Origin of the sequence: Candidatus Amarolinea dominans (genome assembly GCA_016719785.1) — a bacterium.
Classification (GTDB): domain Bacteria; phylum Chloroflexota; class Anaerolineae; order SSC4; family Amarolineaceae; genus Amarolinea; species Amarolinea dominans.
The window spans coordinates 57,318-114,988 of record JADJYJ010000020.1 but is presented as its reverse complement, the minus strand read 5'-3'; the positions used below and the strand labels follow the sequence as shown (position 1 = coordinate 114,988).

Here is a 57,671-nt window from a genome sequence, read left to right as displayed (position 1 = left end):
TTGGCAAACAGCCGCGCCATCAGCCGCTCAAAGGCGACCTGTCGCTGCAGCCGCTGTAAATCCATGCTCCGCTCCTGAGCCGTCTGGCGTAGCCGGGTTTCAAGCGCCACGCGGAAAGCCTGCGGCGTCTTGTATGGCCCGATCATTATGTCGGCTCCTGGGTCAGCGCAGCCGCCAGCGCCTGGTCGAGACGCGCGCGCGCCGCAGACGAACAGGCCACTGTGGCCAGCGCGGGCCGCCGCACCAGGCCGTGCTGCAAGGCATCGCGAGCAGCCCGGTCGAGATGCTCCTGGCTGAGGGCGCTCTCGGCTACGTCCACGAGTGTGCGCAGTGGCGTTGTCACCTTGAATCCGATGCGCTGCTCGCTATCCGTGGGCGCGAGATTGGCCCGGTACAGCACGCAGCCCGCTGGCGTCGATTTGCGAAATCCGGGCGGCACGGTCAGATGCACCGCAGCCGGCATGACATCGCTCAGGTTATGGACGGTGAGCGCGGTCTCGTGGGAGATCACAGCCTGGGGAACCCCCTGCTGATTGCGGCTCCACAGCGACCAGCGAATCAGGTCTTCGCGCTCGCCGGGCGGGTAGTCGCGCAGACGGAAGACGCCGCGCGCGACCTGTTCCCAGGCCCCGCTCTGCCGGTGAAAATGCTGCTGGCTGTAGGCGTAGCCGACCTGCAGCGCCTGCTGCGCGGTGAAATAGCCGCCCTGGGAGTCGGCTATCTCGTAAAGCAACCGTCGGTTGGAGTGAGAGTCCTGCGGCATGATACAAAAACCTTATAGTGACTATAAGTATTTTACGTATGGAATGCATTCATGTCAACATGCGACCCGACATTCAGGCGCAAAGGGCCGGTCGAACGACGTGCTCTCCCCTGCCGCCGCCTCCACCACGAAGGCGCGGTAACGCGCGCCGGCGCGGGTGATGAGGAGGTCGAAGTTGTGGTAGGTGGTGATTGTGCTGACTGGCCTCGTATCGTCGGCGCCACCATCCCTTCAACTGCGTCTGCCGATCGTGCTGCACTGTCTACGCGTCGAAGCTCGCCAACATGCTCGCTGGTGTCAACAGCCGGACGTTGTTCATGGCGGACCAGCGCTGCACGTCATCGGAAAAACCTGACCGGGAAAAGAGAAGATGGTACGTGTCAGGGCGCGGGAGAGTCCCCAGGGCACGCACGTGTCCCAGGTAACGCTCCAATTCCTGGTAGGTGAATGGCTGAGTGTGCCATTTGGCCTCGCCGAGAATAGCAGCGCGACCCTGTTCGTCCAGACCCACGATGTCAAGCTGATGGTCGGGATTCCACCAGGTGCCGACCCTACCGACCCGTTCGGGCAGGACCCCAGCCACGCTTGCCAAGCGCACCCAATCGCGGCACATGGCCTCGAAAGGCAGTCCCATATAGTCGGGTAGCCGGGCCATGACCAGGTCTGCAATACGCTCGACATCGCCAAACTCAATGTGTCCTTGGTTCGCCTCGATGAAGCGGAACCAGAATCGGAAGAAGTTGTCGGTCAGATGATACTGCGTGTAGTAGGCCCGCGTCGGATGCGTTTCGGTGACTGGCAACACCCGCTCGACCAAACCCAGGTCGCCGATCAGCGGTTCCATGACACGTGTGAGCGTTGACGTACTGACCCCAGCCGCTTCCGCAATGTCCGACCAGCGATGCCTGCCGTGGGCGATGGCGCGTAAGACAGCGAGAGCGCCGCGTGCTTCGTACACTTGGTGGTGCGCAGCAAAGACAGCTTGTGGCTCGACATACAGGCGCGACGACGGCGATACGATGGCATTGACGATGTTATCCCGCAAGGAACGCTCCGGGCGGAAAAAGGTGAGATACAGCGGCACACCGCCAAGAATACCGTAAGCGGTCAGGGCGGCGTCCGGATCGGCATAGCCCACCAGCTCCGCAGATGCGCGAAAGTCGAGCGGTCGCACTGGCAGACGCCCGGTGATGCAGCCCGCCAGCGGCGCCGCTCCGGTCAGAAGGGTCTCCATCATCTGCACCGCTGACCCGCACAGAACCAACATGATGTTGAGTGTGTGCCCGATCGCATCCCACCAATTCTGTAGCACAGAAGGCAAGCTGGCGTCTCGTGAGGCCCAATAGGGGATTTCGTCGAGCACAAGCAACAAGCGCGACTCCTGCGCCAATCGCTCGATGAGCGCAAAGACGGCAGCCCAGGAGGTCGGCGGTTGGGCGATCAGCACGGAGTCCCCGGAAAAATCCGCCAACGCCTGACCTAGCGCAGGCAGCTGTTCCGCAGTCCCGGTCAGAAAGCAGCGGTAGTAGACGGCCCGCTTGTTCTGAGAGAAGTGTTCAAGCAAATACGTCTTGCCGACTCGGCGCCGGCCAGTGACGGGAATGCACTCTGCGCGCTGAGAGTGCCAGAATCCCTCCAGGGTAGCCAATTAGCGTTCGCGATCTACAAAGGTCATAGATAGTCCTTATCAAGCATCGTTCTGACAATAGACATAGTATATCACATAATTAGTTCCATGTAAAATAGTTCCACAAATAATAGTATCTCAAATGGAACTAAGTTCTGTTTTATCTGCCAGTCTTCCACTTTCAATGAACACGAATGCGCAATCTCGAGAACCTCGCGTGGCGTTTGCCGACCAGGGTGAGGTCTGGATGTACCAGTCATCTGACGGACGTTGCGGTACGCGCCGCGCCAGGCCGCCGAGGTGGGCGATCTCATCCGGCGCGAAGGGCAGGTCGAAGACCAAGCTGGCCTCGCCGGCGGGCGCGTCCACCACGAAGGCGCGATAGCGCGCGCCCGCGCGGGTGATGAGGAGGTCGAAGTTGCGGTAGGTGGTGAGGGTCATGGGTGGGCCTCCATATTTCGCAGGATGAGCGGTACACTCATTCAGCTCTCAGCTTCTCCAGCGTCGCCGCGTCAAAAATCTCCGTCGGAGCCTTGCCCGCCCGCAGCGCTGTGATCCACGCGGTGCGCGAGGCGATGAGCGAGGCGTCAGCGCCGGCCTCTGTCCATCTCTGCACCGCAAACTCGAAATCCTCGATCGCCCCCGACACATCGTCCGTCAATGCGCGCGCCAGGCCGCGGCCATCGCGAGCGTGGCCATCCTTGGGCGCCAGCTTGACCGCCGTCTCGCAGGCGTCGAGCACCAGGGCCGCCTCGTTCCAGGCGGCGCCATACCAGCAAAGCGCGCTCCAAGACTCAACATCCTTCCCGAAGGCTGAGAATTGGCCGTTCTCACGCAGCCAGCCGTTGAGTTGATCCAGCGTTGCCGTGGCTGTGATCACATTCCCGGCCCGGGCCTGCGCCGCGACCTGGGCTTGAATCGCCGCGATGGCATCGGGAGGTAGCGGTGCTTCGACACAGGTGGGCCGGTAGTTGCCCTTGATCCAACGATTCCATTCGTCCCACGAGAGATTGCGCGGCGCACGGCGACAGGTGGCCGCCACAAGATCCGCCATTTGGACGTACCAGATGCGGGCGGTGCCGTCGGCGCCACTGGTGAGGATCTTGGATTCATCCCGGCTCCACGTCGCCTGATAGACCCAGTCGGTGTGGCCTGTGAGTACGACCAGCTCATTGCCGGTGGCGGCGTCCCAGATGCGGGCGGTCCGGTCGGCGCTGCTGGTGAGGATCTTGGATTCGTCCCGGCTCCACGTCGCCTGATAGACCCACAAGGTGTGGCTGTGAGTACGACCGAAATTTCATTGCCGGTGGCGGCGTCCCAGATGCGGGCGGTGCGGTCTGGCGCTGCGGGTGAGGACCTTGGATTCATCCCGGCTCCACGTCGCCTGAAAGATCTCGTCCGTGTGGCCTGTGAGTACGACCAGCTCATTGCCGGTGGCGGCGTCCCAGATGCGGGCGGTGTCGTCGTCGCTGCGGGTGAGGACCTTGGATTCATCCCGGCTCCACGTCGCCTGAAAGATCTCGTCCGGGTGGCGTGTGAGGACGACGAGCTCATTGCCGGTGGCGGCGTCACAGATGCGGGCGGTGTCGTCGTCGCTGCGGGTGAGGACCTGCGTTCATCCCGGCTCCACGTCGCCTGATAGACCATGTCCGTGTGGCCTGTGAGTACGACCAGCTCATTGCCGGTGGCGGCGTCCCAGATGCGGGCGGTGTCGTCGCGGCTGCTGGTGAGAACCCTGGATTCATCCCGGCTCCACGTCGCCTGATCGACGGGGCCCGTGTGACCTGTGAGTACGACCAGCGCTTTGCCAGTGGCGGCGTCCCAGATGCGGGCGGTGTCGTCGGCGCTGCTGGTGAGGATCTTGGATTCATCCCGGCTCCACGTCGCCTGCTCGACGGAGTCCGTGTGGCCTGTGAGTGTGACCAGCTTTTTGCCGGTAGCGGCGTCCCAGATGCGGGCGGTGCGGTCGCCGCTAAAGGTGAGGATCTTGGATTCATTCCGGCTCCACGTCGCCTGCTCGACGGAGCCCGTGTGACCTGTGAGGATGACCAGCGCTTTCCCGGTGGCGGCGTCCCAGATGCGGGCGGTGTCGTCGGCGTCGCGGGTGAGGATATTGGATTCATCCCGGCTCCACGTCGCCTGCTCGACGGAGCCCGTGTGACCTGTGAGTACGACCAGCTCATAGCCGGCGGCGGTGTCCCAGATGCGGACAGTGCGGTTTTTGCTAGCGGTGAGGATCTTGGATTCATCCCGGCTCCACGTCGCCTTCCAGACGTCGGCCGTGTGGCGGAGTCTGACCAGCTCCTTGCCGGTGGCGGCGTCCCAGATGCGGGCGGTGCCGTCGCGGCTGCTGGTGAGAACCCTGGAATCGTTCCGGCTCCACGTCGCCTGATAAACGAGGGCCGTGTGGCGGAGTACGACCAGCTCTTTGCCAGTGGCGGCTTGCCAGATACGGACGGTGCCGTCGTTGCTGCGGGTGAGGACCTTGGATTCATCCCGGCTCCACGTCGCCTGATCGACGTCTGTCGTGTGGCCTGTGAGTACGACCAGCGCTTTGCCAGTGGCGACGTCCCAGATGCGGGCGGTGCGGTCGGCCCTGCTGGTGAGGATCTTGGATTCGTCCCGGCTCCACGTCGCCTGAAAGATCTCGTCCGTGTGGCCTGTGAGTACGACCAGCTCATTGCCGGTGGCGGCGTCCCAGATGCGGACGGTGTTATCGCCGCTGCTGGTGAGAATCTTGGATTCATCCCGGCTCCACGTCGCCTGATAGACGGAGCCCGTGTGGCCTGTGAGTACGACCAGCTCCTTGCCGGTGGCGGCGTCCCAGATGCGGGCGGTGCCGTCGTTGCTGCGGGTGAGGACCTTGGATTCATCCCGGCTCCACGTCGCCTGATCGACGTCTGTCGTGTGGCCTGTGAGTACGACCAGCGCCTTGCCAGTGGCGACGTCCCAGATGCGGGCGGTGTTATCGGCGCTGCTGGTGAGAACCCTGGATTCGTCCCGGCTCCACGTCGCCTGAAAGATCTCGTCCGTGTGGCCTGTGAGTACGACCAGCTCATTGCCGGTGGCGGCGTCCCAGATGCGGGCGGTGCGGTCGGCGCTGCTGGCGAGGATCTTGGAATCATCCCGGCTCCACGTCGCCTGCTCGACAGGTCGCGTGTGGCCTGTGAGTACGACCAGCTCCTTGCCGGTGGCGGCGTCCCAGATGCAAGTGGTGCCATCGCCGCTGCTGGTGAGGAGCCGGGATTCATCCCGGCTCCACGTCGCCTGATAGACGTCGCCCGTGTGGCAATAGAACACCGCCGCGCTGCGGCCAGGATGGGCGACGGCAACCCGGATGGCATCGAATGCTTCGGTTGCGTCAGGTTTGTGGTCTTCAGTCGCGCGGCCGGCTTCTATAGCCAGCAACAGGGCCGGTTCATAGTGATTATCAGCCAACTCCTTGGCGGACAGAACGGCAAGCTGGCGCGACCGAGCGATTGCTGCCTCGCGTTCTGCCTCAGCCTGCTTCTGTCTGGCGTCAGCAGCAGCGGTGGCCTCGGCCTTGGCAGAGCGCTGGGCATTCGCCTCTGCCGTTGCGCGCACATTGCTTTCGGCAACGGCGGTAGATTGGGCGCTCACTGCACTATCCCGCTGGATATTGGCCTCGTTGCGTTGTTTTGTGGCCTCACTTTGCTGTGCCAATGCAAAGATCGTAATGGCGGTGAGTGCTATCACCACCAGGCTCGTAATCGAAACCACCCTCCGCCAAAACGCCGTGCGCGCCCAAACGCTCGACTGCACAAAAGCCAATTCCACGCCGTTGAGCCACCTCGTCTCCGCTGGCGCCCCGATCTTCGGCGCCAACACTTGTTTCGCCCAGCGGAAGCGTCCGCGCAGCCCCCGCTGCTTGCCGCCCGTCGGCCACAGCGTCTCCTCCACCTGCGGCAGCCGCGGATCATCGTCCCACAGCAGGCCGGTCTTGGCATCGGGCGCGGCCTTGCTCCACTCTTGGCCGCCTGCGCCAGCCGGCGCTGCAACGGCAGGTATTCCTCGGCCTCCTGCTTCCAGCGCAGCAGCTTGTCCCAGGCCAGCACCAAGGCATCGTGCGCCGGTTCGACGTAGGCCTCGCCTTTCGTGCCGTCTGGATTGTCCGATGTGCCGCGCACCAGCAGGCGGACCCCCACCAGCCGGTCGAGCACCATCTTGACCCGCTCGTTCTCTTCGGCGGTCGGGTACACCAGCTCGCTCAACGCTACCCGCCGCCGGGCCAGCTCGCTGCCTTCCACGGCCACCATGCGCAGCATCACCCGCTGCATGGTATCCTTGTGCGTTGTATCCGGCAGGCGATCGTACTCCTCGGTGGCCCGCTTGCGCAGCGAGCCGATGGGTGAACTGCGGCTCGAAGTCGGTGCGCAGGGTGATGATCAGGCGGAAGGCGTCGGGCTGCTGTTCAACCGCTGTGGCCAGGAGTCGCAGGAAGCGTTCCCGCTCGGCGTCGTCACGGCAGAGGGTGGCCAACTCCTCGAATTGGTCAATGGTCAGCACCAGCCGCTGGCCGGGATGGGTTTCGACCCAGCGGGCGATGATCTGCGCCAGGGCGTCGTCGCTTCCGACCAGACTACCGAAGCCTTCGGCTCGGCGCAGCAGCGCTCCAACGCCTGCACCGGGCTGGTCGGTGGGCCGCATGGGGGGGGGCGCGGTAGGCTTCGTTCGTAGTAGCGACTTCAGTCGCTCTTGCGGGCGCGGGACGGCTGAAGTCGTCACTACGAACCTCAAGCCGCGCAGCAACACCCCGCCTTGACCAGCGACGACTTGCCCGTGCCCGACGCGCCCAGGACGGCCAGGAAGGGCTGCTGCTCCACCAGCGCCGTTAGTTCCTTGATCTCGTCCCGCGGCCGAAGAAGAGTGGGGCATGCTGCTGGTCGTAGGACTTCAGGCCACGGTAGGGTTTGGCTCGTCGGTCAGATCGGGCGCGGGCGGCAGGTTGAGCGGATGACCGGGGGCCAGGAAGATGAACTCCCCCTTGCGGTGCTTGTTGAGCGGCCAGAGGCCGGGCGTCTGCTCGTGGCTGGCCTGCTCCTCGGCCTGCACCTCCACCTGTTCGCGCAGGTAGAGATAAAGCTCGGTGGCGGTGATGACGCCGTCCCCCTGGCCCTTGGGCACCAGGTCGGCCTCGCCCTTCTCCAGGGCGTCGATCAGGGCTTGGGCAAAGGGGGAGTGGCCTTTGCCATCACTCTCGCGCACGCCGATGGCCTTGCCGTTGAGCACATCCAGCGCCTTCTGGTCGTAGGCGGCGGAGGTGAGCACCTGCCAGGCGGGGGAGAGCAGGTAGCGGTCGTAGCGCTCCCGGTAGATCACGTCGGGCAGCGCGCCCATGTGGCGGGTGGCGGCCCAGCGGAACGCGCCCGCGAAGCAGCAGTCCAGGATCGCCAGCATGTGCCGGCAGGGCAGCGCGGTCAGCCAGGCGTGCAGGTCGGTCATGGCCAGCATGCTGGCCGAGTCGCCGGGGCGGGCGTCCTGGGGCACCAGGTAGCCGCGCGGGCCGTCGTCGCCGTCCAGGGCCACGCCGTGGCCGGCGAAGTAGACCAGCAGGCGGTCGTCCTCGCCCAGGCGGGCCGGCAGCTCCTCGGTGAACAGCGCGGCCAGGCGCGCCCGCGTCACCGGCTGCCCGTCCGCCGATCCAGTCAGCAGGATCGTCTCGTAGCCGTGTGCATCGGCCAGCAGTTCGGCCAGCCGCGTCGCGTCGTTGACCGCGGTGGTCAGCCGCGGGATGCCGTTGGCGTAGGCGTCGATGCCGATGATGATGGCGAGGGAATGGGTAAAGCTGGTCATAGGCGGATGTCGTCCTCTTTGCTGATCCACACAGCCCAACCTGTGTCTGTGCTAAATTCCCCGGAGAGTGTCTTTCCCCGTCTGATTGATCTCGGCCATCCAGCCGACGCGATCCCTGTGGTCGCCCTCCAAGACCCGCACAACCCAATAGGGTATGTCCAACGCTTTGTGTTTGAACATGACCGGACCATCCAGAACGAGCACCGTTGTCTTGTGGGCAATTTCGACGACAGGCTCGCTATCCATGTGGGGGAGGGGCCTCAGGTTGTTCTTCAGCGGGTTGTCAATAACTGCTTCGCGACTGATGTTGATGTTCATCGTGATCTCCTCAAAATTCGGGTCTTTGTGTCTTTGTGTCTTTGTGTCTTTGTGTGAGTTATTTGGTTCCGGCTCGTGACTTGATGGCTGACGGGTTACACCACCCCTGCCTCCGCCGGCCGCACGACCATGCTCGCCACCTCCACCGTCGTCCAGTCGTTGAACGCCTCGTCGCTGCCGGGCGCGGCGCCGAAGTCGCGAGTGTGAACGCGGGCCATCAGGCGGTTCAGGGTGCTGAGGCGCTTGGGTATCGTGCGGGTGGTCGGCGCGAACGTCACCGGCAACTCGCCCTGCTGCAAGAGCGTGGCGTCGGCCTCATCCGTGCTGACGATGAGCTTGAGGATGTCGCGCCGCTGCTCCGGTCACGCCCCGCCGAGAGGTTCGTCGGGGATGTACAGGTCAATCGTCTTGCGCAGCCGGCCGCGCACCAGCACGGTCGCCCACGTTTCCTGGCCCGGCTCCAGCCAGACGCCGCCCTTGGGCAACAGACCGGCGTATGCGCGATAGCTCTCGGTCAGGTCCAGCAGCATGCAGAAGAAGCGCTGATCTGACGTGGCGTTACGCAGGCGAATCTGCACTCGGGGCCAACGCCACTTCCCATCCACCTGCTCGTAAGCTAACCGCAGCCCAGAAGAGGTACTCAGCAACTCCAATTCGCCGCCCTCGCGCTCGCGGTAAATCTCCAACTGCACGGCGTCGCGCTCCAGCCCCGTGGCCGGGTTGGTCAGCCGGGCGGTGCTGACCCAGCGGGCGATGTGCTCCAGGCGTTGGGCGACCAGCCTGGCGCCGTCTGGATCGAGTCCAGGGGTATCCACGGCGAAGCGCAAGGCCTCAGCCGCGCGGCGGATGCGGTAGCGCCCGCTCTCCGCATCGGCCAGCAGGCGATACTCGGCCCCCGGACCGTCACCCTCCCGCACCAGCAGCGAAGGCGCGGCCGGCCCGTTGATCTCGGCCAACGCCCGGCGCACCAGGCCCAATGCCGCCGGGTCGCCCTCGAAGGCTACGGCCAGCGGCGGCAGCGGGGTGCTGGTCACCACGGCCTTGTAGGTCGTTTTGGTGCTCAGGGGCACGCCGCTGCGCCCCATCGGCGCGACCAGGCTTTGCCCGGGAAACACCTGCACCACGCTGGCCTGGCCGATCGCCTGCTCCAGGCTGCGCAGGCGGGCGAGGTCAACGTCGAAGGGGAAAAGGGCAAACTGCGTGGTCTCGCCGCTCTCTGTGGGCTGTGGGATGCCATGCACTGCGCCCGCGTCTACGACCCAACCCAATTCTTTGTTGACGCTCAGGGTGAAAGCGGCCGGCGCAGCCGGAATGGCGCCGCCCAGGAAGGGCTGCTCCAGGTCGGCCGGCTCGCTGGCCTCCATCTGCGGATCCTGCTCGGGCACCCGCCCCTGCACCAGGGCGTTGACCCGCTTGAACAGGTCGCGATAACTCAGGGCCGCGCCCGTCTGCTGCAAGGTGTCCTGCAGGTAAAACGAGAAGGCGCCGCGCTTTTCGAGGCCGGACGGGCCGGGGAACCAGGTTTCTTTGGCGGTCTGCTCCGGCCGGCAGGCGGCCAGCAGGATGTGACGGCCGGAGGCGATGGCGGCCCAGGGCCTGGCCGGGCTGGCTGCGCCCGATGCCTGGCCTTGCAGCGCCGCGACCTGCTGCGGCGTCACGATGTAGCTGGCGATGGGCCGGACGCCGGGGTGGGCCTTCTCCTGGCGCACGGTGATCTCCTCAGCAGTGCGCGTGCCGGAGCCGGAGTGGCAGCAGTCGAGGATCACGGTGAAATGCGGGCCGTTGGCCGCCACCTCGCTGATGAGCTGGGCCAGTTCCTTGTCGGCCAGGTCCCAGCCGCCCGCCGCCCGGCTGTCGTGGCAGACCAGGGTTTCGTTCATGCGCTCAGGTTCGAAGTCCCAGAACTCCGGCGGCGCGTGCTCCTGCGAGCCGTGGCCGCTGTAGTAGAACAGCGCCACGTCATCCGGCCCGGCCTGGCCCAGGTGGCCCCGCCAGGCTTCGATCAGGCCCTTGCGTGTGACCTGCTCGTTGACCAGCAGGCGGAGCGCGAAACGGTCGCCCGCGCCGGTCACACGCGCGGCCAGCAGGTCGCGCATGCGGGTCACGTCGTTGACGCAGCCGTTGAGCGGATTGACCCCGCCCAAATAATCGTCAATACCGACAAAGAGGGCATAAATCGTGCGAGCCATGGGCCCCATCTCCCGTTGGTACAAAAACCAATTCGTGAAAATTGAATTGGCGAAAACGCCAGGATTCTTTCGCCACGAATGACACGAATTCACACGAAAACAAAACCAATTCGTGAAAATTCGTGAAATTCGTGGCAGAAAACGCCAGGATTCTTTCGCCACGAATGACACGAATTCACACGAAAACAAAAACCAATTCGTGAAAATTCGTGAAATTCGTGGCAGAAAACGCCTTCCCTGCGCGGACGCGTCTACTGATCCCAACTGAACTTGCGCACGAAGACCGGGATGCTCTGCACGGCTTCGATGGTCTGAGTTAGTTTGCCGTCCAGCATCAGGGAGTTGTCCCACCAGTTCTGGCCTGGGAAGATCCAGGACCCTGCCACCCACGCGGTGATGCTGAACAGGTAGTCGGGCAGCGGTTCGCCGTTGGCGAGGACACCGGTGCGCAGCCATTCGAACATCTCTTTGGTGAACTGCGCGTGCAGGGGTGTTTCGACTTTGGGATAGCGCCTGTCTTGCTCGCCGCCGGGCAGCCAACCCCCTTCGCCGCCGATCAACGGCAGGACACGGCCCAGCCGCTCCTGCATCCACCCGGCGTGCGCCAGGAACTTGAGCGCGCAGATGTAGTCATCGAAAATGGTGTGCCCCGGATTGTCGGCCTGATTGCGCGCATCATAGGGATAGGCCGGCGGATGGTTCTCGCCGTAGTTGTGGTGCGCAAAGAAGGCGCGGTCCCAGATGTCCTTGCGATTCATGCTGGCGATCGCATCCACCGCGGCGTCGAAACCGGGCCGATCCAAGACCTGAATGCCGGGATAACCGCCGGCATCGTAGACACGCACGGCCGCACGCGCCCAGTTGGAGCCGAAGGCCTGCACCCAATCTGACGGTCGTTGCTGGCTGCGCCATTCGCGATCGTCCTCTGGCTCGTTGAAAACCTGCACATAGAGCGGCGGCCGGGCCGGATCGTGCGCAAAGCCGCTGCCGTGCAAAGCCTTGCGCACCCCTTCGACGTAGGCCGCGGCATCCACAATGCTGTCTATGGGGTTGCCGATGCGCACCACGGGCATGATGCCGGCGCGGAAACAGGCGCGCGCCGCGCGCTCAGCCTGCAGCTCGTCCAGCGCATGGATCAGCGTCCAGGTGGCGCGGATGGATTTGAGATGTCCAATCGTGCGCGCGATGAACTCGTCGCGCAAATCGGTGTGGAAGTGCAGGCCAATGCCGTTATCCTGCGGCGGCCGCGGATAGGTGCGCAGATGCGCGGTGTTCTCGGCCGTCAGGCGCACCGTGGGCGGTCGCGTGGTTCCGGGCGGGTTGCGCGGCGGCTCGGGCGGCGACTCCCCCCCGTCAACCTTCACCGTCACCGGGAAGTCATGACGGCTGCCGTCGCGCAGAAAAACGCGCAACAGGTAGGTGGTGGTCACCGTGGGCGCCACGGTGTGCGTTTCCTGCGCGTCGCCTCCCTGCACTTCCAGGAAAACCTTGCCTACCCCCTTCACATCCCAACGGAGCGTAACCGATCCGCCCGGCTTGATCGCGTCCGGCTCGGCGCGGAACTGCACGCTCACGCCCTCAGGCAATGACCCGGCAGGCGGCGCGTCGGCGGCCTTGCGCGTGCGCTGAAAAACCACGTAGAACGAATGATGGAAGCGTGAATTCCACAGCTCGCCGCCAGGGCCGCGCTCGTCATCATGGTCCGTGTGCAGATGGGTCACCCTATCGCTCTTGTCCGCAGCGCTGGCGCTCGGCCCGGCGATCCAGACCGAAAGCACCTGCCCCTTGTCCACCGGGATGTTGCCGGCTGGCTCATTGGCGCCTTTGTCCAGCGGCTGAGGGTTCGCTTCTTCATCAGGTTGGCGGCCGTCCCAGGTCCAGCCGGCCCACACCGGCGCCCCGGCCACGCGCTGACCGCTTTCGTCCAGCGCCTCGATGAAAATGGTGTAGTTGGCCTGATTTTCCTCCGGCGTCAGGTGATGGACGCCTATCGCACGCCAGTAAGTCTCGCCGGCAGCCACGTCGGCCGGTTCGATGCGCACACCGTACTTGGGACCGGCGTCGTCGAACGCCGCGCCGGTCTGCTTGAGATGCTCGAGAAAGCGGTTGTTGTACTGTTTCATGCTGGTAATCCTCCTTGCGATGGTATACTGCAAGCGGGAATAGACTGTAACTGCTCAGGCGGCCCCCCTGCCCCCCAATCCTGGGGGAAAAGCATTCGGCTCCCCCAGGATTGGGGGCAGGGGGGCACTCTGGGCGCTATCGAGACCATTCTCACTGCCTGGCTGAGCAGTTACGCCCGCTTGCAGTATGGTTCAACGGAAATGGTGTCGCCAGTGTGCTTGATCTACGGCAAGCAATCTGTCAGGACACTCACACGCTGACCTGGCGCAGACGAGCTGGCGCCAGGTCAGCGCCGGGGCACAAGGCCCGATGCGACTAGCGGTTGCGCACGGTGCGGCGTGCGACCAGCAGGCCGGCCGCGGCCGCCAGCAGCGCCAGCGGCCATAGAGGCAGCGCGAGGCGCGGGCCGGACGGGCCAGCGAGGCTCGCCAACTGCACGGCCGTGGGCTGACAGTTGTTCGCGCCGACGACCAGGTATTGATTGGTGGAAATGCGGGTGTAGGCGCCGCCGACGGAATTGAGGCCACCCGCCGCCCAAATCCGGCCCGCGGCGTAGGCGTTGACCATGCCCGCGGCCGACTGCGTCATGGGGTCTACGTAGCTCCAGGTGTTGGTCGCCGGGTTGTAGCGCTCCGCGCTGTCCAGGCTGGAGAAGGTCGCTCCCAGGCTATCGGTGCCGCCGTAGATGTAGACATAGGCGCCGTCGGTGGCGATGCCCGGCGAGACGCGCGCCACCTGCATGGGCGCCAGCGTAGCCCAACTATCGGTCGCCGGGTCGTAGGCCTCGAACGCCGTCATGCCGGCGTAGTTCGGGTCAGCTCCCTGCGCGCCGCCGGCCACGTAGATTTTGCCGTTGAGCGTGACAGCCACGTTGTTTTCACGCGGTCGGCATGGACGCACGCAGCGTCCAGGAGTCCGTGGCGATGGTGTATTCGTAGTTGGTGGAATTAGAATTGTAGTCGCCGTCGTCGCCGCCCATGACATAGACCTTACCGTTGTAGGCGGCCTGCGCGGCGGTGCCGATGCCAAGATCCCCCACCGGAATGGGCGCGCCGGATGACCAACTGTTCGCGCCTGAATCATAGATGAGCGTGGACGTGACGGCGTACAGGCCGGTCGAAATATCGGCGTAGCCTCCCACGACGTAGATGCGCGTCCCGACTGCCGACGGCTGAATGCCGTAGAGGCCCATCGGCATGGGCGCACGCGAGGTCCACGCGTCGGTGGCGGGGTTGTAGAGATCCACATTGGGCACGGCGACGCTGCCAGGCGTGTTGCCGCCGACGGCGTAGAAGGTGCAGCCGTCCACAGAGGCGCCGCCCATCAGCCAGCCGGCGGTGGGCACGGCTGCGCCGGCGCCCCAGGCCAGGGGGCGAGCCTCACGCGGACCGGCCGGTGCGGCCGGCGGCAGGCCAGGGGACGCTGCGGCGGAAAATGCTCCCACCAGCAGCACCAGGATCGTCATTACCAACACAGTTGTCCAACGAATTTTCGTAGCCATTTCCAGTTCCTCCTTGCGTTCGCATTCATGATTGACAGCCTATCGGCTCAACGTCACGGGGGCGATCCGGGATGATCGTGCGGTCATCCGATTCAGAAAAATGTTCATCATTCACAGGCGCCGCCGGTGTGATGAACCGCCGCATGAAATCGGCCAGCTCAGCCATGTCCCGAAAGAAGAGCGTCTCACCGCTCGGCACGTAGATTGCCTGCCCGCGCCACTCAGCCTGGCCGTCGCCCAGGTCTTCGCGCCACAGGCGCACAGCGAACAGGTGTGAAGGGGGGCGTTCGTGCTGAAGTGACATCGCTCATTTCCCCACATGGACTTGCATGGCAGCATAGCACAGCCACCGCTTCAAAAGCGTTTCATGAAAGATTTCACAGAGTGTTCCATGTCACAGGTTTGCGCAGAGGGGAGAGGCGGAGAGGGGGAGAAGAGGAGAAGGGGAGAAGGGGAGAAGGGGAGAGCGTGCCATTGACAGGCGAACGGATTATCTGTATTATACGGGTCAATTATCATAACGAACAGGTATATTACAGATGAACTCGACTCCCAATATCTGAGTATTCTGCAAGAAGCCGGCTTTGTGGAACGTCGTGCGCCAGTGACGCAGGTCGAGCGCTCACGCCTGGGGCGCTATCACATCACCGACCCCTATTTGCGCTTCTACTATCGTTTTCTCGCCAACCGTCAAACCCAGTTGGCCCTGGGGGTCCAGGAGCAGTCATTGGCGGAGATCAAGCGTCATCTACGCGACTTCATCGGCGCCAACACCTGGGAAGAGATCTGCCGGGAATGGCTCTTACGCGCCAGTGCGAATGACACATTGCCTTTTGTGGTAGATCAGGTCGGCAGCGCCTGGACGCGTGGAGCACAGGTGGATGTGGTGGGCATCAATTCGATGGAGAAGTTATTGGTGCTTGGCGAGTGCAAATGGGGTCTTGAACCCGTTGGGCGCAGCGTCTTGACTGCGGTCGTTGACAAAACGGCGGAGGTTACACCCAGTCAGGGACAGTGGCAGGTCTATTACCTGGGCTTTGCGCGTGACGGCTGGACCGCCGCCAGCCACGCCTTCGCCCAGGAAATAGCCGACTCCCCACCAGGCGGCAAGAACTGGCGCGCGCTCGGAATGCGCCTCCTGGATTTATCTCAGGTTGATCAAGACCTGACCGCGTGGGTGAGCTGACAGGGAGCTGGTGACGCTGTCGAGCAAGGAAACACACCGCCGTTCAACGCCGGATGATGGGCACGAATACGGACCATGGCGTTGCGGTCGGGGTTGACGTCGGGGTGAGCGTGAGCGTGAGCGTGGCCGTGGCGCTGGGGGTCGCGCTCGGCGTGAGCGTGGCCGTGGCGATGGGGGTCAGCGAGGGCGTCGCGGTGGCGCTCGGCATGGGGGTCGGCGTGGCGCTGGGCGTGGCGCTCGGCGTGGGCGTGACTGTAGGGCTGGGGGTGGCGCTGGGGGTTGGCGAGGGCGTCGCCGTGCCGGTTGGCGTGGACGTGGGCGTGGCGCTGGGGGTTGGCGTGCGCGTGGCGGTGACGGTCGGCGTGCGCGTGCGCGTCGGCGTCGCAGTGGCCGTCGCGGTCGGCGCCACGTTGATCCAGCGGGCGATGTGCGAGGCCGCCACATCCCCGGCCGCGGTGAACGAGCCGCCCGCAAAGACGGCGGTGTTCCCATCTGCGGCCAGGGTGAGGACACTGTTATCCAGGCCGCTGCCCAGGGCCGCCCAGGACGAGCCATCCCAACGCGCAATGCGGTTGGCGCTGACCCCGCCGGCCGTGGTGAAGCGGCCGCCGGCCACCAGGCGTCCGGCGCCGTCCAGGGCCAGGGCCGTCACAGCATCGTTCGTGCCGCTGCCCAGGGGCGCCCAGGTCGAGCCGTTCCAGGCCGCCACATGATCGAGACCCGTCCCCCCGCCAGCCTCAGCGGTGAACTGGCCGCCGGCGTAGAGCACGCCGTTGCTGCCGAGCTGCAGGGCGTTGACCGGCGCGTTGAGTCCTGCGCCCACGGATGACCAGGCAGTACCGTTCCAGCGCGCGATGTTGGACAGGGGCGTGCTGAAGGTGCCATCAACCAGGAAATCGCCGCCGGCGTAGAGATTACCGCTGCTATCCACGGCCAGCGCCCTGACGCCGCTCTGGCCGTAGAGACCGCCGCCCACCGACACCCAGGCAGAGCCGTTCCAACGGGCAATCTCCAGGGGACCGCCGCCGCCAGGGCTGCCAAACGCGCCGGCCACGTAGACGTTGTTGCTGCCATCCACAGCCAGCGCGTTGATCTGCCCGTTCAGGCCGTTGCCCAGGTACGACCACGCTGAGCCGTTCCATTTGGCGACATAACCCTGCGAGGCAGACCCAAAGCCGGCGTAGAGGTTGCCCGCGGCGTCACGCGCCAGCGCGTAAACCGCGTCGCTCAGCCCGCTACCCAGGGGCGACCAGGCTGAGCCGTTCCATTTGGCGATGTGGCGCACGGTCTGCAAGCCGGCGTTGAAAAAGCGGCCGCCGACGAACAGGTTGCCGCTCCCGTCCAGCAGCATGGCTTGAACCGCCGCCTCTACGCCGTTGCCCTGGCTCGGCGTCAGGTCGGTCCAACTGCCGCTACGCCAGCGCTGGAAAATGCCGCGGCCAGAGAAACCGCCCGCGTAGAGATCGCCGTTCTGCACGAGCAGGTCACGAATGGCTTCGCTCGCGCCGCTGCCCAGGGCTGACCACGCGGCGCCATTCCACTTGGCAATACGGTTGAAGGTGACGTTGTTGGTGCTGTCCTGGGTGAAGATGCCGCCCGCGTACACGTTGCCGCCCGCGTCCGCGGTCAGGCTGTAGACCCAGGAGTTGAAGCCGACGCCCAGCGCGCCCCAGGCTGTGCCGTTCCAGCGGGCCACATAGTTGAGCGTGACGGTGTTCCAACCGTTGGTGGTGAAGGCGCCGCCGGCGTAGAGCGTGTTGCCCTGCCACAGCAGGCTGCGCACCGAGCCGTTGAAGCCCGCGCCCAGCGGTCCCCAACTGAAACCGCTCCACTTGGCGACACGATCCCCCGGCGTGGTGAAATCGCCGCCCACGTAGAGCACACTGGTCACCGGGTCAATGGCCAGGGCATAGACGCAGCCGTTGGCGCCGTTGCCCACGGCCGACAGGGTCGAGCCGTCCCAGCGGGCGAGGTTGTTGAGGGTGACGGCGCCCGTGCCATCGGTCAGGAAACAGCCGCCGACGTAGACATCGCCGCTGGCCGGGTCAATGGCGACCGCGTAGGCCGTGCCCCACAGCCCCGCGCCCAGGATCGTCCAGACGCTGCCGTTCCACATGGCCGCGAAGCCCAGCATGTCCCCCACCGCGTAGAGATGGCCGTTCGCAGCCAGCGCCAGGTCGCGCACACCGCCGATGCTGCCGACGGCCGACCAGGTCGCGGTGGCGCTGTTCCATTTCGCCACATTGCTGATGGGCTGACTGCCCACGTGCGTGAAATGACCGCCGAGGTAGATATTACCATTCGCGTCCTGCACCAGGGCCGACACATCCCCGTCCACGCCGGGGAACTGAAACCCGGCATCCCAGGCGCCGGCGGTTGGGCCGAGCCAGGGGTGCATGGCCGCCGCGCCGGCCGTCGTTGAACCGCTCTCCGCGGGCCGCCCCGCGTTGACCGCCCCCGCCAGCCGGCCAGCCAGCAGCAGCGCCACCACGACCATCAGGCGACTCGCCCAGGTCACACCTCGCCAGTAGCTCTTCATCGCTCATCTTCCTCGTTTCTGCATCTCGACTTCCAGCCCACTATGTACTGCAAGCGGGCACGAATTGCGCCTGCCCCCGTAGGCGGAGGAGTGAAATCTATTCCCGCTTACAGTATAGCACAGCGACCGCTTCAAAAGCGTTTCAGGAAAGATTTCACAGGTGTGTTTTTTGTGGTTGGATGGGCCCTGTACCTGGAATTGCGCAGGAATTCCAAATGGGGGGCCCGGGGGGCCCGGCGCGGGGGGGGGGGGGGGGGGGGGGGGGGGGGCGGGGGGGGGGCCCGGGGGCCCCGCCCGGGCGCCCCGGGGGCCCCGGCGGCGGGGGCGCCCCCCCCGCGGCCCCCCCCCGCGGCAAGGGGGGCCCCCCGGCCCCCCCCCCCCCCGCGGAAAGCGGGGGGGGGGGGGGCCCCCGCCGCCGCCCCCCCCGGCCCCCCCCGCGGCGGGCGGGGCGGGGGGGCCCGGCGGGGCCCCGGGCCCGCCCCCCCCCCCCCCGGCCCGAAAGCGGGGGGCGGGGCCCCCCCCCGCGAAAGGGGGCGCGGCCCCCGCGGGCCCCCCCCCCCCGGGGGGGGGGGGCCGCGGGGGCGGGGCCCCCGCCCCGCCCCCCCCGCCCGGGGGGCCCGGGCCCGCGGCCCCCGGCGGGCGGCGGCGGCCCCCGGCCCGGCGCCCCCCGGGGCCCGGCGGGGGCGCCCCGCCCCCCCCCCCCCCCCCCCGGCGCCCCCCGCCCCCGGCCCCCCCCCCCCCCCGGGCCGGGGACCCCCCGCCCCCCCCCCCCCCGGGCGGGCCCCCCCCCCCCCCCCAAGCCGGCCGGGGCCCCCCCCCCCCCCCCCCCGGGGGGCCGCCCCCCCCCCCCCCCCCCGCCCCCGCCCGGCCGGCCGCCCCGCCCCCCCCCGGGCGCGGCGCGCCCCCCCGGCGCCCCCCCGCCCGGGGCCCCCCCCCCCCCGGGGGGCCCCGGCGGCCCCCCCGGCGGGCCCCCCCCCCGCCCCCGCGAAACCGCGGGGGGGCCCCCCCCCCCCGGGCGAGCGGGCGGGCGGGGGCCCCCCCGGGGGCCCCCCCCCGGGGGGCGGCCCCCCGGCGGGGCCCCCCCCCGGGCCCCCCGCCCCCGGCGGGGAAGGCGCCCCCCCGGGCCTTGACCGGAATCGAGGCTTTAGCCGGTGCAGTTTGCGGCTTTGCTGGCCAAGAAACCGGCTGAAGCCTCCAATCCAGGTCCGATCAACGCCTACATTATGGAATTCCTGGAATTGCGCGGGCAATTCGCTTGGCGGGCCAGCTTGTGCTAAAATTCGATCCAGCGCCAGATTGTGATCGTTGCGCAGGGAAGGAGTAATGAGATGGCTTCTGCACCCGATATCGTTGTCGAAGTCGAAGCGTCGCCAGACGTGGACGCTGCCAGTGCGGCGCCAGTCGCCGATTTTCTGGCGATTCTGGAGAAAGCCGGCAGTGCGACGCCAATCGCCGGCGACGAACTGCCCCCGGCGTCATAAGCCCATGACCACAACCATCGAATCCGCTATTCCGACGCGACGCACGATCATTGACATGGCCAGGCGGCGCCAGCGCCCTGGCAGCGGCAGCGCGCGTAGTTTCCTGGAGGAAAGAACGACCATGACCCAATGGCCTGATCTGACGCCTGTGCTGGCCCCCATCTTGTGGGCTGTGGCCGGCGCCGCCGCCACGCGGCTCTACATGCCGGAGCGATCCACGCGCGATCTCGATCTTGTCATCGAAAGCCGCGATACCCAGGCGGTGACGCGCAAATTGCGCGCGGCCGGCTTCACACTGCTTGGCTCGCTGAGCATCGGCGGCACGCGCTGGCAAAGTCCGCAGGGAATCCCCGTCGCTGTCATCGCAGGAGCCGAACCCTGGTGGCCGCTGGCGCTGCAGGCTGCGCAGAGCAACCGCGACGCGCAAGGGCTGCCGGTGTTGCCACTCCCCTACCTGGCGCTGATGAAGTTCAACGCCAGCCGGACGATTGACCTGGGCGATTTGACCCACATGCTCGGACTGGCAGACGCAGCCACCCTGGCGCAGGTGCGCGACCTGTTTCACCAGTTTGCCCCGGATGGCCTGGAAGACCTCGAAAGCCTCATCGCCCTGGGCAAACTCGAGATGGACGATCCGGGCGCAGCGTAGGAGGTTCGTGATGCCGCATTGGTTCAACACCGCCGGGCCGTGCAAGCCCGATATCCACTACATGCTGCCCGCCGCGGCGCGCGTGGCCGGCGCGCGGCCGTTGATCGAGCAGCAGGCCTATTTCGTCATCCACGCCCCGCGGCAAACCGGCAAGACGACGGCCATGACGATGCTGGCGCGTGAACTGACCGCTTCGGGCCGCTATGTCGCGGTGCTGCTCTCGGTCGAGGTCGGCGCGGCGTTCAACACCGATCCGGGCGCGGCCGAGCTGGCAATCCTGGCTGAGTGGCGCAATGCGGCCAGCGTGCGCCTGCCGGCCGATCTGCAGCCGCCGTCCTGGCCAATGGAAACGGAGGGGCAGCGCATTCGCGCCGCTTTGCAGCAGTGGGCGCAGGTTGCCCCGCGACCGCTGGTGCTCTTCATGGATGAGATTGATGCGCTGCAGGATGTCGCGCTGATCTCGGTGCTGCGCCAACTGCGCTCAGGCTTTGCGGACCGCCCGGCCGGCTTCCCCTGGTCCGTGGCCTTGATCGGCATGCGGGATGTGCGCGATTACAAGGTGGCCGCCGGCGGCAGCGAACGGCTCAACACCGCCAGCCCGTTCAACATCAAGACCCGCTCGCTGACGGTGGGCAATTTTACGGCGGAGGAAGTGGCGGCGCTCTACGCGCAGCACACGAGCGACACCGGCCAGATTTTCACCGCAGAGGCGACTGCACTGGCCTTTACCTTGACCCAGGGCCAGCCCTGGCTGGTCAACGCCCTGGCCAAGGTCGCGGTCGAGGAGCTGGCGCCTGAACCGACCCACCCCATCACTGCCGATCACATCGAGCAGGCCAAAGAAATCCTGATCCAGCGCCAGGAGACCCACCTGGACAGCCTGGCCGAGCGGCTGCGCGAGCCGCGGATGCGCCAGATCATCGAGCCGATGCTGGCCGGTCAGTCGTTAGGCGATGTGTCCAGCGATGACCGCCGTTTTGTCATTGACTTGGGACTGGTTACACGCGACCCTGAGCGGGGTCTAGTCATTGCCAATCCAATTTATCAGGAGATTATCCCGCGAGTGCTTGCTGGCGGCGCCGCCGATTCTCTTCCATTTCTCCGGCCAACCTGGCTGACGGGGGCGAACTTGATCCGCCGCGCCTGGTGATGATGGCTTTCTTGCATCGCGACGGCGAACGCCCGGGTCCGCGAGGCGTGATCGCGCAGTGTCCCGTAGGGACACGTGACCTTAGCCGCGCCATCCGGCCAGATCGCGCAGTGTCCCGTAGGGACACGTGACCTGCACGGATCGCACGATCCGCCCGTCCCAAGGGACGGTCCCCGCGGCATGCGACGGCGAACGCCCGGCGCCCAGGGAACGGACCTAGCCCCCAGGCAGACCCAGTCCCGTAGGGACACGTGACCTTAGGTCGTGGCCTCATTCAATCGTCCCTACGGGACGACGGATGTGGCGGTGCGTCGTCGGCTAAAGTCAATACGTCCCTACGGGACGCAGCTATTCCAATGACAGTTCGCACCCAATCATGAGTTCGCACCCAATCATGAGTTCGCACCCAATCATGAGTTCGCACCCAACCATGATCGGTGACTGCCCACCCCGGCCCCAATTCACCCACCCTGGGCAACGACGACATCCTTCAGGAACCAGCGCCGCATGGGCGAGATGGGGAAACGGGTGACGGCCGGCTTGACCAGCGCGCTCCAGCGATGGTAGGTGAGCGGCAGGACGGGCGCTTCGGTCGCGAGGATGGTTTCGGCCTGCCGGTAAAGGCGCAGGCGCTCGACCGCGTCGCGCTCGGTCCTGGCCCTGGCAACGAGGTCATCGTACGCGGCATGGCGCCAGCCGGTCTGCAAGCCGATGGGCGCCAGGCGCAGGAAGTTGTCCGGGTCTGGAAAATCGGCGCGCCAGCCCACGAAAAGGATATGCGGACCTCCCACGCCCGCGAAGCGGATCACCTGCCCGGCTTCCACGCTCCGTACCTGGCTGCGCACGCCCAGGACCTCCTGCCACTGCTGCGCCAGGTATTCGCTCACCGAAGCCCAAACGCTTGAACTTTCACCGCCCCACAGTTCGATCAGCGGCAGACCCTGCCCGCCCGGATAGCCGGCCGCGGCCAGGAGCTGCTGCGCCTGCCCTGGCGCGTAGGGCAGAGCCGTGTCCGCGGCATGCCCCGGCAGGTTGGGCGGGATGAAGCCCCCCGTCGCCGGTGAATCATAGCCGAACAGGCGCGCCGCGGCCAGATGCGCGCGGTCGGTCGCCAGGACGAACGCCCGGCGCACGCGCGCATCGTCGAAGGGCGGCCGCCGTGTGTCGAAGGCCAGGTAGTCCACGCGCAGGTCGGGCACGGAGCTGAACTCCCCCGTATGGCGCCGGTGCAAGTGTACCGCTTTCGTCCGCGGCAGGCGATGCAGAGCCAGCACGTCCAACTGACCGGCCTCGTACAACGGCGCCTGCTCCTCCCAATCGGTCAGCAGCGTCACCTCCACCCGCCCCACGTTGCCCGCCAACCGACCCGTCGCGGGCGCATGATAATCAGCGTTGCGTTCCAGAGTCAGGGCTTTGCCTTGCTGCCAGGCGGCCAGGCGAAACGGGCCGTTGCTCACCAGGTGCGCGGGCGCGCTCCAGGCGCGGCCATGCTGCGCCAGCGCGTGACGCGGCACGGCAAAGGCGACGCGGTGCGCCAGCACGTAGAGAAAGCTGTTGACCGGCTCGGCCAGGGTGACGCGCAGCGTGAAGGGGTCCAGGACCTGCACGCCGAGCTGATCCGATTGGATGGTCTCCCCGGCCAGCAGGGCCGCCGCGCCGGCGATGTCGCCCAACAGGCGCGCAAAAGGCGCGGCCGTAGCCGGATCGAGGGCGCGGCGCCAGGCAAACGCAAAATCGGCCGCGGTGACCGGCGCGCCGTCGGACCAGGCGACATCACGCCGCAGGCGGAACGTGTAGACGCGGCCGGCTGCCTCGACCTGCCAGTCGGCCGCGATATCGGGCACGATGGTCATGTCCGGGCCTTCGGCCACCAGGCCGCAGAAGAGCTGGTCAATCAGCCAGGCGTCGCGGCCATCGTCGGCCGCGGGATCGAGCGTTTGCGGGATCAGCCGCGCCAGGTGCAGGGCGGCGTGCGGCGCGGCGACCGCCGACCAGGCCGGCTGCTGCGCCAGCAGGCCAAAGCCGGTCGCGTAGGCCGCGCTGGCCGCGCTGAAATCGAAGGCGGCGTGATGGGTCTGGCCGAGCCGGAGCATGGCCTGACCCGCGCCGGCCGCGTTGCCCTGCGCGTGCAGGAGAGCCGCGGCGCGACGATAGCAGGCATCCGCTTCGAGCACGGCCGCGACGCTGCGCGCTTCATCGCCAGCCTGCAGCCACCAGGTCACGGCGGCCGCGGCCTCGCCGGCCTCCTCGAAATGATGCGCCGCCTGCGCCGCGCGGTTGACCGGCGCAGGCGCTGCCTCTTGCAGCGCCTGGCCGGCGCGGCGATGCAGCAGCCGGCGTTGGGGCGCGCTCAACTGCGTGTAGGCCGCGGCGCGCAGCTTGTCATGGCTGAAATCGTAACCGTCCGCGCCCTGCTGGCGCACGATGCCCCGGCGCCACAACTCGTCCAGCGTCGTCAGCAGGCCGGCTTCGTCCAGGCCGCTGACGCGACGCAAAGCGTCCAGGGTACACTGGCGGCCCAGCACCGCGGCAACCTGGGCCAGGCTGCGGCCGGCCGCGGAGAGCTGCGCCAGGCGCTGTTCGAGCACCGCCTGTACCTTGAGCGGCTGGCGGATGTGCAGCGGGCAGAGCGGGCAGAGCGGCCCGGCGGGGTCAGGATCGGGGTTGGGCTGCGCGCCGGGCGCGGTCATCGAACCGGCGCGCACGGTCTCGACCAGGAACAGGGGGTTGCCCTCGCTGTCGTGATGGAGGTGGCGAATCTCGCACGGCGTCAGCGGTCGGCCGGCCAGTTGGGCGGCCAGCTCGCCGCATTCATGCACGTTGAGCGGCGCCAGGGTCAGCTCGAGCCAACGGCCAGACGCCTGCAAGCGGCGGCGCAGGTCGTGCAGGGGATGGTCGGCCTGAATCTCCTCGCGGCGCACCGTGCCCAGCACGAGCAGCGGCGCGCGTCCGGCCTGGCTGAGCAGGTAATGCAGCCAGGCCAGGGTCTGTTCATCGCCCAGGTGCAGGTCATCGGCCAGGAGGAGCAGCGGCCGCGGCGGGTTGAGCAGCGGCGCGGCCAGGGCTTCGAAGAAGCGCCGGCGCTGCCAGGCCTCGAGCAGCGGGCCGGGTGCGGTCAGGCCGGGCCGCGACGTCAGCACCTCCGGCAGCAGGCGGGCAATCTCGGCCAGGCGGCCGTCATCCAGGGCAGACAGGCGGGCTTGCAGGCACGGGCTGCGCAGCCAGGCAGCGACGGGTGCGAAGGGCAGCGGTTGAACGGACGGGTCGCAGCGGGCCACGGCCACATCACGGCCTCGCCGCCACAGCCAGGCGACCAGCTCTTCGGCCAGCCGCGTGGTTCCCACGCCAGCCTCGCCGCTGAGCAGGACCAGGCCGGGGCTGCCGGCCGCGGCCGCCTGCCAGCGTTCCAGCAACTGCGCCCATTCGGCCTGGCGCCCCACCAGGCGCGGTGTGCTGAGCGGGGACAGGGAAGGCAGGGGCGCAGTGTCCTGGTCAGGGTCGCCTGCGGCCTGCTCGAGCACGCGCTGGTAGAGCGCCTGGGTGCGGGGATGGGGATCAACGTTCAATTCCCGGCGCAGCAGCGCGGCGCAGCGGTGATAGGCGTGCAGGGCTGCGGCGCGGTCGTTGTTCGCGAGGTGCAGGTGCATCAGGCGGCGGTGGTTGGCCTCCATCACCGGGTCGGCGGTCAGCAGGCGCTCGGCGCAGCGCAGCGCCGGGTCGAACTGGCGCCCGGCTTCGTATGCAGCAGCCAGGCGCTGCAGGCTCTGCAGGAACATCTGGCGCAGCCGTTCGCGCGGCCGCATGATCCACTCATCGTAGCAGGTGGGCAGCAGATCGCCGCTGTAGAGGTCCACGGCGGCCTGCAGCGCCTTGCTGTCGTGGGCGGCCCCCAGCGCGGCCTCGAAATCGGCCGCGTCCAGGTGAAACGGCCCGTCGCCGCGCCATTCGACATGGTGTTGGTCGAAGCGGAGAAAGCGATCGGCATCGGGTAAAGCCCCGCGCAGGCGATGGAGCAGGGTGCGCAGGTTCGAGCGGGCCTGGGCATCGGTGGTGTCGGGCCAGAAGTGGCAGGCCATCTGCTGGCGTTCTTGGGGAACGCCGGATCGCAAGACGAGGAAAGCGGTCAGCGCCTGCAGCCGCGGCTGATCGAACGCGGTCAGCGGCTGTGCGTCGCAGGTCAGGGAGAAGTATCCCAGGAGGTGGATGTGCAGTGCCCCAGCGGGGTTCATGTGCAGAGCTTCCTTGATGTTGCCGCAGCGGGTGTAATCCCACGGTCGAAAGGACCACTCGTATTATAGCATAGATCAACAGCGGTTCCCGAAACCGCCATCGGTCGTGCGCGCATGATCGAAATGCAGCCTGGTCTGGCGGAGTGCAAAGTGCAGAGTACAAAGTTGCGCGGCCAGACCATCGAGATCGGCTGTCCTTCCCACTTTGCACAGAGGCCGTTGGAGGCCGGCTGGCTCGACACCATCACATCCAGTTGCGCAAAAACAATGGCGCAGTTATACTGTGGGCCATGAACATCTTCCTGCGCTCTGCGGAATTCGATGCCTGGTTGGCTGCCTTGAAAGACAAGGTGGGGCGCGCCCGTATTCTTCGTCGTATTCGATCTGCCGAGCACGGAAACTTCGGCGACTGCGAACCGGTTGGTGCAGGCGTTTCGGAAATGCGTATCCATGCCGGACCGGGCTATCGAGTCTATTACACTCGTCGCGGAGAGGTGATCTATCTACTTCTTCTGGCCGGTGACAAGTCTTCCCAAAAGCGGGATATCAAACGAGCACTTGAGATGGCGCGGGCTTTGCATGAGGAGTAAACCATGACCAGATTTGCCTTGTTCGATGCAGCCGATTATCTCGACGATGAGGAAACCATGGCTGAATACCTTACCGCTGCGCTGGAGGACCACGACGTGTTGGGCGGGTGGGGGCAGAAATTGCGAAAGATACTGGTTTAGGGCCGGCCACAAGAGCTTGCGCCTGGGCCAAACCGGCTATGACACGGGCTCAAACCTTGGGTGTCAGGCCGCTTTTGGCCGGCCCGCCCGCCTGTGCCACAATCTGAGGCAGCACGCTGCCGCTAACCACCATATCACCGTGAGGCGCCCATGCCCGCTCCTGCCGAGATTGTCCAGCTCGTCGAGCTCTTCCAGCGCAACTACGACCAGTACTGCGCACCTTCCTTCAGCGAGGCCGCGGTCCGCCACCAGTTCATTGACCCCTTCTTCGCCGCACTGGGCTGGGATGTCAACAACACCCAGGGCTTCGCGGAGCAGTACAAGGAGGTGGTGCATGAGGACAAGGTGCTCGTAGGTGACGCCACCAAGGCGCCCGACTACTCTTTCCGCATCGGCAAGGAACGCAAGTTCTTCGTCGAAGCCAAGAAACCCTCGGTAAACATCAAGCACGACATCGAGCCAGCCTATCAACTACGCCGCTACGCGTGGAGCGCCAAGCTGCCGCTCTCCATCCTGACCGATTTCGAGGAGTTTTCGGTCTACGACTGTCGCATGCGACCCGACAAAAGCGACAAAGCCGCGACGGGCCGCATTCTGCTGCTGAATTTCACGGACTACGTCGCGCGCTGGGATGAGATCGCGGGCATCTTCAGCAAGGCTGCGGTGTGGCAGGGCGCGCTCGACAGGTTCGCCGTGGCGAAGGCCGGCAAGCGCGGCACCGCCGAAGTGGACGACGAGTTCCTGGCCGAGATCGAGCGCTGGCGCGAGCTGCTGGCGCGCAACCTGGTGCTGCGCAACCCTCATCTGCGCGGCCACGACGTCAACTGGGCCGTGCAGCAGACCATAGACCGCATCGTCTTCCTGCGCATCTGCGAGGCGCGCAACCTGGAGACGTACGAGCAGCTGCGCGCGCTGCTCAACGGCGGCCACACCTACGCGCGCTTGGGGGAGCTCTTCCGTCGCGCGGACCTGCGCTACAACTCCGGGCTGTTCCATTTCAGCGAGGAGCGGGGTCGTGCCGAAGCGCCCGACACCCTCACCCCGGGTCTGGAGATTGATGACAGGGTGCTCAAAGACATCATCGAGCACCTCTACTACCCGCAAAGTCCCTACGAGTTTTCGGTGCTGCCAGCCGACATCCTGGGCCACGTCTACGAGCGCTTCCTGGGCAAGGTGATCCGCCTCACCCCCGGCCGGCAGGTCAAGATCGAGGAGAAACCGGAGGTGCGCAAGGCGGGCGGCGTCTACTACACGCCCACCTACATCGTGGACTACATTGTGCGTCAGACGGTTGGCCCCCTGCTGGAGGGGAAGACCCCTGCCCATGGGCGGTCGCCAGGGTCGCTCCCACGCGTCGCGGATATTGCCTGTGGATCGGGATCGTTCCTGCTGGGCGCGTACCAATACCTGTTGGACTGGCACCTCGCCTATTACCTCGAAGAGCCTGAGCGCTGGCTGAAGGGCAAGCGCCCTGCGCTGGAGCGAGTGAGCGGCGGCGCAACCCGGCTGACCATCGAGGAGCGCAAACGCATCCTGATGGACCACCTCTACGGTGTTGATATTGACCCGCAGGCCGTGGAGGTGACCAAGCTCTCGCTGCTGCTGAAAGTGCTGGAGGGCGAAGGGGTGGCCGGCCAGCTATCGCTGGGCGTGGAGCGCGTGCTGCCCGACCTGGGCCGCAACATCAAGTGCGGCAACTCGCTGATCGGCCCGGAGTTTTACGATGGCAAGCTGGATCTGCCGGACGATGAGACCGCGCGGCGGGTGAACGCGTTCGACTGGAAGAAGGAGTTCCCGGAGGTGATGACCGCTGGCGGGTTCGATGCGGTGATCGGGAATCCACCTTGGGGTGGTGACATTGACCGAGAACTGGACTACTTCCACACTCGGTATCCTGCAACTACAAAAGAACACACGGATAGTTATAAATTGTTCGTCGATCGCGGCCTTCAGTTGGCACGCACTGGAGGATTGATATCGATGATCATTCCAAATACACTTCTGAGGCAGAGACGCTTGAAGGATGTTCGCTCTCTGATGTTGCAGCACAAGATTGTGGCTCTGGTAGACCTGGGGGAGGATGTCTTTGAGGGAGTCGTTGCTCCATCATGCATCTATGTGGTGGAGAAGAATCACGCAGCCACCGACCATCAGACTCTCATCATTGATGTCGCTAGACTAGCGAAGTTTGACAGAGTTGAAGTGTTGACACGCAAAAAATTTCAAGGAGGCGCTTATGAGCAGCGGAGTTTTCAAGAGAATGCTGATTTGGAGTTTCGAGCAGTTCCCCAAGATACAAGAGTCCCAGCCATAGCGTTAGGTGATTTTCAGTATCTAGCGTGTAAGGACGCCGGTATCAACTACCAGCGTGTGAGCGTTGGTATGCGAGAGAAGGGGAAAAGCGATCTTGCCAACCGGTTATTGTACGAGGGGGAGCGACAGAAGGATGATGACAAGATGTTCTGGAAGGGAACGGACATCAACCGGTACTGGATCGCTGAAGCCACCAGCAGATTTTGTCGCCCATATTATCAACGGTTTGTTCGCGATAACGAAGTTGTCCATTTGGGCCAGAAGGTGTACAACGCGACACCCAAAATCCTTCTACGACAGACAGCGGATCGCATAATTGCGACAATTGATTACCAAGGAGTATGGTTTGGCCGAAGCATCATAGCAATTGTGCCATCGGACAAATCCGATTATCGTATTGAGTATTTCCTGGGCGTTCTCAATTCTCGCTATTTTGAATGGCTTTACGAAAGAACCGTTCAAGAGACAGGGCGCGTCTTCGCACAAGTCAAACTCTCCAAGCTGAAGCAACTCCCCATCCGCACCATCAACTTCACCGACCCCGCGGACGCGGCACGGCACGACCGGATGATCAGCCTGGTCACGCAGATGCTCGATCTGCACAAGCGGCTGGCTGCCGAAGGCATCCCGCACGAGAAGGCGGCGTTGCAGCGGCGGATCGAGGCGACCGACCGCCAGATTGATGCGCTGGTGTATGAGCTGTACGGGTTGACGGACGCGGAAATCGCGGTGGTGGAACAGGAAGGCGCGAAGGGGTTGGAACACGAAGGCGCGAAGTGACGCGAAGGTCGCGAAGCGCGAAGGCCGCGAATACGATTCTACATCCCCCACACGGTGATCGGTCGGTCCTGGTACCGTTCGATGCGCCGGAAGATCTTCTCGTCCCACGTCCGGCTAGAGTCGCGATCGAAAATGACCAGGTGTCCGGCTTCCGCGGCGCAGCGATCCATGTATTCCCACGTCTGCTGTGATCCTTCAGCGATGGTTGTTTCCAACGACTTGTGACGCAGCTTGGTTTCGACGACTACCTTCTGCACCGGTCTTGGTTCGGCTTCCCCGTAAGGCCATAGGATCAGCAGATCGGTGCGGCCATGCCCCAACCCGTACTCCCGCTCGATGCGGCCGCCGCCATTGACAATGCGCTGCAGGAAGGCTTGCAGCAGGAGCTGCGGCCCCGCTTCCTTGTAGTCGAAGCGCTCCACCCAATGCTCGGAGTGCTCGCGGAAAAAAGATTGAAACGCAGCGATCAGCTTGTCAACCTCCAAACGACCATCCGGCAGGATATACCAGGCTGCAACGAGGGTCATGCCGGTCTGGGCATCCCAGGTCAGCTCGCGGGGAATCACTTCCTGGTAGATGCGGTTGGCTAATTGCAGCGCCCCCGTCCGGTCCTGCCGAACCAGGCCCAAGTCAACCACGTACTGCACGTCGTCAGCGCGAAACTGTTTTCCGAACACCTCACCAACCAGGATCGGTTCGATCACGCGGCGCACGCGTGGTTCCTTGAGTTTGTCGGTCAACTGGTCCAGGTGCGTTTCCCTGCGTAAGATGATCGCCTCTTTGGCTTCGAGGATCAGTTCCGCGGTGATGGGCTGGTCGCGGTCACGGGTGTCCGGCACCTGAAAGCAGGTTTCGTAGCCCAGCGCGTTGACCAGCCAGGGCTGCCCCTGCGTCAGGTCCCAGGCCAGGGCCAGGGCCTCGGGCGTGAACGGCTGGCCTGTCTCGGTGGTGTGCTGTTGGTAGAGCGTCTGCATTTCGGCCTGGCTGAAGTCCCCCAGCCGGAGCGAAGCCGCCTTGATGTTGAAGGCGCTGCCGCCCGTGATGATGGTTTTCTCCTGTTCGGAGTGGATGCGATAGTCGCGCACGTCCCGCACGCCGCAGAGGATGACACTTTGGGGAAATGCTGCCGGCCGCTTGGCGTAGCCGCTGCGTAATTGGCGCAGAACCGAGATGAGGGTGTCACCTACCAGGGCGTCAATTTCATCTATCAGCAGAACGGCCGGTCGCGCTGGTTCGCGCCCAGCCCATAGGGTCAAGGCAACGTCCAGTACGGAGAACTCGCCGTAACGGGCGAGGATGTCGTTGGCGTTGTCCAGGAAGAAATGGTCCTGCAGCGTAATGGATTCCCACAACATGAGTTCGGCGAGAATCACGCGCATGGCTGCACGCACATCTTCGCGCGCGGCCTGGGCGCTCTCCACGTTGATATAGAGACAGCGATAGCGGCCAGTCGCGTTGAGGTGATCGCGCAAGGCCAGCAGCAGGCTCGTCTTGCCCACTTGCCGCGGCGCGTGCAGCACGAAGTATTTTTTCTGGGCGATCAGGGTCAAAATCTCATGCAAGTTCACCCGGCCGAGCGGCGGCAGGCAATAATGATCCGCGCAGTTGACCGGCCCGGCGGTGTTGAAGAAACGCATGGCAAGACCTCCGATCCCTGTTCTGAAAGGGCTTGATACGAGGTCCGGTCACGATGCCCGACCCGCACCATGCCGTCCTCGACATGGCTCGTATTATAGCATGGATCAACAGCGGTTCCCGAATTGCCCGCGTTGTGACAAAAATAACCCCACAGAGCAAGAATCCTGTACATCCTGTTCATCCTGTCCAATCGGCCTGCAGCATTACGCGGCGCCCAGACCGGCGTGCGGACCTTGCAGGGGCACGTCGGGAATGACGGCGGCCGGGCGGCCGATCTGCACGGCGACGCCCTGCGTGTCGCGCAGTTCATCGCTCATGCCCAGTTCGTCGAAGATGCTGGTCGCGCGGAAGTGGCAGTCCACGGCCCAGGCCATCTGCCCGGTGCGGTCGTAGAGGCGCCGCAGGCTGAGGTAGGTGCGGGCCAGGTCAGGCCGGGCGCGAATCTGGCGCAGCAGGTCCAGGCTGGCGATGAGCGCCTGTTCCACGGCCGGCCAATCGGGCGCGGGTTGGCGGGCCAGGGCATCGCCCAGCAGGCGCAGCGCCACCCCGGCCGCCCAGCGATCGCCGGCCGCGCGCGCCAGGTCGAGCGCCTGCTGCGCCCAGGCGCTGGCCGCGGCGGCCTGCCCTGCAGCCAGGTGAGCTTCGGCCAGGAAGAGGTGCGAAAAGTAGTAAAGCACGCGGTAGCCGGTCTCTGTGGCCCAGGCCAGCGCCCGCGCCAGATAGGGCTGACCGGCCTCCAGCCCGTCGAGCGCACAGGTGGCCCGTCCCCACAGGTTTGCCACCATGAAGCAGTGGGGCGAGAGACCGGTCTCCTCGCAGGCAGACAGGATTGGGCGCAGGGTGGCCAGGCAGCCGGCGTAGTCGCGCCGCGCGGCCAGCACGAACGCGAGCTGCATGCGGGCCACGATGAGGGTGGTGCTGTGGCCGCTGACCTCGGCCAGGGTCACGCCGTGCTGGCATTCCTGCTCGGCCCGGTTCCAACTACCCACGCGCGCCCAGGCCACGCCCAGATAACCGAAAACGATCGCCATCTCCGGATGAGCGGCCGGCGGCTGCGCCAACTCCAGGTAGTGCTTGAGATAGACGATGGCATCATCGAAGGCGCCAGTGGCAATGGCCGCGCGCGCCAACATGCGCAGCGATGCGGTCCGCAACTCCGGGTCGCCGGTGGCATCGGCCGTGCGTTGACCACGCCGCGCATATTCGGCCGCCAGGGCGGGCTGTCCTTGCAGCCAAAAAACCTGCGCGGTGCGCTGATAGACCTTGCCCAGGCGCGGCTGATCGTCCAGGGCCGCGGCCAGGCGCTCCGTCTCCGCCAGGATCGTCTGCGCGTGCGCCAGCTCATGCGTGAAGCTGTACGCGGTCGCGAGCTGCAGATTGAGATCAATACGGGTGGCGCCCTGTTCAGCCGGCGCCGCGTGTTGCAGCAGGCCCACCGCCTGCAGGCCCAACTCACGGGCGCTGGCATACGAACGCACACGCAGCGCCTGCTCACCCGCGGCAATCAGGTAGGGCAGCGCCTTGAGCGGCGCATCGCCCTGGCTGAAATGGTAGGCCAGGGTCGCGGCGTCGGCCAGGTCACGATCGAGAGGCGCCGCGGCCAGCACTTCGGCCACGCGGCGATGAACCCAGCGGCGCCGCGCGCGGTTCATCTCGTTGTAGGCCACGGTGCGAATCTGCGCATGGCTGAAATCGTAGCGGGGCGTGGCTGCGGCCAAACCGTCCGGCTCCGTGCGTTCGCGCACGATGCCGCGGCGCAGCCAGGCTTCCAGGCTGCTGATGACCTCCGCGGCCGGCTGCTCGCTGACCTCTTGCAGCACGCTGAAGCTGAATGCCTGGCCCATCGCGGCCGCGACGCCGAGCAACTGGCGACTGCTATCGCTCAGGCGGTCCAGGCGGGCCTCGATGACGTTTTGCACACGCAGGGGCAGGGCAAAGGGCGACCGGCGCCCGCCCGGTTCGTGAGTCAGCAGCCAGCCGGCCCCGGTCTCGTGCAGCGCCTGGACCGTTTCCACCACGAACAGCGGGTTGCCCTCGGTTTCTTCATACAGGCGCTGCAACTGCACCGCGCTCAGGTGCAGCCCCGGGGCGAGCGCGTCAACCAACTGCACGGTTTCGCTGTGACTCAGGCGCGCCAGGGGCAAGCGCAGCAGCCAGCCCTGGCGCTGCAGGCCGCGCACGATGGGCGCCTGGTCGCTGTTCAGCAGCTCCGGCTGGCAGGTCAACGCCACCAGCAGCGATGCGCCCACGCAGCGCCGCGCCAGGTAAGCCAGGAAGTGCCAGGTGGGCTGATCGGCCCACTGCACATCTTCCAGCAGGAGCATGAGCGGCCGGCGTTCGGCCAGGCAGAGCAGAAAACGCCCTAACCCCTCCAGCAGATGGTGCAGGTCCCCATGATCCGCTCCCATCCCGCCCTCGGCTGTTGGTGTGGACAGACCGGGAAAACGGGCCGCCACTTCCGGCAGCAGCGCGGCCACCGGCGCCAGCCAGCCCGGCGGCGGCGTGAACCAGGCCCAATTGACCATCGCCAGACCGCTGCGCAGCGCATCCACCAGCGGATGGAAGGGCACCATGCCTTCAAACTCGCGGCTGTGGCCGCTGAGCAGCGTCAGCGCCTGACCGCTCTGCCACCAGGCCTCCTGCAGCAGCCGCGTCTTGCCGATGCCGGACTCCCCTTCGACCAGCACCATGCTGCCGCGGCCGGCCTGCGCATGGGCCAAACGCGCGGTCAACTCGCCCAGGTCAGCCGTGCGACCGACAAAGGGCGCGCCCGCCGGTGGTTGCAGCGGCAGGCGCGCGGCGTCCACAGGAGAGCGCCTCCGCCCTGCAGCGGGGGGCAGAGCAGGAATTCCCAATGTGGTCGCTGAAGACATTTGGAATGGAGGCTTTAGCCGGTTATTGGGCACTTGAGAACCCTGTGGCAGACCGGCTGAAGCCTCGATTCCGGGACCATTTGGAATTCCTGGGGGCAGAGCGTTGAACGGCGGCGGCGGCGCAAGCGACGGCGCGTGCGTCTCCTGCCAGGCGCCGGCGCGCATCTCCGCGGCCATGGCGGTGGTGGCGGGCAGCGGCGCCGCGTCCAGTTCATCGGCCAGGGCCTGGCGGCAGCGCTGATACTGCTGCAGCGCCTGCGTGCGTGCGCCAGACAGGTAATAGAACGCCATCAGGCGGGTGTGCGCGGCCTCGTGCCAGGGTTCAAGGCGCAGAAGTTGTTCCGCGGCGGCGATGGCGCTGGGGAGATCGCGACGGCCGTGATGGAGGTCTGCCAGCTGCTCCAAAGCCTGCATGGCGCGGTGACGGGCGTGCAGCCGCGGGGCCTGGCACCAGTCATCCAAAAGATCGGCCAGCAAATCACCGCGATAGAGCGCGACGGCCGACTGCAGGGCGTACACAGCAGTCTCCGCGGCGGACGATGGCGCGGCTGTGTCCAAAAAATCCTCGAAGCGCTGCATGTCCACGTCGAAGGCAGCCCGCGGGTTGAGTTGCACCGTGCTGCCTTCAACCAATACCAATTCCTCGGCTGCGGCCAGCGGTTCCAGCGCGCGGCGCAGGCGGTGCAGATATTGCCGCAGATTGCGCCGCGCGGCCGTCTCCGGCGCATCGGGCCAGAAGAGGAGCGCAAGCTGGCGGCGGTCGGCCGGCCGGTCACGGTGCAGCAGGAGGTAGGCAAAGAGAGAGCGCGTGGTGGGAGAGCCGAGATCGAGCGGCGCTGCGCCCAGGGCCGGCGCGATGATCGTCAGGTCGCCGAAGAGCCGAACCTGGGCAAGCGCAACCGGCGGGGACCCGTTCGTGATAGGTGGTGTGGGGCGATCCGGCTGATGTGGTGACAAGGGTGCTCCTGCGGTTTCTCATTCAGCGTCGTCAGCTCGACTGCGACGAGTATACTGTTTTGGCGTTAGAAAGTCAATCAGAATCCCGTGCAGAGAAAACGGGGGATTTTCTGCCACGAATTTCACGAATTGGTTGTTCGTATCACGTCTCCACGCCCTGGGGTTGAATTTCTAAACGCCAAGACGCAGAGACGCCAGGGCGCAAAGGGCTTCTGTTTCCTTGCGTCTCCGCGTCCTGGCGCCCTTGCGTTGAATTCCTAAACGCCGGGGCGCAACAGTCGCCAGGGGCTTTGACCATTCCCCGCGTTTCGGGTAGAATCGAAGTATCGAGATCAGATAAGAAAAGGATGACAATGTGCGCATAATTCTTTACACCGGCAAGGGCGGCGTGGGCAAAACCAGTATCAGCGCAGCCACCGCCCTTCATTGCGCCGATCGTGGCCTGCGCACGATTGTGCTGAGCACCGACCCGGCGCATAGCCTGGGCGATTCGTTCGATCTTCCGCTGGGCAACGACCCGGTGGCGATTGCCCCCAACCTCTGGGGTCAGGAGATTGACCTGCTGCACCAGATGGACCGCCACTGGGGGAAGGTGCAGGATTACATCTCCGCCATCTTCGCCTGGCGCGGCATGGACGAACTGGTGGCTGAGGAGACCTCGGTCCTGCCCGGCATGGAAGAGCTCGCCAGCCTGATGCAGATCAACTGGCTGGCCGACAGCGGGCAGTACGATGTCATCATCGTGGACTGCGCGCCCACCGGCGCCACCCTGCAGCTCCTGGCCTTCCCCGAACTGGCGCGCTGGTATCTGGACAAGATCTTCCCCTGGGAACGGCGCATGATCAAAGCGGTCGCGCCGGTCATCAAGCGCATGACTGACATGCCGCTGCCCAGCGAGGAGTTCTTCGACTCAGCCGAAGACCTGATTGTCCAACTGGAAAAGATCAACAAGCTGCTGACCAATCCCCAACTGACGTCGGTGCGCCTGGTGCTCAACCCGGAAAAGATGGTGGTCAAAGAGGCGCAGCGCGCCTACACCTATCTCAACCTCTACGGCTATGCGACCGATGCCGTCGTCTGCAACCGCATGCTGCCGAACGCCGTCACCGATGCCTACTTCACGGCCTGGAAAGAGGCCCAGGCCCGCTACCATAACCTGGTGCAAGAATCGTTCGAGCCGCTGCCCATCTTCGACGTGCCCCTGTTCGACCAGGAAGTGGTGGGTCTGGAGATGCTGCGGCGCATGGCGGCCTCCGTCTTTGGCGACAACGTGGATCCGACCCGCATCTTCTACGTGGGCAATCCGCAGGCGGTCACGCTGGAGGGCGGCGTCTACAAGCTGACTTTGCCGCTGCCGTTCGTGGAGCGCAGCCAGATCAAGCTGACGCGCAGCCTGGCCGATGAGCTGATCATCCATATCGGTAACTGGAAGCGCAACCTGAGCCTGCCGCGCGCCCTCGCCAACCTGGCCGTCAGCGGCGCCAAGTATGAAGAAGACCGCCTGGTCGTTTCGTTCAACGGGAAGGTAAAGTAGCGCCATGCAACCACCGGTGTGGCAGAAGTACCTGACCGATTATAATGAAGGACTGGGCCTGGTCTACGAGCGCTTCGTGCTCAACGATTTCCTGGCCGACCTGCGTGAGCGCTACGGCATCCAGACTGTGCTGGAGGCGCCGCTCTACGGCATGGCCGGCGTCAGCGGCATCAACAGCGTGGGGCTGGCGCAGGCCGGCTGCCAGGTGACGCTGGTGGATGACAACGCCGAGCGCCTGGCCGGGGTCAAGCGCATTTGGGGCGAGTTGAACCTGCCCATGACGCCGGTGCTGATTCGCGGCGGGGGCGACGGCGGTTGGGCCGCGCTGCCCTTCGCCGACCGCAGCTTCGACCTGGCCTGGTGCTGGGCCGCACTCTGGTATCTGCCCGATGCGGCCAGCCTGCTGGCCGAACTGGCGCGCGTCAGCCGCCGCGTCGTCTTTGTGGCCATGCCCAACAACCTGCAGGTGGGCTACTGGATGCGCAAGCTGTTGATTGACCGCGACTTCTTCAGCACCGTGGACGAGCGCTGGGTCAACATCGGCCTGATCAAGGACACCTTGCGCAGCCGCGGCGTGCGCGCCTGGTGGAGCAGGGGCGTGCTCGACGTGCCGCCCTGGCCGGACACCGTCATGCCGGCCAACGAGGTGCTCAAGCGCCTGGGCATCCGCTCCCGCAAGCTGGAGAGCCAGTTCACCGGCGACAACTGGACCTGGTCCACCATGGCCTACTACCTGGGGCAACAGCCCGATCTTTACGAGCGCGTCATCAGGTACGCCTGGCTCGACCATGCCCCGCTGCCCTGGCAGATCAAAGCGATTTGGGCGCACCATCGCTACGTGGTGGGAACCGTGGCGGCCGTCCTGCCTGGCTGGCGCGTGGCCGTGGATGAAGTCTGCGCGTCGTCGGCATGAAGCGTCCGCTCGCCAAACACCCGGCGACCTGGCTTCTGTTGATCGTCCTCGCGCTGGCCGTGTTCCTGCGCTTCTGGCAGATCAACCGCTTCCCGCTCGGCCTCTTCGGCGATGAGGCGGTCAACGGGTTGGATGCGCTCGATGTGCTGGCCGGCCGCGGCGCCATCTTCTTTCCGGCCAACTTTGGTCGCGAGGGTGCGCATATCTGGCTGGTGGCCGCCTCCCTACGCCTGTTTGGCGTCACCCCCTTCGCCGTGCGCCTGCCCTCCCTGCTGGCCGGCATCCTCACCGTGGCCGCCGCAGCCTGGCTCGGTCATGAGATCGTCGCCGCCCGCCGCCGCAGCGCCCCCGGCGATCGGCCGCTGGACGCCTGGCTGCCGCTTCTCGTGGCCGCGTACACCGCCACCTCCTACTGGCACCTCCACTTCAGCCGCTTCGGCATCCGCGGCATCTTCACCCCGCTGTGGGCCGCCCTGGCCTTCGCCGCGTTCTGGCGCGGGGTCAACCGCGGGCGCACGCGCTGGTTCGTCCTCAGCGGCCTCTGCCTGGGCGCGGGCGTGCATTTCTACACCGCCAGCCGCTTCGTGCCGTTCGCCCTCGTCATCTTCCTGGCCCTCCAAGCCGGCCTGTCCTGGCTCAGCCGCGCCGCAGCCGTCCGGCCCGCGCCGCTGCTGCGCACATTTTTCGGACCGCTGCTCTGGGCCGCGCTGGCGGCTGCGTTGGTGGTCGCGCCGCTGGGCTATTATTTCCTCACCCATCCCGGCAGCTTCGCCTCGCGCGCGGCCACGGTTTCCGCGTTCAACGCCGGGGTGGGCGGCGTCAGCCCCCTGGCGCGCATGGCGCAGGCGGCCGTCGCCAACATCGCCCAGTTCTTCATCCCCGGCCAGGGCGACCCGGCCGCGTTCTACAATCTGCCGGGCCGCGCCGTCTTCGACCCGCTGACCGCGCTCCTGGCCCTGCTCGGCCTGCTGCTCTGCCTGCGCCGCTGGCGCCAGCCGGTCTACCTCTTCCTGGCGTTGTGGCCGCCGCTGCTCCTGCTGCCCACCTTCCTGGCCGTGGACCGCTTCCCCACCCTGCCCCGCGCCCTCGGCGTCATGCCCGGCATCTTCATCTGGGCCGCGCTGGGGTTGGAGGCCGTGCTGGAGTTCGGGTTCCTGAACAGGCGAAAAACCCGAAGTCTCCTGATCATCCTGGCCGCCCTGCTGGCGCTGACCGTGCATGGCGGGCTGGCCGTGCGCGACTATTTCTTCGTCTGGGGGCCCTCGGACGCCGCGTTCGAGGCTTTCGACGGGCATGAGACCGACACCGCGCTCTGGCTGGCCGCGCATCCGCAGCCCGCGCCGGTTTATCTCAGCGCCGATCTCTACCGTCATCCGGTCATCATGTTCCTGCTGGAGCAGACGCCACTGACCGACTTCTTCAGCCATCGCAACCCCGGCCTGCACTGGTTCGACGCGCGGTCGGCGCTGGTTCTGCCGCCCGCTGGCGTCAGCGCGACCTATGTCTTCAGCGGGCAGGCGCAGGCGCCGCCGGCCGTGCTGGACGCCTGGCTGCCGCAGCGCCAGGTGATCTACGATGTCCTGGCGCCCGGCGGTCAACCGGCCACCACCGTGCTGCGCAGCATCCCCGATCAGGCGACTGTCAGACCTGGCCCTGGCCTACCGCAACGGCCTGACCCTGACCGGCTTCAGCCTCAGCGCGCAACCGGGGCCGGGCGCGGCCGTGCAAATCACGCTGACCTGGCAGATCGAAAGCGCGGCGCCGGTTCCTGGCATTTCCAACTACAACGTGCGCGTGGCGCTCCTGGTCGGCGACCGTCCCTGGGCCGGCGTGGAAGCGCCGTTCGCCTACCGCCCGGCCGAATGGGCGCCGGGCGAACGCCTCAGCACCTGGCACCCGCTGACCCTGCCGCCCGACGCCCCCGCGGGCGCGTATGAGTTGGCGGTCGCGCTGGTGGACGACGCGGGCCAGATCGTCCCCTTGAGCGATGGGGCCGCGGAGGCGCGGCTGGGGCCTCTCCTCATCCCCTGACCCCTTCTCCTCTCCGCCATACGGAGAGGAGAAGGGGGGAAGAGCGGGCCTCTCCTCATCCCCCGGCCCCTTCTCCTCTCCGCCGTACGGAGAGGAGAAGGGGGGAAGAGCGGGCCTCTCCTCATCCCCGGCCCCTTCTCCTCTCCGCCATACGGAGAGGAGAAGGGGGAAGAGCGGGCCTCTCCTCAACCCCCGGCCCCTTCTCCTCTCCGTCATACGGAGAGGAGAAGGGGGGAAGAGCGGGCCTCTCCTCATCCCCCGGCCCCTTCTCCTCTCCGCCGTACGGAGAGGAGAAGGGGGGAAGAGCGGGCCTCTCCTCATCCCCCGGCCCCTTCTCCTCTCCGCCGTACGGAGAGGAGAAGGGGGGAAGAGCGGGCCTCTCCTCATCCCCCGGCCCTTCTCCTCTCCGCCGTACGGAGAGGAGAAGGGGGGAAGAGCGGGCCTCCCAGGCCCTTCTCCCGCCGTACGGAGGTAGAAGGGGTGGCGCCACCTCACCCAGGCCCCTGGGGTTGGTGGCGCCTTCTCCTCCGCTGGAGAGGGAAGCCAGCCTCCCATCGGCCTTCCTCGTCCCCTCGGAGGGGGAAGTGGCAAGATGGCACTCCTCAGAGGTGCACTCCTCTCCGCGTCACGGAGGGGAAGTGACGACCCCGCGAGGGCTTCTGGCCGGACGACGTTGTCGCTGCACCAACCTTGCGCAGGCCCGCCGGGTAAGGGGCTTTTGTGGTCGAGGCCGGTTTCGAGTTGCCCGACGCTGGATGGTGCAGCCAGCCTACGCAAGGGGATTCCACGTACCCGCAGGCGAAGTGACATTCAGGCGCCTAGTCCTCGAAGCCAACATGTGTACTACCCTGAGGGTTGGCAGCAAGATCGCCAACCTTGCTTTAGCAGGTTTCCGGGTAAGGGGCTTTAGGGCGGGCCGTGAATGATCATTCGCGGCGCGCCCCACCGAATGAATTCGGTGTCTGATACGTCAAACCCGCTCAAGCGGGTTGCGCTGGTGGGAACTGGTCTCGTCAGGCCGTAGTTGGGGTTGTGAATTCGCTCTGCGCAAGTCTTACGAATTCAGCCATCATACCCATCACCAACCTGCTTTAGCAGGTTTCGGTGTAGCAGACCGTGAATTCATTCACGGGGCGGCCCACCGAATGAATTCGGTGTCTGATACGTGAAACCCGCTCAAGCGGGTTGCGCTGGTGGGAACCTGTCTTGACAGCGGAGGTTTGCTCAACGCAAAGACGCCAGGGCGCAAAGACGCAAAGGATATTCGGGAGAGCGCTGCTCATTCACGGGTGGTTCAGCCCGTGAATTCGCTCTGCCACGAATTGACACGCCTTGAGCGGTCACACCCAACACCAACCTGCTTTAGCAGGTTTCGGTGTATCAGACCGTGAATTCATTCACGGGGCGGTATCAGACCGTGAATTCATTCACGGGGCGGTATCAGACCGTGAATTCGTTCATGCGCGCCGCGGCGGGCTCGTCGCGCGCGGAGCCCACCGAATGAATTCGGTGTCTGATACGCCAAACCCGCTCAAGCGGGTTGCGCTGGTGGGAACCTGTCTTGACAGCGGAGGTTTGCTCAACGCAAAGACGCCAGGGCGCAAAGACGCAAAGAATATTCGGGAGAGCGCTGCTCATTCACGGGTGGTTCAGCCCGTGAATTCGCTCTGCGCAAGTCTTACGAATTCAGCCATCACACCCATCACCAACCTGCTTTAGGGGCGGGTTGGCCCGTGAATGAATCCGTGACGTTCGGGCCTGTCGCGCAGCCCCGAATGAATTCGGTGTCTGATACGCCAAACCCCCGGTTGCGCTGGTGGGAACCTGTCTTGACAGCGGAGGTTTGCTCAACGCAAAGACGCCAGGGCGCAAAGACGCAAAGGATATTCGGAGAGCGCTGCTCATTCACGGGTGGTTCAGCCCGTGAATTCGCTCTGCGCAGTCTTACGAATTCGCCTCCCCCCCCTCTTAGGGGCGGTTGGCCGTGAATTCGTTCACGCGCGGCGGGCCTGTCGCGCGAAGCCCACCGAATGAATTCGGTGTCTGATACGTCAAACCCGCTCAAGCGGGTTGCGGTGGTGGGAACCTGTGTTGACAGCGGAGGTTTGCTCAACGCAAAGACGCCAGGGCGCAAAGACGCAAAGGATATTCGGGAGAGCGCTGCTCATTCACGGGTGGTTCAGCTTGTGAATTCGTTCTGCCATGAATTTTACGCCTTGAGCGGTCACACCCAACACCAACCTGCTTTAGCAGGTTTCGGTGTATCAGACCGTGAATTCATTCACGGGGCGGTATCAGACCGTGAATTCATTCACGGGGCGGTATCAGACCGTGAATTCATTCACGGGTCAGACCGTGAATTCATTCACGGGCGGGTGCCCGTAATTCGTTCATGCGCCGCGGCGGGCCTGTCGCGCGGAGCCCACCGAATGAATTCGGTGTCTGATACGTCAAACCCGCTCAAGGCGGGTTGCGCTGGTGGGAACCTGTCTTGACAGCGGAGGTTTGCTCAACGCAAAGACGCCAGGGCGCAAAGACGCAAAGGATATTCGGGAGCGCTGCTCATTCACGGGTGGTTCAGCTTGTGAATTCGTTCTGCCATGAATTTTACGCCTTGAGCGGTCACACCCAACACCAACCTGCTTTAGGGGCGGGTTGGCCCGTGAATTCATTCATGCGCGCCGCGGCGGGCTCGTCGCGCGCGGAGCCCACCGAATGAATTCGGTGTCTGATACGTCAAACCCGCTCAAGCGGGTTGCGCTGGTGGGAACCTGTCTTGACAGCGGAGGTTTGCTCAACGCAAAGACGCCAGGGCGCAAAGACGCAAAGGATATTCGGGAGAGCGCTGCTCATTCACGGGTGGTTCAGCCCGTGAATTCGCTCTGCGCAAGTCTTACGAATTCAGCCATCATACCCATCACCAACCTGCTTTAGCAGGTTTCGGTGTATCAGACCGTGAATTCATTCACGGGGCGGTATCAGACCGTGAATTCATTCACGGGGCGGTATCAGACCGTGAATTCATTCACGGGGCGGGTTGGCCCGTGAATTCGTTCATGCGCGCCGCGGCGGGCTCGTCGCGCGCGGAGCCCACCGAATGAATTCGGTGTCTGATACGTCAAACCCGCTCAAGCGGGTTGCGCTGGTGGGAACCTGTCTCAGCGGAGGTCTCAACGCAAAGACGCCAGGGCGCAAAGACGCAAAGGATATTCGGGAGAGCGCTGCTCATTCACGGGTGGCTCAGCCCGTGAATTCGCTCTGCCATGAATTTTACGCCTCGAGCTGACACACCCAACACCAACCTGCTTTAGCAGGTTTCGGTGTATCAGACCGTGAATTCATTCACGGGCGGTATCAGACCGTGAATTCATTCACGGGCGGTATCAGACCGTGAATTCATTCACGGGCAGCCGAAGAATCGTCCAACCCGGGCGCAGGCCCGCCGGGTAAGGGGCTTTTGTGGTCGAGGCCGGTTTCGGCTTGCCCGACGCTGGATGGTGCAGCCAGCCTGCGCAAGGGGATTCCCCTCGCACCCCTGCGAGGGTTGTGTCGCCACAAATTCGACTTATGCGCTGACTGTGGTAAAATTTTATCCATCGTTCTACCGCCAGGGATACGGCATGGATGTGAGACTGATGCAAACGTCAGCGATTGATCCCACAACCGACACACCGCACTTACGGCAGCGCCTGCTGGAGATTTTCGACGACCAGGCGTTGACGCAGTTTTGCTATGACCGCGCCGAGTTCAAGCCGGCGCTGAATGCCTTTGGCGCGGGTCAGGGCATCGGTCAGAAGGTGCAGCGTTTGCTCGAATTCAGCGACCGGCGTCGGCTGCGCGACGCCCTGATCCGGGAGGTCAACACCATGCCAGAGAATCCATCTGCGGCCGCACCCCGACCGCCGCTGCCAAACGACACGGCGCCTGAGGGTCTGTCATGGCGCCAGGCCTGGCTCATCGGCGCGGTTGCGCTGTTGATCGGCATCCTGGGCAATCTGCTGGCCGCCTGGGTGCAGAGGGACCTGCTGCAAGATTCCTTCACGCCGCTGCGCATCGGCCTGATCGTGGGCCTGGCGGCGCTCGGTTTGCTGGCCGGCGCCTGGCTGGAACGGCCGCGGCCGGCCGCAGAGGGCACCGCCCGGCACAACACCGACATTCACGACGTGTCCGCGCACAGCGGGGGCGAGGTTGGCGTCGAAGCGCCCGCCAACGCCGACCTGCGCGTGGACGATGTTCACGCCGGCCTCGGCGGCAGGGTCAAGATCAAGATCAACAACCCGACTCACAAGGATGCCCCATGACCAGCGCCGACATTCATGTTAATCGTCACGACGAAATTGCCCATTTCAGGCGCATGCTGGCGAGGGATGCGCCCCGTTTCTGGTTCATCCAGGGCGACAGCGGCGTGGGCAAGAGCGGCCTGCTCGACTACCTGATGGATGAGGTCTGCGCAGCCAACGGAACGCCTTCTGTTGTGTTCGACTTCAAGGATGCCAGCCCCACCTTCATTCACCTCGCGGTGCAGACCGGTCACCAGGTGGGCGTGCGTCCCCACATCGCTACGGAGCGCTGCCTGCACGATTTCGGCGTCAGCGGCGTCACCGTGGACGTGCGCGGGTGCGAGCCGTGGTTGGCCGTGTGGACATTGGCATTGACGCGTCGAGCCTGGGACGCCTGTCGCCCGACAGATGGCAGCCTGGCGCCTGCGCTTTGCCGAGGCCCTGCTGACCGACCTGCCTGAGACGCTGACCGTCCTCTTCTTCGACACCTTCGAGAAAGCAAGCCTGGAGACGCAGGAGTGGCTCGCACAGGCGCTGCTGCCCCTGCTCGCCGCGACGCCGAAGCGGGTAGCCGTGGTGGTGGCCGGACAGCAGACGCCGCCCGACGAGCGCGCCTGGCGCAGGCACTCACGACACACCTGTTTGACCGGCCTGAGCACGGCCGATTGGACGGACTACGCGCAGCGCTACGCTGAACAGCACGGACGGCGCCCACCCAATGCCGAGTTCATTCAATCCTACCACGGCTTCTTTCAAGGCAAGCCACGGGGCATGGTGGATGCCGTGACTCACCTGTGCGGGAGCGCGGCGTCATGACCCGCGACTTGATTCAGCGCCTGGCCGCGGCCTCATCCGAAGAAGAAAAATACTGGCTCCTGACCGAAGCCCTGCTGCAGCAGCAGCCGGCCGTGCTGGCCGACCTGGCGCTGGCCGCGGCCGTGCTGCGCTGGTTCGACCTCGACCTGGTGCGCCACTTCTTGCCCGCAGCCGAGAAGAACAACGCGGCGGACTGGCTGGAGGCCTTGAAGCGTCTCTCCTTCGTCGAACGCTACCCCGCCGAGCGCTGGAACGTGCATGAGCTGACGCGGCAGGCCATCCTCTGGCATCTCTGGCGCGAGGAGGCGGACCGTTATCGAGCACTGAGCGCCGAAGCCGCGGCCTTCTTCGATCGGCCCGCGGACGATTGGCCGGCCGCGGTCGAACGCCTCTATCACCGGGCGATCAGCGAACCAGGCGAAGCTCGCCAGGCGTTTCACGACCTGGCCTGGGATTTCCAACTGCACGACAACTACCTGGGCTGGGAGGCCCTCGACGCCGCGCTGAGCGAGCACCGCGGCCACGGCCGCCTCGACGCCCGGTTCAGCGCGCGGCGCGGCTGTCGGAAGCCGGCCTGGCGGCGATGCAGTATCGCCACGCCGACGCCCAGCAACACTACCGCCAGGCCCTCGCCCTCTACCAGCAGGTGCAAGACCGCCTCGGCGAAGCCAACTGCCTGAGGGGGCTGGCCGCCGTGGAAGCCTTCCTCAAACAGCACGCCGACGCCCAGCAGCACTACCGCCAGGCCCTCGCCCTCTTCCAGCAGGTGCAAGACCGCCTCGGCGAAGCCAACTGCCTCTTGGGGCTGGCCGACGTGGAAGCCTTCCTCAACCAGCACGCCGACGCCCAGCAGCACTACCGCCAGGCCCTCGCCCTCTTCCAGCAGGTGCAAGACCGCCTCGGCGAAGCCAACTGCCTCTTGGGGCTGGCCGACGTGGAAGCCTTCCTCAACCAGCACGCCGACGCCCAGCAGCACTACCGCCAGGCCCTCGCCCTCCCTACCGCCAGGCCCTCGCCCTCTACCAGCAGGTGCAAGACCGCCTCGGCGAAGCCAACTGCCTCTGGGGGCTGGCCGCCGTGGAAGCCTTCCTCGGTCAGCACGCCGACGCCCAGCAGCACTACCGCCAGGCCCTCGCCCTCTACCAGCAGGTGCAAGACCGCCTCGGCGAAGCCCACTGCCTGAGGGGGCTGGCCGCCGTGGAAGCCTTCCTCAACCAGCACGCCGACGCCCAGCAGTACTACCGCCAGGCCCTCGCCCTCTTCCAGCAGGTGCAATCCCGCCTCGGCGAAGCCAACTGCCTCTTGGGGCTGGCCGACGTGGAAGCCTTCCTCAACCAGCACGCCGACGCCCAGCAGCACTACCGCCAGGCCCTCGCCCTCTACCAGCAGGTGCAATCCCGCCTCGGCGAAGCCAACTGCCTGAAGGGGCTGGCCGCCGTGGAAGCCTTCCTCAACCAGCACGCCGACGCCCAGCAACACTACCGCCAGGCCCTCGCCCTCTTCCAGCAGGTGCAATCCCGCCTCGGCGAAGCCCACTGCCTGAAGGGGCTGGCCGACGTCCACCGCGACCGCAGCGAGGTCGCAGAGGCGTTGAACGGGTACGCGGAGGCACTGCCCATCTACCTCGACGACGTGGGCGACCGCCAGGGCGCCGCAGAGTGCCTGTTAGCCTGGGGCGAGGCGTTGGCGCTGACCGGGAACCTGGATGCGGCCGCGGCCCACCACGCGGCCGCGGTTGACCATGCCGAGGCGACCGGCGATCGCTGGACGCGCACGCAGTTGTGGCGCTTACAGGGCGACATCGCCCGTCAACGGGGCGATGTGGCAGCTGCCCGCGCGGCCTACCAAGAGGCTCTCCCTGGCGGCAACCATCGCGGGCACCGACTGGTGGATTGTCACGGTTCACGAGCGTCTACTGGCCCTACCATCCGAATCCGTGTAGAAGGACACGTCGAACCGACATGTTCGACATGGTTGGACATCACCCCGTGAGCAGGGTATAATGACCGGCAAAGCCGGGGGACTGGAGATTGGCTGCACGTTGTATTCAGCATGCAGAATTCCTCGTTCAGCGTTTTGCACTTTGCACTCTGCACTTTGCACTTATGGGAGACACCCTTGACAGCCATCATGGATCCAACCGCCAATCTCGGCCCCAACGTTACCCTGGGCGAATATGTGGTGATCGAGGCGGGCGCCAGCCTGGGCGCGGGCGTAACGCTGGGACATCACGTGGTGGTGCATGCCGGCGCCATCATCGGCGACGGGACCTGGGTGGGCGACCACGCGGTGCTGGGGCGACCGCCGCGGCCCGCGCCCACCAGCGCGGTGAGGACGCCGCCCAACCTGCCGCCCCTGCAGATCGGGGCAGACTGCATCATCGGTACGGGCGCGGTGGTCTACAACGGCACCACCATCGGCGAAAAAACCATGATCGGCGACCATGCCTTCGTGCGCGACCGCTGCCAGATCGGGAGCTTCGTCATCGTCGGCAGCCATGTCACCATCGAGAACGAGGTGACGATTGGCGATTACACCAAGCTGCAGACCGGCGTCTATCTCTGTGCCTGGGTGACGATCGAAGATCACTGTTTCATTGCGCCCTGCGTCGTCACCACCAATGACAACTACATGGGCCGCACCGACCGGCGCTTCCAGGAACGAGGCGGCTGCACCATCCGCCGCGGCGCGCGCATCGGCGCCAACGTCACCCTGCTGCCCAACATCGAAGTGGGCGCGGAAGCCTTCGTCGCGGCCGGCTCCATCGTCACGCGGCACGTCCCGCCTGCCACCGTGGTCATGGGATCGCCCGCCAAATACGTCCGTGACGTCAGCGCCGACGAGTTCGCGGAAGAACGATTGTGACAGGTCGAATTCCTTGAAGATCGTCACCATCGTCGGCGCGCGGCCGCAGTTCATCAAGGCCGCGCCGGTCAGCCAGGCCCTGGCCGGTCAGCACCAGCAAATCCTCATTCACACCGGCCAGCACTACGACCGCGAGATGTCCGACCTGTTCTTCGACGAACTGCACATCCCGCGGCCCGACTACGAACTGGGCATCGGCTCCGGGCCGCACGGCCGGCAGACCGGGCAGATGCTGCAACGCATCGAAGAAGCGCTGCTGGCCGAAAAACCGGCCTGGGTGCTGGTCTACGGCGACACCAATTCGACGCTGGCCGGCGCGCTGGCCGCGGTCAAGCTGCACATCCCGGTGGCGCACGTGGAGGCCGGCCTGCGCAGCTTCAACCGCGCCATGCCCGAAGAGCACAACCGCGTGCTCACCGACCACTGCGCCGACCTGCTCCTCTGCCCGACCCAAACCGCCGTCAACCTGCTGGCGGCCGAAGGCATCACCCGGGGGGTCTTCCTGGTGGGCGATGTCATGGTGGATGCGCTGCTGGCGCACGGCGCGCTCGCGGCCCGACATGCGACCCTGGCCCGCCGCCTCGACCTGCGGCCGCAGGGTTTCGCGCTCGCCACCATTCACCGCCCCTACAACACCGATGATCCGGCCCGCCTGGCTGTCATCATGACCGCGCTGGCCGGCCTGGCGATGCCGGTCGTCTTTCCCGTCCATCCCCGCACCCGCGCCGCGCTGACCCGCGCCGGCCTGACCCCGCCCGCCAACGTGATTGCGCTCGACCCCATCGGCTACCTGGACATGCTGGCGCTGGAACAGGCCGCCGCCCTGATCCTCACCGACTCCGGCGGCGTGCAAAAAGAGGCCTACTGCTTCGCCGTGCCCTGCATCACCCTGCGGCCGGAGACCGAATGGGTGGAGACCGTGCAAGCCGGCTGGAACCGCCTGGCCTGGGGCGACGCGGCGCAGGTGATCGAGGCGGCGCAACGCCCCTGGCCCACCACGCCGCCCGCGCCCCTTTTTGGCGACGGTCACACGGCGGAGCGCATCGTCGGGCTGCTGGCATCTGCCGATCCTCGCCAGCAAAAGGCTGTTGCGCCATGACGGTTGCTGCTGTCGCCGCGCCGCCTGGCCGCCGCTTACAGGTGCTGTTCATCACGGCCTGGTATCCAACCGCGGCCGCACCTTACGAGGGCACTTTTGTACGTGAACACGCGCAGGCCGTCGCACGCTTCGATGATGTCGCCGTGCTGCACTGCCCAGAACCGCGCCGGGATTTGCCCCGGCTGTGGCAGGTGGAAACGGAGACCGATCCTGTCTTGACGGCCGGCCTGCCGACCGTGCGCGCCTGGTATCGCCCGGCGCGCATTCCCAAAGTGTCATTGGGCGTTCACCTGATCGCCGTGGGACAGGCGCTCCGCGCCGTCTACCGCGCCGGCTTCCGGCCCGATCTCTTGCATGCGCATGTCTACGATGCAGGGTTCGCCACCGCCATTTTCAGCAAATTATACCGCCTGCCCTACGTAGTCACCGAGCACTTCTCCGCGTTTCCGCGGCATACGCTGCCGCCCCTGGAGGTCTGGAAAGCGCGCATTGCCTTTGGACAGGCGGCCTGGGTGCTGCCGGTGAGCCGTGCACTGCAGACCGGCATCGAACAGCACGGCCTGCGCGCTCGTTTCCAAATTGTAGGCAACGTGGTGGACAACGAGCTTTTCTACCCGGCGACCACGCAGCCCCAATGATCCATTGCGCATCGTGAGCGTGGGTTCGCTGGTGCCCATCAAGGGCATTCCCGATCTCCTGCATGCGCTGCGCCGGCTGCAAGAGACGCCCCTGCGTTGGCGCCTGGATGTCATCGGGGATGGGCCGCAGCGCGCAGCCTATACCGCGCGGGCGGCTGAGCTTGGCCTGGCCAGCCAAATCACCTTCCACGGCACGCGGCCGAAAGCAGACGTGGCTGACTTTCTGCGCCAGGCTGACCTCTTCGTGCTGGCCAGCCAGTGGGAGAACATGCCGTGCGTTCTGCTCGAAGCGATGGCCTGCGGTGTGCCGATTGTCGCCTCACATGTGGGCGGCATCCCCGAAATTGTGGATGACGCGGTCGGCATCTTGGTCCCACCCGGCGATGTTCCCGCCCTGGCCGCAGCGCTGACCGCGGCGCTGACGCAGCCGGAGCGCTTCGATCGGCGCGCCATGACCCAGCGCGCCACCTTCTATTCACCGGCCGCCATTAGCTAAACGTTCGACTCAATCTACCGGAGCATGCTGACGCGATGAATGTCATGACAAACTGCCCGCCGTCCCGCTCTTGACGGGAAGGCAAGACTTGATTCTGGGCCAGCGGGCGGCGGCGCGCCCTGCACCTGGGCTGCGTAGACGCCGGCCTGCTGCACGAGCGGTTCGCCCGCCAGGAGTTGATGCATCAGAAGCTGGCGGCCGTCGCCTCCGAGCTGTGGGGCGCGGACATTGACCAGGAGGGCATCGCTTTCCTCGCGGCCCAGGGCTTCGATCATCTCATCGCGGGCGACATCTGCGAGCCGCCCATCCTGGCCCGCCTGGCCGGCCAGCCTTTCGACCTGGTCCTGGCCACGGAAGTGGTCGAACATCTGCCCAACCCGGTGCAGTTCCTGCAGGCCGCGGCCAGCCTGCTGACGCCGGGCCATACTGAGCTCATCATCACCGTGCCCAACGCCTTTCGCATCGAAACGCTGCTCTGGCTGCTGCGAGGAATCGAGTACGTGCATCCCGACCACAACTACTGGTTTTCCTACGTCACCGCCACCAACCTGCTGCGCAAGAGCGGCCTGGACGTGACCGAGGTCTTTGCCTACACCTTCCAGCCCCGCGCCGGCCTGCCCAACGTGGCGCGGCGCCTGTTGCGGCGATCAGCGCCGCCTGCACCGGCTTCAGCAACGACCCTGCCTCGCGCCGTGAACGGCGTCTCCCCGCATCTTCTCGTGCGCGGTCTCGACTATGTCCGCTCACTGCCCAAACGCCTGCTCGCCTCCGCGCTCTACCGAACCACCCCGTTCTGGGGAGACGGTTTGATCCTGGTCGGCCGGGCGCGCACCCATGCAGACTAAGGCTTCACGCGTGCTGCGGCTGCTGCGCAGCACGTTTGCCCGCAACGTCGCGACCACCTTTCTGACCCAGGTTGTTTCCCTGGTGATCGGCGTTGCCAATGCGGCCATCGTGGCGCGTTGGCTCGGCCCGCAGGGCAAAGGCAGTCTGGCGCTGGCGCTGCTGATTCCGTCCACGCTGGCCCTATTCCTCAGCGGCGGCATTCCGGCCGCCAATGTTTACTTTGTCGGTTCGCGCCGCCTTTCCGTGACCCAGGTCACCCAGAATGCGATGCTGCTGGCTCTGCTGGGCGCCGTCAGCGGCCTGATTTTGACTACGCTGGGCCTGGCGACCGGCCTTCTGCAGCGGTTGGCGCCGAGCGTTCCTGCGTCGCTCATCGTCCTGGCGACGGTCGGGCTGCCGGGTGCCATCGTCAATAGTTTCTTCAGCACCATTCTGCAGGGAATGCAGCGCATCCGCGTCGTCAACGTGATTACCTTCCTGCAGAGCATCCTGACGCTGGGCTTGACCATCGTCCTGGTCATCGGCCTGGGCTGGGGCCTCAACGGCGCAGTGCTGGCCGCGGTGGGCGCCGCGCTTGGCGTGATGATCCTCTTGGGCTGGCAGGTGCAGCGCGCGGGCGGCCACCTGCGCCCACACTACGACCCAGCCATCCTGCGCCAAATGTTGGCCTTTGGCCTGCGCGGCTACGTGGGTAACCTGCTGCAGTTCTTCAACTACCGGCTCGATCTGTTCATCGTCGGCATCTTGCTCGGCCCTGCGGCTGTGGGCATCTACACCGCCGCGATTGGCCTGGCCGAGCTGCTCTGGCACCTTCCCAACGCCGTCAGTTTTGTCATCTTTCCCAAAGCCTCGGCGTCACGCACGGAAGACATGAATCGCCTGACCCCGCGCATCTTCGCGCTCACCCTGGGCATCACCTTGGTGGGGGGCGTGTTCATCGCGCTGCTTGGCCGCCAGCTGATCGAGATCATCTACTCCGACCTTTTCCTGCCTGCGTACCAACCGCTTCTCGCGCTGCTGCCAGGCGTCGCCCTCCTGGGCGGCGGCAAAGTGCTGACCAACGAAATTGCCGGTCGCGGTTTTGTCCACTACAATTCGGTCAACGCCGGCCTGGCGCTGGTGTTGACCGTTATTTTCGATCTCCTGCTGATCCCGCGCTGGGGCGTCTTGGGCGCGTCCTGGGCTTCCACGATTGCCTACAGCGCCATCTTCTTGACGGCTGTGCTCTTCTACCGCTCGGTGAGCCGTCGCGGAGACCGCATCAACCGGGAACGACAGCCATGACCCACATCCTGATGCTGGTCACCAGCGATCTGCTGCACGATAACCGGGTGCGCCGCGAGGCCGAAACCCTGGCCGCCGCGGGCTGCCGCGTGACGGTGGTCAGCGCCATCCGGCCGGCCGACATCCCGGCCCTGGGCTGGGACGCCGCGGCCGGGCTGACCGCGGTGGCCGCGGCGCCGCCCGCCTGGCAGGCCGCGACCGGCTGGCGTCGCGCGGCCGGTCATACGGCCGATCTCTGGCGCTGGGGCGGCGGCGCCAGTCTGCTGGCCGCGGCCGCGGATCAGCGCAGCGACGTGGTGCATGCGCATGACCTGGACACGCTGCCCGCAGCCGCGACGCTGGCGCGGCGTTGGCACGCGTCACTGGTCTACGATGCGCATGAGCTGTTCGTGGATCAGATGACGCGGGGGCCGGGTGCGGCCAGCATCCCCTGGCCCAACCGCGTCAAACAGACGCTGGCGCAGCGCAACTTCGCCCGCCTGGAACGCCGCCTGATCGGTCGTGCCGCGGCGGTGATTACGGTCAGCCAGTCCATCGCCAACGAGTTGGCAACCCGCTACGGCATCGCCACGCCAATCCTGGTGCTCAACACCCCGCGCTACCAGGATATGACGGCCGGCTCGTCCTATCTGCGCCAGCGCCTGGGGCTGGCGGCCGAACAGCGCATCATTCTCCTGCAAGGCGCGGTCCTGCCCGACCGCCATCTGCTGGAACTGGTGCAGGCCATGCCGCTGCTGTCGCCCGCGGTCGTGCTGGTTTTCCTGGGCTTCAACCTGGGCACCTACCAGGAAGCGGTTCGCCAGGAGGTAGCGCGCCTGGGTCTGCAGGCCCGCGTCTTCATGCTCGACGCGCTGCCGGCCGGTCAACTGCTGGCAGCCACGGCCTCGGCCGATGTGGGCATGATCCTGCTGGCCGGGCACAACAAGAACGACCGCTTTGCCATGCCCAACAAGCTGTTCGAGTACATGATGGCCGGCCTGCCCTTCGTGGCAACCGACTGGCCGGAGATTGGACGCGTGGCGCGCACCACTGGCGCCGGGCTGACGGTGGCGCAGCCCACGCCCGCGGCGCTGGCCGCGGCAGTCAACGACATCCTGCAAGCGCCCGCGCGGCAGGCCGCCATGCGCACGGCCGGGCTGGCGGCCGCACGTGGGGAGTACCACTGGGAGCGGCAGGCGCAGCGTCTGCTCGAACTCTACGCAGCACTGCCAACGGCGAGGAGCTAAAGTATGTGTGGAATTGCCGGCGTCTGCCGCAGCGATCAACAGCCCGTGGCGCAGGCGCAGCTCGAACAGATGGCGCACCTGCTGCGTCACCGCGGCCCGGACGATCAGGGCATCTACCAGAATGGGCCGACCGGGCTGGCCTTCCGCCGCCTGGCGATTCTTGATCTCTCGCCGGCCGGGCATCAACCGATGACCAACGAGGATGGCACCCTCTGGCTGGTCTTCAACGGCGAAATCTACAACTACCGCAGCCTGGTGAGCGAACTGGAGGCGGCCGGCCACATCTTCCGTTCGCGCAGCGACAGCGAGGCGATCCTGCACGCCTACGAACAGTGGGGCGACGACTGCGTGCTACACTTCGATGGCATGTTCGCCTTTGCCCTGTGGGATGAGGCGCGCCAGCGGCTGTTCGCGGCCCGCGACCGCTTCGGCATCAAGCCCTTCTACTACCATACCAACACGGAGCGCTTCATCTTTGCTTCGGAGATCAAGGCGCTGCTGGCCGACCCGGCCACGCCCCGCCGGCCCAACGATGATCGCCTCTATGATTACCTGGTCTACGGCTACCTCGATCACACGGCCGAAACGATGTTTGCCGACATTCGCCAATTACCGCCCGCCCATCGGCTCGTGGTGCGCCAGGGCCAGATCACCATCCAGCGCTACTGGGACCTGGACCCCGATCAGCGCCTGGACAACCTGAGCGATCAGGCCGCGATCGGCCGCCTGCGCGAGCTGTTCTTCGAATCGGTGCGCCTGCATCTGCAGAGCGATGTGCCCATCGGCACCTGTCTGAGCGGCGGACTCGATTCGTCGGCCATCGTCTGCGCCATCGCCCGCCTGCTCGACGCGGAGGGGGTTGATCGGGCCATGATCGGCGAGCGCCAGCGCACCTTCACCGCCAGCTTCGACGATCCGGCCTTCGATGAGCGCCGCTTTGCGCGTGAGGTCATTGCCCAGACCGGCGCGCAGGCTTATTTCGCCTTTCCGCGGGCCGAGGAACTGGGCGCGCTGCTGCCCGATCTGATCTGGCGCCAGGAAGAGCCGTTTGGCTCCACCAGCATCGTGGCGCAGTGGTGCGTCATGCAGTTGGCGGGACAGCAGGGCATCAAGGTGATGCTCGACGGCCAGGGCAGCGACGAGATTCTGGGCGGCTATCACCCCTTCTTCTCCGGCTTGTGGGCCAATCTCCTGCGCCGCGCCGATTTCGCCGGGCTGAGTCGTACACTGGCGGGCTTTCGCGGCCGCCATGGCGTGCCGCCCCGCATCCTGCTGACCGGCGCGCTGGGGCTGGCCTTGCCCGCGGCCCTGCGCAGCGCTATCCAGGTGGGCCGCGGCCGCACGCGGCCGGCCTGGCTGGGCCCGGCCCTGGCCACACACCCGCAGCCCTGGCTGGAGATGCCCGCGCCCTATCGTGATCCGCTGCGCCGCCAGATGTACCAGTATCTCACCACCCTGCATCTGCCCTCACTCCTGCACTACGAGGACCGCAACTCGATGGCCTTCAGCATCGAGGCGCGCGTGCCCTTTCTCGATCATCGGCTGGTCGAATTCGCCTTCGCGCTGCCGGCCCGCTTCATGCTGCGCGACGGCGAGACCAAATGGCTGCTGCGCCGGGCGTTGGCCGATGTGCTGCCGCCCGCGATTACGCAGCGCCAGGATAAGATGGCCTTTGGCACCCCGGAGGCGGCCTGGTTCCGCACGACGCTGCGGCCGCTCATGACCGAGATCTTCGCCAGCGCCCGCTTCCGCCAGCGCCCCTACTGGAACGCGGCCGTCGTTGACCAGATTTTCCAGGAGCATCAGGCCGGCCAGGCCGACCATCGCCTGCTCCTGTGGCGCTGGTTCAACACCGAACTGTGGCTGCGGCGGTTTATGGAGTAGGGAATGCAACCGGTTTTGATCGTGGTGCATGATTACCCGCCGATTTTATCGGCCGGGGCGGAGCGGATCGTGAAGTTCGCCCATTACTTGCCAGCGTTTGGCTTCCGGCCGCTGATTCTGACCACCGGGCGTTATGGCGGGCAGGCAACGGACGCGGCGCAGGGGGTTTTCCGCGCCCATGACCTGGTGCATACGCTGTTCAGCGGCCTGCGCGGGCGGGCCGCCGCGGACGTGGCGCAGGAGGCGCAGTTCCGCGTGGCGACGCTGAGCAGTCAGAGCCTGCTCGGCCGGCTGCGCGACCAGATCATGACGCCCGACACCAAGTTGGGCTGGCTGCTGCCGGCCGTGCGCCTGGGCAGCCGCGTGATCGCACAGCAGCGCCCGGCGCTCATCTTCAGCACATCGCCGCCCGAAACGGCGCATCTGATCGCCCGGCGGTTGGCGCACCGCCATCACCTGCCCTGGGTGGCCGACCTGCGCGACGGCTGGCTGTTCGAGCCGCCCAACCCGGCCGTGCGCCAGGCCGCCTGGCGACGGGCGGTCGAGCATCGCCTGGAAGCCGGCGTGATTGCATCTGCGCAGGCCATCGTCACTGCCACCGGCCCCATTGCCGATGACCTGCGGACGCGCTACCCGGCCGCGGCCGGGCGCATCCACACCATCACCAACGGCTTCGACGCGGCCGAGTTCCAGGGTCTGCAGCGCCAACGCCAGGCGGACGGTGTCTTCCGCCTGGTCTACACCGGCGCGCTGTCGGCCAGTCGGCAGGGCACCTCGGCCGCGGCCTTCTTTGCGGGCCTGGCGCAGTTCGTGCATGCGCAGCCGGCCATCCCGCTGCAGGTGATCGTGATCGGCGACACCAGCCCGGCTGAACAGGCGGCCGCGGCCAGCCACGGCCTGACGGGCGTCGTCAGCTTCCGGCCGGCCGTGCCGCGGCGTGAGGCGCACCAGGCGCAGCTCGACGCGGACGGGCTGCTGCTCATCACCGCGCCCGGCCAGCGCAGCGTCGCCACGCTCAAGCTGTTCGACTACATCGGCGCGGGCGTCCCCATCCTGGCCCTGGCCGCGGACAACGCCGCGGCCGCCATCGTGACGCAGTACGGCCTGGGTCTCACCGTGGCGCCTGATGATGCAGCCGCCATCCAACGCACGCTACACGAACTCGTGGCCCATCATCAGGCCGGCGCGGTGTGGCCGGGCTTTGCGGCCGCGCAGGAGCAGTTCGAGCGCCGTCAGTTGACCGGGCAGTTGGCCGCGGTGTTCAGGGATGTGCTGAAGGAAGGGTAGGGGAGCCTCACCTCAACCCCCGGCCCCTTCTCCTCTCCGCGGGGCGGAGAGGAGAAGGGGGGAAGCGAGAAGCGAATGATGCAACAACCAACGCTGTCGGTGATCATCGTCACCTGGAATGTCGGGCCGCTGCTGCTGCGCACGCTGGAGCGGCTGGGGACGCGTGCGCGGGGCTGACGTGGGAAACGATCGTGGTGGACAACGCGTCCGGCGACGGCAGCCAGCAGGCCGTGCGCGCCGCGTTCCCGGCCGTGACCTATCTCTACAACGATAGCAATCCTGGCTATGCGAAAGCGAACAACCAGGGGCTGGCGCGGGCGCAGGGCGACTTCTTGCTCCTGCTCAACCCGGACACCGAACCGGAGCCTGGCTCAGTGTCCGGCCTGGTGCAATTCCTGCACGCGCATCCGGCGGCCGGCATCGTCGGCCCCGCGCTGGTTCTGGCGGACGGCGCGCCGCAGCCGTTTGCCTTTGGCCGCGATCCCACGGTGACCTACCTGCTGCGCCGCAACCTGGCGCGCCTGCTGCGCACGGGGCCGCTGCACGATTGGGGCGCAACACAGGCCGCCCGCGTGGACTGGGTCAGCGGCGCGTGCCTGCTGGCGCGGCGCGCGGTCTTCAGCCAGATCGGCGGCCTGGACGAGGCGATGTTCATGTATTTCGAGGATAACGACTGGTGCCTGCGCAGCCGTCAGGCCGGTTGGGAGGTGTGGCGTACACCGGCCAGCCGCGTGGTTCACCTGGGCGGTCAGTCGCTCAAGCAGAACCGCCGCGCGCCCGCGGCCTACTACGCCTCCCTGCGCACCTTCTACCAACGGCACTACGGCCCGCTCGACCGCCTGGCCCTGGCGCTGCTGCTGCGCCTGCTGCCGACCGCCGATGCCTGACAGGATCAATGCCATGACCACGACGACGCCTACCATCGTGCTCGATCTGCGCACCGTGCAGGACCATTTTCCGGGCATCGGCCGCTACACCTTTCACCTGGCGCAGGCCCTGGCCGAGGCCGCGCCCGCCTGGCGCTTCGTCATGCTCACACAGCCGGGCGCAATCAACACCCGCTTCGACGTGACCGGCCTGGCGCGCCGGCCCAACGTGACCCTGCACGCCGTTTCGCAGGCCATCTTCTCCCCGCAGGAGCAGATCACCCTGCCCCGCGACCTGCCGCCCGGCGACCTGGTTCACTTCCCCTACTACATCTTCCCCTATCTCAGCCGGCGCCGCACGGTCGTCACGATCTACGACATCATCTCCCACCTCTACCCGGCCTACCTGCCCTCCGCGCTTCACCGCGTCGTCTTTGAGATCACCACCCGCCTGGCCCTGGCCCGCGCGGCGCACATCCTGACCCTGTCAACCTCGGCCGCGGCCGATTTGCAGCGCGTGTACGGCGTTGATCCCGGCCGCATCACCGTCACGCCGGCCGCGGCCGATGGCCGCTTCCGGCCCGCATCTGCGGACGCCATCCACGCCCTGCGTCAACGCCTGGGCCTGCCCCCGCGCTACGTGCTTTTCCTGGGCGCCAACAAGCCCCACAAGAACTTGCCGCGCCTGGTGGAGGCCTGGGGCAAGCTCAAGGCACAGGAGAGCGCCGGCGCCGCGCCGCACCC

At 66.0% G+C, this 57,671-nt stretch carries 44 protein-coding genes and 3 pseudogenes (2 of these 47 cut by a window edge); 28 read left to right on the top strand and 19 right to left on the bottom strand.

Annotation, left to right across the window (positions count from 1 at the left end; genetic code table 11):
* The 7 genes from IPM84_19625 to IPM84_19595 form a co-directional block, all read right to left on the bottom strand.
* On the bottom strand, positions 1 to 65 hold the 5' portion of the coding sequence (locus IPM84_19625; protein MBK9094930.1) for a nucleotidyl transferase AbiEii/AbiGii toxin family protein. 778 nt of this gene lie to the left of the window's left edge; only the first 65 of its 843 coding nucleotides appear in the window; it begins with the start codon at positions 63 to 65; its stop codon lies beyond the left edge, outside the window.
* An 80-nt stretch (positions 66 to 145) separates the two neighbouring features.
* Positions 146 to 763, bottom strand: coding sequence for a hypothetical protein (locus IPM84_19620; GenBank protein ID MBK9094929.1), 618 nt, complete (start codon positions 761 to 763; stop codon positions 146 to 148).
* A 262-nt stretch (positions 764 to 1,025) separates the two neighbouring features.
* Positions 1,026 to 2,327, bottom strand: coding sequence for an ATP-binding protein (locus IPM84_19615; protein MBK9094928.1), 1,302 nt, complete (start codon positions 2,325 to 2,327; stop codon positions 1,026 to 1,028).
* A 201-nt stretch (positions 2,328 to 2,528) separates the two neighbouring features.
* Positions 2,529 to 2,831, bottom strand: coding sequence for a hypothetical protein (locus IPM84_19610; GenBank protein MBK9094927.1), 303 nt, complete (start codon positions 2,829 to 2,831; stop codon positions 2,529 to 2,531).
* Between the two features lie 37 nt (positions 2,832 to 2,868).
* Positions 2,869 to 3,270: a hypothetical protein gene (locus IPM84_19605; protein ID MBK9094926.1), complete on the bottom strand. Its 402-nt coding sequence runs from the start codon at positions 3,268 to 3,270 to the stop codon at positions 2,869 to 2,871.
* Positions 3,267 to 6,107: a hypothetical protein gene (locus IPM84_19600; protein ID MBK9094925.1), complete on the bottom strand. Its 2,841-nt coding sequence runs from the start codon at positions 6,105 to 6,107 to the stop codon at positions 3,267 to 3,269. Before IPM84_19600 ends, IPM84_19605 begins: the two co-directional genes overlap by 4 nt.
* Positions 6,104 to 6,688: a hypothetical protein gene (locus tag IPM84_19595; protein ID MBK9094924.1), complete on the bottom strand. Its 585-nt coding sequence runs from the start codon at positions 6,686 to 6,688 to the stop codon at positions 6,104 to 6,106. Before IPM84_19595 ends, IPM84_19600 begins: the two co-directional genes overlap by 4 nt.
* A 7-nt stretch (positions 6,689 to 6,695) precedes the next feature.
* Here IPM84_19595 and IPM84_19590 point away from each other — a divergent pair, with 7 nt between their 5' ends.
* Positions 6,696 to 7,088, top strand: coding sequence for a hypothetical protein (locus IPM84_19590; protein MBK9094923.1), 393 nt, complete (start codon positions 6,696 to 6,698; stop codon positions 7,086 to 7,088).
* A 56-nt stretch (positions 7,089 to 7,144) separates the two neighbouring features.
* Here the strand turns inward: IPM84_19590 and IPM84_19585 are convergent.
* From IPM84_19585 to IPM84_19550, 8 genes and pseudogenes are all read right to left on the bottom strand, one after another.
* Positions 7,145 to 8,204 (bottom strand): annotated as a pseudogene (locus tag IPM84_19585) (caspase family protein).
* 51 nt (positions 8,205 to 8,255) lie between these two features.
* Positions 8,256 to 8,522 (bottom strand): hypothetical protein, encoded by a 267-nt coding sequence (locus IPM84_19580; protein ID MBK9094922.1) that lies wholly within the window; start codon positions 8,520 to 8,522, stop codon positions 8,256 to 8,258.
* A gap of 95 nt (positions 8,523 to 8,617) precedes the next feature.
* Complete coding sequence (locus tag IPM84_19575; protein MBK9094921.1) at positions 8,618 to 8,821, bottom strand: hypothetical protein; 204 nt, start codon at positions 8,819 to 8,821, stop codon at positions 8,618 to 8,620.
* A 63-nt stretch (positions 8,822 to 8,884) separates the two neighbouring features.
* On the bottom strand, positions 8,885 to 10,711 hold the full coding sequence (locus tag IPM84_19570) for a caspase family protein (protein MBK9094920.1): 1,827 nt from the start codon (positions 10,709 to 10,711) through the stop codon (positions 8,885 to 8,887).
* A 251-nt stretch (positions 10,712 to 10,962) separates the two neighbouring features.
* A complete protein-coding gene (locus IPM84_19565; protein MBK9094919.1) occupies positions 10,963 to 12,834 on the bottom strand; it encodes a hypothetical protein in 1,872 nt (623 codons plus the stop codon).
* 316 nt (positions 12,835 to 13,150) lie between these two features.
* The gene (locus tag IPM84_19560; protein ID MBK9094918.1) at positions 13,151 to 13,705 is read right to left on the bottom strand and encodes a hypothetical protein; all 555 of its coding nucleotides are present in this window, start codon (positions 13,703 to 13,705) and stop codon (positions 13,151 to 13,153) included.
* A 7-nt stretch (positions 13,706 to 13,712) separates the two neighbouring features.
* Entirely contained in the window at positions 13,713 to 14,336 is a 624-nt protein-coding gene (locus IPM84_19555) for a hypothetical protein (GenBank protein ID MBK9094917.1), read from the bottom strand.
* A gap of 25 nt (positions 14,337 to 14,361) precedes the next feature.
* Positions 14,362 to 14,640, bottom strand: a complete 279-nt coding sequence (locus IPM84_19550; protein ID MBK9094916.1) for a hypothetical protein — start codon at positions 14,638 to 14,640, stop codon at positions 14,362 to 14,364.
* A gap of 282 nt (positions 14,641 to 14,922) precedes the next feature.
* On the opposite strand from IPM84_19550, the gene IPM84_19545 reads away from it, so the two are divergent.
* Positions 14,923 to 15,522 carry a DUF234 domain-containing protein gene (locus IPM84_19545; protein MBK9094915.1) on the top strand — a complete coding sequence of 200 codons (600 nt, stop codon included), beginning with the start codon at positions 14,923 to 14,925 and terminating at the stop codon, positions 15,520 to 15,522.
* Positions 15,523 to 15,565: 43 nt separating this feature from the next.
* Here the strand turns inward: IPM84_19545 and IPM84_19540 are convergent, their stop codons facing one another.
* Positions 15,566 to 18,061, bottom strand: coding sequence for a hypothetical protein (locus IPM84_19540; protein MBK9094914.1), 2,496 nt, complete (start codon positions 18,059 to 18,061; stop codon positions 15,566 to 15,568).
* Positions 18,062 to 19,389: 1,328 nt separating this feature from the next.
* Here IPM84_19540 and IPM84_19535 point away from each other — a divergent pair.
* From IPM84_19535 to IPM84_19525, 3 genes and pseudogenes are all read left to right on the top strand, one after another.
* Positions 19,390 to 19,542, top strand: a complete 153-nt coding sequence (locus IPM84_19535; protein ID MBK9094913.1) for a hypothetical protein — start codon at positions 19,390 to 19,392, stop codon at positions 19,540 to 19,542.
* Positions 19,543 to 19,546: 4 nt separating this feature from the next.
* A complete protein-coding gene (locus tag IPM84_19530; GenBank protein ID MBK9094912.1) occupies positions 19,547 to 20,191 on the top strand; it encodes a hypothetical protein in 645 nt (214 codons plus the stop codon).
* A gap of 10 nt (positions 20,192 to 20,201) precedes the next feature.
* Positions 20,202 to 21,472, top strand: a pseudogene (locus IPM84_19525) (ATP-binding protein).
* A gap of 330 nt (positions 21,473 to 21,802) precedes the next feature.
* Here the strand turns inward: IPM84_19525 and IPM84_19520 are convergent.
* Positions 21,803 to 25,570 carry an AAA family ATPase gene (locus tag IPM84_19520; protein ID MBK9094911.1) on the bottom strand — a complete coding sequence of 1,256 codons (3,768 nt, stop codon included), beginning with the start codon at positions 25,568 to 25,570 and terminating at the stop codon, positions 21,803 to 21,805.
* 290 nt (positions 25,571 to 25,860) lie between these two features.
* Between IPM84_19520 and IPM84_19515 the strand changes: the two genes are divergently transcribed.
* The 3 genes and pseudogenes from IPM84_19515 to IPM84_19505 all read left to right on the top strand — a co-directional run bounded on the left by IPM84_19515 (position 25,861) and on the right by IPM84_19505 (position 29,394).
* Positions 25,861 to 26,160, top strand: a complete 300-nt coding sequence (locus IPM84_19515; protein MBK9094910.1) for a type II toxin-antitoxin system RelE/ParE family toxin — start codon at positions 25,861 to 25,863, stop codon at positions 26,158 to 26,160.
* A gap of 3 nt (positions 26,161 to 26,163) precedes the next feature.
* Positions 26,164 to 26,250, top strand: a pseudogene (locus tag IPM84_19510) (transcriptional regulator).
* Positions 26,251 to 26,451: 201 nt separating this feature from the next.
* Positions 26,452 to 29,394, top strand: coding sequence for an N-6 DNA methylase (locus tag IPM84_19505; GenBank protein ID MBK9094909.1), 2,943 nt, complete (start codon positions 26,452 to 26,454; stop codon positions 29,392 to 29,394).
* A gap of 38 nt (positions 29,395 to 29,432) precedes the next feature.
* On the opposite strand, the gene IPM84_19500 is transcribed toward IPM84_19505, so the two are convergent.
* Positions 29,433 to 31,031, bottom strand: a complete 1,599-nt coding sequence (locus IPM84_19500; GenBank protein ID MBK9094908.1) for an ATP-binding protein — start codon at positions 31,029 to 31,031, stop codon at positions 29,433 to 29,435.
* 204 nt (positions 31,032 to 31,235) lie between these two features.
* Positions 31,236 to 34,862: an AAA family ATPase gene (locus tag IPM84_19495; protein MBK9094907.1), complete on the bottom strand. Its 3,627-nt coding sequence runs from the start codon at positions 34,860 to 34,862 to the stop codon at positions 31,236 to 31,238.
* A gap of 355 nt (positions 34,863 to 35,217) precedes the next feature.
* On the opposite strand from IPM84_19495, the gene IPM84_19490 reads away from it, so the two are divergent.
* From IPM84_19490 to IPM84_19395, 20 genes are all read left to right on the top strand, one after another.
* Positions 35,218 to 36,396, top strand: a complete 1,179-nt coding sequence (locus tag IPM84_19490; GenBank protein MBK9094906.1) for an ArsA family ATPase — start codon at positions 35,218 to 35,220, stop codon at positions 36,394 to 36,396.
* Between the two features lie 4 nt (positions 36,397 to 36,400).
* On the top strand, positions 36,401 to 37,309 hold the full coding sequence (locus tag IPM84_19485) for a class I SAM-dependent methyltransferase (GenBank protein ID MBK9094905.1): 909 nt from the start codon (positions 36,401 to 36,403) through the stop codon (positions 37,307 to 37,309).
* Entirely contained in the window at positions 37,306 to 39,246 is a 1,941-nt protein-coding gene (locus IPM84_19480) for a hypothetical protein (protein ID MBK9094904.1), read from the top strand. The genes IPM84_19485 and IPM84_19480 overlap by 4 nt, the downstream gene beginning before the upstream one ends.
* A 3,729-nt stretch (positions 39,247 to 42,975) precedes the next feature.
* Complete coding sequence (locus IPM84_19475; protein ID MBK9094903.1) at positions 42,976 to 43,641, top strand: hypothetical protein; 666 nt, start codon at positions 42,976 to 42,978, stop codon at positions 43,639 to 43,641.
* A complete protein-coding gene (locus IPM84_19470) occupies positions 43,638 to 44,081 on the top strand; it encodes a hypothetical protein (GenBank protein MBK9094902.1) in 444 nt (147 codons plus the stop codon). Before IPM84_19475 ends, IPM84_19470 begins: the two co-directional genes overlap by 4 nt.
* Positions 44,029 to 44,436 (top strand): hypothetical protein, encoded by a 408-nt coding sequence (locus IPM84_19465; protein ID MBK9094901.1) that lies wholly within the window; start codon positions 44,029 to 44,031, stop codon positions 44,434 to 44,436. The genes IPM84_19470 and IPM84_19465 overlap by 53 nt, the downstream gene beginning before the upstream one ends.
* Entirely contained in the window at positions 44,433 to 45,116 is a 684-nt protein-coding gene (locus IPM84_19460) for a hypothetical protein (protein MBK9094900.1), read from the top strand. The genes IPM84_19465 and IPM84_19460 overlap by 4 nt, the downstream gene beginning before the upstream one ends.
* Positions 45,020 to 45,619, top strand: coding sequence for a tetratricopeptide repeat protein (locus IPM84_19455; GenBank protein ID MBK9094899.1), 600 nt, complete (start codon positions 45,020 to 45,022; stop codon positions 45,617 to 45,619). Before IPM84_19460 ends, IPM84_19455 begins: the two co-directional genes overlap by 97 nt.
* Entirely contained in the window at positions 45,514 to 46,428 is a 915-nt protein-coding gene (locus IPM84_19450) for a tetratricopeptide repeat protein (GenBank protein ID MBK9094898.1), read from the top strand. The genes IPM84_19455 and IPM84_19450 overlap by 106 nt, the downstream gene beginning before the upstream one ends.
* A 60-nt stretch (positions 46,429 to 46,488) precedes the next feature.
* Positions 46,489 to 47,301, top strand: a complete 813-nt coding sequence (locus tag IPM84_19445) for an N-acetyltransferase (GenBank protein MBK9094897.1) — start codon at positions 46,489 to 46,491, stop codon at positions 47,299 to 47,301.
* Positions 47,302 to 47,314: 13 nt separating this feature from the next.
* On the top strand, positions 47,315 to 48,400 hold the full coding sequence (wecB, locus tag IPM84_19440; protein MBK9094896.1) for a UDP-N-acetylglucosamine 2-epimerase (non-hydrolyzing): 1,086 nt from the start codon (positions 47,315 to 47,317) through the stop codon (positions 48,398 to 48,400).
* Positions 48,397 to 49,038 carry a glycosyltransferase gene (locus tag IPM84_19435; GenBank protein ID MBK9094895.1) on the top strand — a complete coding sequence of 214 codons (642 nt, stop codon included), beginning with the start codon at positions 48,397 to 48,399 and terminating at the stop codon, positions 49,036 to 49,038. The genes wecB and IPM84_19435 overlap by 4 nt, the downstream gene beginning before the upstream one ends.
* A gap of 13 nt (positions 49,039 to 49,051) precedes the next feature.
* Positions 49,052 to 49,534, top strand: coding sequence for a glycosyltransferase family 4 protein (locus IPM84_19430; protein ID MBK9094894.1), 483 nt, complete (start codon positions 49,052 to 49,054; stop codon positions 49,532 to 49,534).
* 179 nt (positions 49,535 to 49,713) lie between these two features.
* A complete protein-coding gene (locus tag IPM84_19425; protein ID MBK9094893.1) occupies positions 49,714 to 50,379 on the top strand; it encodes a methyltransferase domain-containing protein in 666 nt (221 codons plus the stop codon).
* Positions 50,369 to 51,664 (top strand): flippase, encoded by a 1,296-nt coding sequence (locus IPM84_19420; protein MBK9094892.1) that lies wholly within the window; start codon positions 50,369 to 50,371, stop codon positions 51,662 to 51,664. The genes IPM84_19425 and IPM84_19420 overlap by 11 nt, the downstream gene beginning before the upstream one ends.
* Entirely contained in the window at positions 51,661 to 52,890 is a 1,230-nt protein-coding gene (locus tag IPM84_19415; GenBank protein MBK9094891.1) for a glycosyltransferase, read from the top strand. Before IPM84_19420 ends, IPM84_19415 begins: the two co-directional genes overlap by 4 nt.
* A gap of 3 nt (positions 52,891 to 52,893) precedes the next feature.
* Positions 52,894 to 54,774: an asparagine synthase (glutamine-hydrolyzing) gene (asnB, locus tag IPM84_19410; GenBank protein ID MBK9094890.1), complete on the top strand. Its 1,881-nt coding sequence runs from the start codon at positions 52,894 to 52,896 to the stop codon at positions 54,772 to 54,774.
* A gap of 3 nt (positions 54,775 to 54,777) precedes the next feature.
* Complete coding sequence (locus tag IPM84_19405; protein ID MBK9094889.1) at positions 54,778 to 56,061, top strand: glycosyltransferase; 1,284 nt, start codon at positions 54,778 to 54,780, stop codon at positions 56,059 to 56,061.
* A gap of 194 nt (positions 56,062 to 56,255) precedes the next feature.
* Positions 56,256 to 56,948 carry a glycosyltransferase family 2 protein gene (locus IPM84_19400; protein ID MBK9094888.1) on the top strand — a complete coding sequence of 231 codons (693 nt, stop codon included), beginning with the start codon at positions 56,256 to 56,258 and terminating at the stop codon, positions 56,946 to 56,948.
* Between the two features lie 13 nt (positions 56,949 to 56,961).
* A protein-coding gene (locus tag IPM84_19395) for a glycosyltransferase family 4 protein (GenBank protein ID MBK9094887.1) crosses the window boundary here: on the top strand, positions 56,962 to 57,671 show its 5' portion. The gene runs 460 nt beyond the window's last position; only the first 710 of its 1,170 coding nucleotides appear in the window; it begins with the start codon at positions 56,962 to 56,964; its stop codon lies beyond the right edge, outside the window.

Coding starts and splice junctions, on each gene's coding strand:
- IPM84_19620 (MBK9094929.1), bottom strand. CDS start 763: ATGCCGCAGGACTCTCACTCCAACCGACGGTTGCTTTACGAGATAGCC.
- IPM84_19610 (MBK9094927.1), bottom strand. CDS start 2,831: ATGACCCTCACCACCTACCGCAACTTCGACCTCCTCATCACCCGCGCG.
- IPM84_19595 (MBK9094924.1), bottom strand. CDS start 6,688: ATGCAGCGGGTGATGCTGCGCATGGTGGCCGTGGAAGGCAGCGAGCTG.
- IPM84_19580 (MBK9094922.1), bottom strand. CDS start 8,522: ATGAACATCAACATCAGTCGCGAAGCAGTTATTGACAACCCGCTGAAG.
- IPM84_19570 (MBK9094920.1), bottom strand. CDS start 10,711: ATGGCTCGCACGATTTATGCCCTCTTTGTCGGTATTGACGATTATTTG.
- IPM84_19565 (MBK9094919.1), bottom strand. CDS start 12,834: ATGAAACAGTACAACAACCGCTTTCTCGAGCATCTCAAGCAGACCGGC.
- IPM84_19555 (MBK9094917.1), bottom strand. CDS start 14,336: ATGGCTACGAAAATTCGTTGGACAACTGTGTTGGTAATGACGATCCTG.
- IPM84_19550 (MBK9094916.1), bottom strand. CDS start 14,640: ATGTCACTTCAGCACGAACGCCCCCCTTCACACCTGTTCGCTGTGCGC.
- IPM84_19540 (MBK9094914.1), bottom strand. CDS start 18,061: ATGAAGAGCTACTGGCGAGGTGTGACCTGGGCGAGTCGCCTGATGGTC.
- IPM84_19535 (MBK9094913.1), top strand. CDS start 19,390: ATGGCTTCTGCACCCGATATCGTTGTCGAAGTCGAAGCGTCGCCAGAC.
- IPM84_19530 (MBK9094912.1), top strand. CDS start 19,547: ATGACCACAACCATCGAATCCGCTATTCCGACGCGACGCACGATCATT.
- IPM84_19520 (MBK9094911.1), bottom strand. CDS start 25,570: ATGAACCCCGCTGGGGCACTGCACATCCACCTCCTGGGATACTTCTCC.
- IPM84_19515 (MBK9094910.1), top strand. CDS start 25,861: ATGAACATCTTCCTGCGCTCTGCGGAATTCGATGCCTGGTTGGCTGCC.
- IPM84_19505 (MBK9094909.1), top strand. CDS start 26,452: ATGCCCGCTCCTGCCGAGATTGTCCAGCTCGTCGAGCTCTTCCAGCGC.
- IPM84_19500 (MBK9094908.1), bottom strand. CDS start 31,031: ATGCGTTTCTTCAACACCGCCGGGCCGGTCAACTGCGCGGATCATTAT.
- IPM84_19485 (MBK9094905.1), top strand. CDS start 36,401: ATGCAACCACCGGTGTGGCAGAAGTACCTGACCGATTATAATGAAGGA.
- IPM84_19480 (MBK9094904.1), top strand. CDS start 37,306: ATGAAGCGTCCGCTCGCCAAACACCCGGCGACCTGGCTTCTGTTGATC.
- IPM84_19475 (MBK9094903.1), top strand. CDS start 42,976: ATGCAAACGTCAGCGATTGATCCCACAACCGACACACCGCACTTACGG.
- IPM84_19470 (MBK9094902.1), top strand. CDS start 43,638: ATGACCAGCGCCGACATTCATGTTAATCGTCACGACGAAATTGCCCAT.
- IPM84_19465 (MBK9094901.1), top strand. CDS start 44,029: ATGGCAGCCTGGCGCCTGCGCTTTGCCGAGGCCCTGCTGACCGACCTG.
- IPM84_19460 (MBK9094900.1), top strand. CDS start 44,433: ATGACCCGCGACTTGATTCAGCGCCTGGCCGCGGCCTCATCCGAAGAA.
- IPM84_19455 (MBK9094899.1), top strand. CDS start 45,020: ATGCAGTATCGCCACGCCGACGCCCAGCAACACTACCGCCAGGCCCTC.
- IPM84_19445 (MBK9094897.1), top strand. CDS start 46,489: ATGCAGAATTCCTCGTTCAGCGTTTTGCACTTTGCACTCTGCACTTTG.
- IPM84_19435 (MBK9094895.1), top strand. CDS start 48,397: ATGACGGTTGCTGCTGTCGCCGCGCCGCCTGGCCGCCGCTTACAGGTG.
- IPM84_19425 (MBK9094893.1), top strand. CDS start 49,714: ATGCATCAGAAGCTGGCGGCCGTCGCCTCCGAGCTGTGGGGCGCGGAC.
- IPM84_19420 (MBK9094892.1), top strand. CDS start 50,369: ATGCAGACTAAGGCTTCACGCGTGCTGCGGCTGCTGCGCAGCACGTTT.
- IPM84_19415 (MBK9094891.1), top strand. CDS start 51,661: ATGACCCACATCCTGATGCTGGTCACCAGCGATCTGCTGCACGATAAC.
- asnB (MBK9094890.1), top strand. CDS start 52,894: ATGTGTGGAATTGCCGGCGTCTGCCGCAGCGATCAACAGCCCGTGGCG.
- IPM84_19405 (MBK9094889.1), top strand. CDS start 54,778: ATGCAACCGGTTTTGATCGTGGTGCATGATTACCCGCCGATTTTATCG.